At 37.2% G+C, this 57,671-nt stretch carries 50 protein-coding genes and 3 pseudogenes (1 of these 53 running past the window's edge); 19 read left to right on the top strand and 34 right to left on the bottom strand.

Annotated features, from left to right (window positions below; translation table 11 throughout):
- The 5 genes from BUB45_RS16435 to BUB45_RS16415 form a co-directional block, all read left to right on the top strand.
- Nucleotides 1–1,076: the 3' portion of a choline dehydrogenase gene (locus BUB45_RS16435; RefSeq protein ID WP_073012243.1), read on the top strand. 133 nt of this gene lie to the left of the window's left edge; 1,076 of the gene's 1,209 nt are visible here — the last part of the coding sequence; its start codon lies off the left edge, out of view; the stop codon is at nt 1,074–1,076.
- 475 nt (nt 1,077–1,551) lie between these two features.
- Nucleotides 1,552–2,223, top strand: a complete 672-nt coding sequence (locus tag BUB45_RS16430; protein ID WP_073012239.1) for a LuxR C-terminal-related transcriptional regulator — start codon at nt 1,552–1,554, stop codon at nt 2,221–2,223.
- Nucleotides 2,224–2,433: 210 nt separating this feature from the next.
- Nucleotides 2,434–2,901, top strand: a complete 468-nt coding sequence (locus BUB45_RS16425; RefSeq protein WP_073012236.1) for an Hsp20/alpha crystallin family protein — start codon at nt 2,434–2,436, stop codon at nt 2,899–2,901.
- Nucleotides 2,902–3,126: 225 nt separating this feature from the next.
- A complete protein-coding gene (locus BUB45_RS16420; RefSeq protein ID WP_073012233.1) occupies nt 3,127–3,951 on the top strand; it encodes a glycosyltransferase family 8 protein in 825 nt (274 codons plus the stop codon).
- A complete protein-coding gene (locus BUB45_RS16415) occupies nt 3,944–4,429 on the top strand; it encodes an HAD family hydrolase (protein WP_073012230.1) in 486 nt (161 codons plus the stop codon). Before BUB45_RS16420 ends, BUB45_RS16415 begins: the two co-directional genes overlap by 8 nt.
- Before the next feature lie 93 nt (nt 4,430–4,522).
- On the opposite strand, the gene argH is transcribed toward BUB45_RS16415, so the two are convergent.
- From argH to BUB45_RS16385, 6 genes are all read right to left on the bottom strand, one after another.
- A complete protein-coding gene (argH, locus tag BUB45_RS16410) occupies nt 4,523–5,845 on the bottom strand; it encodes an argininosuccinate lyase (RefSeq protein ID WP_073012227.1) in 1,323 nt (440 codons plus the stop codon).
- Nucleotides 5,842–7,365, bottom strand: a complete 1,524-nt coding sequence (locus tag BUB45_RS16405) for a Na+/H+ antiporter NhaC family protein (RefSeq protein WP_073012224.1) — start codon at nt 7,363–7,365, stop codon at nt 5,842–5,844. Before BUB45_RS16405 ends, argH begins: the two co-directional genes overlap by 4 nt.
- A gap of 270 nt (nt 7,366–7,635) precedes the next feature.
- Complete coding sequence (locus tag BUB45_RS16400) at nt 7,636–8,310, bottom strand: uracil-DNA glycosylase (RefSeq protein ID WP_073012221.1); 675 nt, start codon at nt 8,308–8,310, stop codon at nt 7,636–7,638.
- 67 nt (nt 8,311–8,377) lie between these two features.
- Nucleotides 8,378–9,691 (bottom strand): amidohydrolase, encoded by a 1,314-nt coding sequence (locus BUB45_RS16395; protein ID WP_244527756.1) that lies wholly within the window; start codon nt 9,689–9,691, stop codon nt 8,378–8,380.
- A 323-nt stretch (nt 9,692–10,014) separates the two neighbouring features.
- Nucleotides 10,015–11,532, bottom strand: coding sequence for an AbgT family transporter (locus BUB45_RS16390; RefSeq protein ID WP_073012215.1), 1,518 nt, complete (start codon nt 11,530–11,532; stop codon nt 10,015–10,017).
- Nucleotides 11,533–11,570: 38 nt separating this feature from the next.
- Entirely contained in the window at nt 11,571–12,998 is a 1,428-nt protein-coding gene (locus tag BUB45_RS16385) for a M20 family metallopeptidase (protein ID WP_073012213.1), read from the bottom strand.
- Between the two features lie 343 nt (nt 12,999–13,341).
- On the opposite strand from BUB45_RS16385, the gene BUB45_RS16380 reads away from it, so the two are divergent.
- The gene (locus BUB45_RS16380) at nt 13,342–13,653 is read left to right on the top strand and encodes a hypothetical protein (RefSeq protein ID WP_073012210.1); all 312 of its coding nucleotides are present in this window, start codon (nt 13,342–13,344) and stop codon (nt 13,651–13,653) included.
- Nucleotides 13,654–13,708: 55 nt separating this feature from the next.
- Here the strand turns inward: BUB45_RS16380 and rbsB are convergent, their stop codons facing one another.
- From rbsB to BUB45_RS16350, 6 genes and pseudogenes are all read right to left on the bottom strand, one after another.
- A complete protein-coding gene (gene rbsB / locus BUB45_RS16375) occupies nt 13,709–14,650 on the bottom strand; it encodes a ribose ABC transporter substrate-binding protein RbsB (protein ID WP_073012207.1) in 942 nt (313 codons plus the stop codon).
- 60 nt (nt 14,651–14,710) lie between these two features.
- Entirely contained in the window at nt 14,711–15,646 is a 936-nt protein-coding gene (rbsC, locus tag BUB45_RS16370; protein WP_073012205.1) for a ribose ABC transporter permease, read from the bottom strand.
- Nucleotides 15,647–15,648: 2 nt separating this feature from the next.
- Nucleotides 15,649–17,148, bottom strand: a complete 1,500-nt coding sequence (locus BUB45_RS16365) for a sugar ABC transporter ATP-binding protein (protein ID WP_073012203.1) — start codon at nt 17,146–17,148, stop codon at nt 15,649–15,651.
- 73 nt (nt 17,149–17,221) lie between these two features.
- Nucleotides 17,222–17,617, bottom strand: a pseudogene (gene rbsD / locus BUB45_RS16360) (D-ribose pyranase).
- 2 nt (nt 17,618–17,619) lie between these two features.
- Nucleotides 17,620–18,510, bottom strand: a complete 891-nt coding sequence (rbsK, locus tag BUB45_RS16355; RefSeq protein WP_073012200.1) for a ribokinase — start codon at nt 18,508–18,510, stop codon at nt 17,620–17,622.
- Nucleotides 18,510–19,502 carry a LacI family DNA-binding transcriptional regulator gene (locus BUB45_RS16350; protein ID WP_073012197.1) on the bottom strand — a complete coding sequence of 331 codons (993 nt, stop codon included), beginning with the start codon at nt 19,500–19,502 and terminating at the stop codon, nt 18,510–18,512. The genes rbsK and BUB45_RS16350 overlap by 1 nt, the downstream gene beginning before the upstream one ends.
- A gap of 562 nt (nt 19,503–20,064) precedes the next feature.
- Here BUB45_RS16350 and BUB45_RS16345 point away from each other — a divergent pair.
- The gene (locus tag BUB45_RS16345) at nt 20,065–20,286 is read left to right on the top strand and encodes a hypothetical protein (RefSeq protein WP_073012194.1); all 222 of its coding nucleotides are present in this window, start codon (nt 20,065–20,067) and stop codon (nt 20,284–20,286) included.
- Between the two features lie 97 nt (nt 20,287–20,383).
- On the opposite strand, the gene BUB45_RS16340 is transcribed toward BUB45_RS16345, so the two are convergent.
- Nucleotides 20,384–21,988 carry a glutathione ABC transporter substrate-binding protein gene (locus BUB45_RS16340; RefSeq protein WP_073012191.1) on the bottom strand — a complete coding sequence of 535 codons (1,605 nt, stop codon included), beginning with the start codon at nt 21,986–21,988 and terminating at the stop codon, nt 20,384–20,386.
- A 298-nt stretch (nt 21,989–22,286) separates the two neighbouring features.
- Here BUB45_RS16340 and BUB45_RS16335 point away from each other — a divergent pair, with 298 nt between their 5' ends.
- From BUB45_RS16335 to BUB45_RS16315, 5 genes are all read left to right on the top strand, one after another.
- Complete coding sequence (locus tag BUB45_RS16335; protein ID WP_073012188.1) at nt 22,287–23,180, top strand: ABC transporter permease; 894 nt, start codon at nt 22,287–22,289, stop codon at nt 23,178–23,180.
- A 15-nt stretch (nt 23,181–23,195) separates the two neighbouring features.
- Complete coding sequence (locus tag BUB45_RS16330) at nt 23,196–24,116, top strand: ABC transporter permease (protein ID WP_073012185.1); 921 nt, start codon at nt 23,196–23,198, stop codon at nt 24,114–24,116.
- Nucleotides 24,117–24,141: 25 nt separating this feature from the next.
- Nucleotides 24,142–25,173, top strand: coding sequence for an ABC transporter ATP-binding protein (locus tag BUB45_RS16325; protein WP_073012182.1), 1,032 nt, complete (start codon nt 24,142–24,144; stop codon nt 25,171–25,173).
- Nucleotides 25,142–26,152 (top strand): ABC transporter ATP-binding protein, encoded by a 1,011-nt coding sequence (locus tag BUB45_RS16320; RefSeq protein WP_073012179.1) that lies wholly within the window; start codon nt 25,142–25,144, stop codon nt 26,150–26,152. Before BUB45_RS16325 ends, BUB45_RS16320 begins: the two co-directional genes overlap by 32 nt.
- A 265-nt stretch (nt 26,153–26,417) precedes the next feature.
- Nucleotides 26,418–26,630, top strand: coding sequence for a hypothetical protein (locus tag BUB45_RS16315; protein WP_139300191.1), 213 nt, complete (start codon nt 26,418–26,420; stop codon nt 26,628–26,630).
- A gap of 91 nt (nt 26,631–26,721) precedes the next feature.
- On the opposite strand, the gene BUB45_RS16310 is transcribed toward BUB45_RS16315, so the two are convergent.
- The 4 genes from BUB45_RS16310 to BUB45_RS16295 all read right to left on the bottom strand — a co-directional run bounded on the left by BUB45_RS16310 (nt 26,722) and on the right by BUB45_RS16295 (nt 30,418).
- Nucleotides 26,722–27,828, bottom strand: coding sequence for an ABC transporter permease (locus BUB45_RS16310; protein ID WP_073012173.1), 1,107 nt, complete (start codon nt 27,826–27,828; stop codon nt 26,722–26,724).
- 2 nt (nt 27,829–27,830) lie between these two features.
- Nucleotides 27,831–28,709 (bottom strand): ABC transporter ATP-binding protein, encoded by an 879-nt coding sequence (locus BUB45_RS16305; RefSeq protein ID WP_073012170.1) that lies wholly within the window; start codon nt 28,707–28,709, stop codon nt 27,831–27,833.
- Between the two features lie 46 nt (nt 28,710–28,755).
- On the bottom strand, nt 28,756–29,985 hold the full coding sequence (locus BUB45_RS16300; RefSeq protein WP_212590786.1) for an ABC transporter permease: 1,230 nt from the start codon (nt 29,983–29,985) through the stop codon (nt 28,756–28,758).
- 133 nt (nt 29,986–30,118) lie between these two features.
- The gene (locus BUB45_RS16295) at nt 30,119–30,418 is read right to left on the bottom strand and encodes a hypothetical protein (protein ID WP_073012165.1); all 300 of its coding nucleotides are present in this window, start codon (nt 30,416–30,418) and stop codon (nt 30,119–30,121) included.
- Nucleotides 30,419–31,138: 720 nt separating this feature from the next.
- Between BUB45_RS16295 and BUB45_RS16290 the strand changes: the two genes are divergently transcribed.
- Entirely contained in the window at nt 31,139–31,687 is a 549-nt protein-coding gene (locus BUB45_RS16290; protein ID WP_073012162.1) for a hypothetical protein, read from the top strand.
- A gap of 313 nt (nt 31,688–32,000) precedes the next feature.
- On the opposite strand, the gene BUB45_RS16285 is transcribed toward BUB45_RS16290, so the two are convergent.
- Complete coding sequence (locus BUB45_RS16285; RefSeq protein ID WP_073012159.1) at nt 32,001–33,575, bottom strand: glutathione ABC transporter substrate-binding protein; 1,575 nt, start codon at nt 33,573–33,575, stop codon at nt 32,001–32,003.
- Nucleotides 33,576–34,000: 425 nt separating this feature from the next.
- Here BUB45_RS16285 and BUB45_RS16280 point away from each other — a divergent pair, with 425 nt between their 5' ends.
- Nucleotides 34,001–35,422, top strand: a complete 1,422-nt coding sequence (locus tag BUB45_RS16280) for a carbon starvation CstA family protein (protein ID WP_073012156.1) — start codon at nt 34,001–34,003, stop codon at nt 35,420–35,422.
- 100 nt (nt 35,423–35,522) lie between these two features.
- Here BUB45_RS16280 and BUB45_RS16275 read toward each other — a convergent pair whose 3' ends face one another.
- The 5 genes from BUB45_RS16275 to BUB45_RS16255 all read right to left on the bottom strand — a co-directional run bounded on the left by BUB45_RS16275 (nt 35,523) and on the right by BUB45_RS16255 (nt 38,340).
- Nucleotides 35,523–35,975, bottom strand: a complete 453-nt coding sequence (locus BUB45_RS16275; protein ID WP_073012153.1) for a DUF1801 domain-containing protein — start codon at nt 35,973–35,975, stop codon at nt 35,523–35,525.
- 158 nt (nt 35,976–36,133) lie between these two features.
- The gene (locus BUB45_RS16270; protein ID WP_073012149.1) at nt 36,134–36,484 is read right to left on the bottom strand and encodes a hypothetical protein; all 351 of its coding nucleotides are present in this window, start codon (nt 36,482–36,484) and stop codon (nt 36,134–36,136) included.
- Nucleotides 36,485–36,486: 2 nt separating this feature from the next.
- Complete coding sequence (locus BUB45_RS16265) at nt 36,487–37,104, bottom strand: ABC-2 transporter permease (protein WP_073012146.1); 618 nt, start codon at nt 37,102–37,104, stop codon at nt 36,487–36,489.
- Nucleotides 37,088–37,963 (bottom strand): ABC transporter ATP-binding protein, encoded by an 876-nt coding sequence (locus BUB45_RS16260; RefSeq protein WP_073012143.1) that lies wholly within the window; start codon nt 37,961–37,963, stop codon nt 37,088–37,090. The genes BUB45_RS16265 and BUB45_RS16260 overlap by 17 nt, the downstream gene beginning before the upstream one ends.
- 2 nt (nt 37,964–37,965) lie before the next feature.
- A complete protein-coding gene (locus BUB45_RS16255) occupies nt 37,966–38,340 on the bottom strand; it encodes a GntR family transcriptional regulator (protein ID WP_073012140.1) in 375 nt (124 codons plus the stop codon).
- Nucleotides 38,341–38,859: 519 nt separating this feature from the next.
- Between BUB45_RS16255 and BUB45_RS16250 the strand changes: the two genes are divergently transcribed.
- A complete protein-coding gene (locus BUB45_RS16250; protein WP_073012136.1) occupies nt 38,860–39,660 on the top strand; it encodes an ETX/MTX2 family pore-forming toxin in 801 nt (266 codons plus the stop codon).
- 615 nt (nt 39,661–40,275) lie between these two features.
- On the opposite strand, the gene BUB45_RS16245 is transcribed toward BUB45_RS16250, so the two are convergent.
- Nucleotides 40,276–40,851 (bottom strand): TetR/AcrR family transcriptional regulator, encoded by a 576-nt coding sequence (locus BUB45_RS16245; RefSeq protein ID WP_073012133.1) that lies wholly within the window; start codon nt 40,849–40,851, stop codon nt 40,276–40,278.
- 566 nt (nt 40,852–41,417) lie between these two features.
- On the opposite strand from BUB45_RS16245, the gene BUB45_RS16240 reads away from it, so the two are divergent.
- Nucleotides 41,418–43,403 carry an efflux RND transporter permease subunit gene (locus tag BUB45_RS16240; protein WP_084723760.1) on the top strand — a complete coding sequence of 662 codons (1,986 nt, stop codon included), beginning with the start codon at nt 41,418–41,420 and terminating at the stop codon, nt 43,401–43,403.
- 4 nt (nt 43,404–43,407) lie between these two features.
- Nucleotides 43,408–45,306 (top strand): YhgE/Pip domain-containing protein, encoded by a 1,899-nt coding sequence (locus BUB45_RS16235; protein ID WP_244527755.1) that lies wholly within the window; start codon nt 43,408–43,410, stop codon nt 45,304–45,306.
- A gap of 125 nt (nt 45,307–45,431) precedes the next feature.
- Here BUB45_RS16235 and BUB45_RS16230 read toward each other — a convergent pair whose 3' ends face one another.
- Nucleotides 45,432–46,913, bottom strand: coding sequence for a glycine betaine uptake BCCT transporter (locus tag BUB45_RS16230; protein WP_073012130.1), 1,482 nt, complete (start codon nt 46,911–46,913; stop codon nt 45,432–45,434).
- Nucleotides 46,914–47,292: 379 nt separating this feature from the next.
- Here BUB45_RS16230 and BUB45_RS16225 point away from each other — a divergent pair, with 379 nt between their 5' ends.
- Entirely contained in the window at nt 47,293–47,916 is a 624-nt protein-coding gene (locus tag BUB45_RS16225) for a hypothetical protein (RefSeq protein ID WP_073012127.1), read from the top strand.
- A gap of 85 nt (nt 47,917–48,001) precedes the next feature.
- Here the strand turns inward: BUB45_RS16225 and BUB45_RS16220 are convergent, their stop codons facing one another.
- The 7 genes and pseudogenes from BUB45_RS16220 to BUB45_RS16190 form a co-directional block, all read right to left on the bottom strand.
- Entirely contained in the window at nt 48,002–49,357 is a 1,356-nt protein-coding gene (locus tag BUB45_RS16220; RefSeq protein ID WP_073012124.1) for an alanine/glycine:cation symporter family protein, read from the bottom strand.
- Nucleotides 49,358–49,718: 361 nt separating this feature from the next.
- Nucleotides 49,719–50,309: a hypothetical protein gene (locus BUB45_RS16215; RefSeq protein ID WP_073012121.1), complete on the bottom strand. Its 591-nt coding sequence runs from the start codon at nt 50,307–50,309 to the stop codon at nt 49,719–49,721.
- A 12-nt stretch (nt 50,310–50,321) separates the two neighbouring features.
- Nucleotides 50,322–51,719 (bottom strand): annotated as a pseudogene (locus tag BUB45_RS16210) (sodium:solute symporter family protein).
- Between the two features lie 53 nt (nt 51,720–51,772).
- Entirely contained in the window at nt 51,773–52,009 is a 237-nt protein-coding gene (locus BUB45_RS16205; RefSeq protein ID WP_073012118.1) for a hypothetical protein, read from the bottom strand.
- A gap of 39 nt (nt 52,010–52,048) precedes the next feature.
- Nucleotides 52,049–53,014, bottom strand: a complete 966-nt coding sequence (locus BUB45_RS16200; RefSeq protein ID WP_073012115.1) for an ornithine cyclodeaminase family protein — start codon at nt 53,012–53,014, stop codon at nt 52,049–52,051.
- 623 nt (nt 53,015–53,637) lie between these two features.
- Nucleotides 53,638–54,804, bottom strand: a complete 1,167-nt coding sequence (locus BUB45_RS16195; RefSeq protein ID WP_073012112.1) for an NAD(P)/FAD-dependent oxidoreductase — start codon at nt 54,802–54,804, stop codon at nt 53,638–53,640.
- A 399-nt stretch (nt 54,805–55,203) separates the two neighbouring features.
- Nucleotides 55,204–55,284 (bottom strand): annotated as a pseudogene (locus tag BUB45_RS16190) (RNA-guided endonuclease InsQ/TnpB family protein); the annotation flags it as partial.
- A gap of 76 nt (nt 55,285–55,360) precedes the next feature.
- Between BUB45_RS16190 and BUB45_RS19410 the strand changes: the two are divergent.
- Nucleotides 55,361–56,931, top strand: a protein-coding gene (locus BUB45_RS19410) for an IS3 family transposase (RefSeq protein WP_139300190.1) whose coding sequence is annotated in 2 segments (ribosomal slippage) — nt 55,361–56,024 and nt 56,024–56,931 — 1,572 coding nt in all. Because the reading frame shifts where the segments join, the coding sequence is not laid out codon by codon here.
- A gap of 93 nt (nt 56,932–57,024) precedes the next feature.
- Here the strand turns inward: BUB45_RS19410 and BUB45_RS16175 are convergent.
- Nucleotides 57,025–57,318, bottom strand: coding sequence for a DUF6985 domain-containing protein (locus BUB45_RS16175; protein ID WP_139300189.1), 294 nt, complete (start codon nt 57,316–57,318; stop codon nt 57,025–57,027).
- 151 nt (nt 57,319–57,469) lie between these two features.
- Nucleotides 57,470–57,671, bottom strand: a 202-nt coding sequence (locus tag BUB45_RS20260) for a hypothetical protein (protein ID WP_212590785.1), incomplete at its 5' end; no start/stop codon positions are given.

Here is a 57,671-nt window from a genome sequence, read left to right as displayed (position 1 = left end):
TTTTAGTAACTGACCCAGGTATCTATGAAGCTGGTGTAACACAGCCTGTAGAAACACACTTACAAAAAGCGGGGATAGAAGTTGTTGTCTTTAATAAAGTTGAGCCAAACCCACCCGTTCGTTTGATTGCAGAAGGCTCTAAGTTATATAAAGAAAAAGGTTGTGATGGACTTGTTGCTGTTGGTGGAGGGAGTTCTATGGACACGGCAAAAGGCATTGGTGTGGAAGCAACACATCATGGCAGTGTCTTAGAATATGAAGCTGCGGAAGGAAAAAAGCCCTTAGAAAATCGCATTCCACCTTTAACAACCATTCCGACTACAGCAGGGACTGGTTCTGAAGTAACACAATGGGCCGTTATTACAGATGAAAAACGTGCATTTAAATTTAATACGGGTGGTCCATTAATTGCTGCTCATTTAACAATCATTGACCCAAAACTGCATGTATCCATGCCTCCACACGTTACGGCAATGACTGGTGTGGATGCTTTAGCCCATGCGATAGAATGCTTTACCATGCATTTTGCCCAGCCTATTACAGATGCGGTTGCATTATTGGCAATGGAATACGTTGGAAAATACATACGTCGCGCTTATGCTGACGGAGGTGATCTTGAGGCACGTTATGGTATGGCTCAAGCTGCTATGCTTGCTGGTTTATCTTACGGTAGTGAATCAGCTGGAGCCGCTCATGCCATGTCCCAGACATTAGGTGGTATCCTTCCAGTTGCCCATGGTCAATGTGTTGCCGCTATGCTCGGTCCAGTGATGGAATACAATTGGAAAGGTCATCCTCATAAATTTGCAAGAATAGCCCAAGCATTAGATATTGACACATTTCATATGACGACAGAGGAGGCTGCCAAAGCAGCTATAAACGAAATTTATCAGCTTGTAAAAGACTTGGATATCCCGTCATTGGAAGAACAGGGCGTTTCTTCCGATATGATTGAGCGGTTAGCAAAAGAAGCGATGAAAGATCCACAAACAATAGGTAACCCACGTGACCTAACAGAAAAAGACTACCAATGGATTTATAAACGTTGCTTCAATTTAGTAGCAAAAACAGTGTGATTTTCTTTCATTAACCCCCTTTGCATGATGCAAAGGGGTTTTTTGCTGTTTCTCATTTTTTAAGTGAAAATCATTTCCATGTTTACTTATAATTATAGTTTTTCTCACCAAGTCAACCATCTCTCCCCCTATTTTCGTCACTATCTAATCTATAAGTCCTCCCTACACGATAATTTGTTTAGAAATTGTCTAGACCCTTCCTTTATCTTAAAACATAAAAACCTATCTGCATCCTTATAACAAATAGCTACTTATATCTGTATAGGAAATTACAATTAATTAAGCACGTAAAGTGCTCACAGCTTAAAAACGTAAAGCTTAGACTTTATGTTGACTATGAATTGCATTCAGATTCTCCACTTCAATGTAAAAATGACTAGGGAAAATCAACGTGTCCCATATAACCATTTCATACAGCACGATAGAATAGCTTGCGCAAATAAGGAAAAGGTAATAAAAAACGGAGAGATAAGCGATGATAAAAGTATTACTCGTAGATCGAGAAGGAATATCTAGTGAAGGATTACGTTTAATTATTGAAAGAGAAAGGGAGATGAAGTGGGTAGGAACATATTTTCAAAAAGAAGAAGTTATTCATGCTGTCCAAGAAAAACAACCAAACATTGTTGTCTTTCATATCCATCAATCGCATCATACAGTGATAGAATTAACGAAAGAAATAAAAAGTATATCGAAGCAAATTAAAATTATTTACATTTTGTCATTTATTGAGCCCACCTTTATTACAAACAGTATAAAAGCCGGGGTAGAAGGCTATTTCTTAAGCCACTCTGATCATACCAACTTCGTATCTATGATAAAAAATATTTACCATAATCATTACGTTATTATGGAAGACGTTGCAGTAACCATTTTACAACAATTTCAAAAAGGAGATGAAAAACAACGTCTACACGCCAAGCTTTTAGAAAAAGAAATTGATTTAACATGGAGGGAACTCGACATCGCCTTCCTTATCTATCAACGTAAAAAAAATAAAGAAATTGCCCAATCACTGCATTTGAAAGAGAAAACAGTTCGCGATTACGTCAGCATCATTTATAAAAAATTAGGGGTAAATAAACGATTACTCGTCATTAACCTTTTAGAAAAATTAATAGCAGAAGAATCAGGGGACAATTTCTAATACATAAGAATTATATTAAATTTTCCGAATATAAAAGAACAGGTTTTATTTTTAAATGAACGGTTATATAAGTAGTGGAGGGGAGTTATAGGGCTAGCCTTTCCAATGCAAGTCTGCGCTATTTTATAACTTTAACTCGTTTTCTTTGGAAGCATTATTTATTTCCTTTCTAAAAAAATATTTTATAAAAGAGTAAAGGGAGGAATTGAAATGAAACCAATAAAGCGATGGAACAGAGATGACCAACCATTACGCAAATTCAAAAATGAACTTGATGGAATGTTTGAACGCTTCTTTGATGATCCATTTTTCTCCAACAACAGTTTATGGAATAGACAACAAGGTGGATCACTCGCTTGCAATATTCGTGAAAAGAAAGATAAATATATTGTAGAAGCTGAAATCCCTGGCATAGATCCATCCGAAATAGAGGTTGAGATTGAAGACAACATCGTTACGATTAAAGGGGAGAAAAAGCAACAAATAGAAACAGAAGACAATGATACAGAAATGCGAGTTGTGGAGCATAGTTATGGATCATTTCAACGTTCTTTCACACTTCCAGATAACGTGAATACGGATAAAATCAACGCCGATCATAAAAACGGCATGCTATACCTTCACATTCCAAAGACGAAAGAAAGCAAAAAACGTCGTATTAAAATTAATGGGCAATAAACGGTAGCAGCCTTTCACAATTTTGCGCAGACGACATTTAGAACCAAGCCACAAGATGAAAAGGTTAGCCCCTGCCATTTTCTTTTTACATATACGATTAGCTGCAATTCTAGATCATATCATTACGGAAACACAAAAAAACTGTATACCTTCCTATAATACAATTATAAAGACGTTAAAATTGCATATTTAACAGAGAAAGATAGGCTTAAGGGAGATCTGTTTATGAATATATTAGTTACCATTGACGCCAACTACATGCACCCATTAAAAGTAATGCTCCATTCCTTATTTTTACATCATCCTGAGGATTCCTTTTGCATTTATCTCATGCATTCTTCTTTAACAGATGACGAAACGAATACACTAACTGATTATATAGAAAGTCACGGGCATGAACTACAAGTTATCACCTTAGAGAACCATCACTTTGCTGACGCTCCTGTTATTAAACATTTTTCAAAAGAAATGTATTATCGTTTATTGGCGTATAAATTTCTACCAAATTCACTGGATAGAGTGCTTTATCTCGATCCAGATATTTTAATTATTAATTCCGTACATGATCTGTACCAGATGGACATGACTAATTATTTGTACGCTGCTGCATATCACGATCGCACCCCCATTACAAATATTAATAAACTTAGGTTACGACCATATGATGTAGAAGCTTACTATAACTCTGGCGTATTACTACTTAACTTAACAGAACAGCGAAAGCATATTTCTGAACAAGCTATTTATGAATTTGTAGAAGTAAACAAGAAAAAATTAATTCTCCCAGACCAAGACATTTTAAACGGCTTATATGCAAAGCAAATTAAAGATATCGATGAAGTTCGTTATAATTTTGATGCACGGTTTTATTATTACTATAAAATTACGAGCAAAAATAAAATAGATATGGATTTTGTTATCAACAATACATCGATTATTCATTTCTGTGGTAAAAAGAAACCATGGTACAAAACATATTATGGGAGCTTTCATTCGTTATATAAACATTATGAACGGTTTGCCATGCATGAGGATGGATTTATTGAGTAAAAAAATTGTTTTCATTGATATCGATGGAACATTAACTACACCTGATGGTAGAGTACCTTCGTCAGCTAAACAAGCTATTCGTACTGCCCGACAAAATGGGCATCTTATGTATTTGTGTACAGGACGATCAAAGCCTGAAATTATTTTCAGCATTTTAGAAATCGGTTTTGACGGAGAAGCATTTACGATGTATCGAACAACCGTTGCACAATTTGGTCCCGAAAGTGGTGAAATTGCTGTTAAAGGTGTTGATAAATACAAAGCAGTGAAATACGTTTTAAACGTTTTACAAATTCCGAGAGAACAAAGCATGGCCTATGGAGACGGCAATAATGATATCAAAATGTTTGAAGCTGTCCACTACGGTGTTGCTATGGAAAATGCTACCGATGACTTGAAGAAAGTTGCCCGAGAAATAACAACCAAAGCAGAAGATGATGGGATAATGCATAGCTTTAAGCGACATCATTTACTTTAGTCCTCTTGGTATAGATAAATTACTCGTTTTGTGCCGCACTTTTTTAGCAGCACAAAACGAGATAGCTAACCTTTTAGATTCCTTATCTTCTCTTTAGTCAAGCATTTCTTTTTTATTTCCTCTTTTTAATAGATTCGTATAATCTACATAAGCAAATATATCTTGTTCTATCGAATCACTAAATTGCTGTAGTTCTTCCAACGTTAATTGTTCAATACTCTTCCCTACTTTTTCTCCATATAAAACAATCGCACCTACTACACCATGCGCATCACGGAAAGGCACACCTTTTTGGACAAGATAATCCGCTACCTCTGTCGCGTTTAAAAAGCCCGCTTTAATTGCTTGCTTCATTTGCTCCCCATTCACTTGCACGGTGGCAACCATCTTATCCATCATTTTTATAGAAAGCAATACTTCATCTACCGCCTGAAACATGGGTGATTTTACTTCTTGCATATCTTTATTATAAGCAAGTGGTAAACCTTTCATCGTCGTTAATACACTAACTAATGCCCCATATACTTTTCCCGTTTTACCTCTAATTAATTCAGCTGCATCAGGATTCTTTTTCTGCGGCATAATGCTGCTTCCAGTTGCATAGGCATCATCGATTTTAATAAAAGAAAACTCTTGACTGCTCCATAAAATTAGCTCTTCACTTAATCGACTTACATGCATCATAATAATGGAAAGATCAGATAATAATTCAATAATAAAATCACGGTCACTAACACCATCCATAAAATTAGCTGTCGATTTAGAAAAGCCTAGTTTTTCCGCAGTAATTTCGCGATCAATGTCGTGTGTCGTTCCTGCTAATGCCCCAGATCCAAGCGGACTCTCATTTAAATTAGCGACAGTTTGCTCCAAACGCTTGGTATCTCTCCTAAACATTTCGATATAAGCCCGCAAATGATACCCAAAGGTAACGACTTGAGCGCGTTGTAAATGCGTATAGCCTGGCATAATAACATGTTGATTTGCTACTGCTGTTTTTTCCAAGCTATGAATTAATAACTGTAGTTTATTTATTGTTTCTTTCGCTCGTTTCTTCGTATATAATTTTAAATCCGTCGCCACTTGATCATTTCTGCTTCGTGATGTATGAAGCTTCTTTCCTGCTTCGCCAATCATTTCTGTCAATGTTGCTTCTACAAAGCTATGAATATCTTCATGGTTTCCTTCCACGACTAGATTACCAGTTGCTATATCTTGTTTTATCTTGTGAAGCCCTTGAACTATTTTCTCCCCTTCTTCCTGCGAAATAATATGACAATGCACGAGCATCTCTGCATGCGCAATGCTCCCATCTAGATCCTCTTCTACAAGAGCTAGGTCTTCCTCTAACGATGAATTGAACACTTTCATTAACGTATCTTCTTCTTTTGTGAACCGTCCGCCCCAAAGCTTCATGCTACATTTTCCACTCCTTGTGGTTTATTTTTTCGTTTCGATAAAACGATAAACAGTACAACCATGAATACAATACTTCCTACAATTGTCAAATTACTCCCCGTAAAACCAGCTATAATAAATGAGCCGAGTGCAATGAATCCATTGGTTAGCGCGTATGGCAATTGTGTTTTCACATGATCGATATGGTCACAACCTGCCCCCGTTGAAGCTAAAATGGTTGAATCTGATATTGGCGAACAATGATCACCAAATAATCCTCCTGATAATACCGCACCGATACTAACAAGCATCGGAGCTTCAAGACCAGCTGCCATTGGAATAGCTAACGGAAGCATAATAGCAAAAGTTCCCCATGAACTACCAGTTGCAAAAGACATACTTGCTGCAGCTAAGAAAATAATTGCCGGCACTATAAAGGCAGGTACATTCCCTTCTAATTGTTCAACAATATACGTTGCCGTTCCCATTTCACCTAACAAAGATCCTAATGCCCACGCTAAGACCAAAATCAGAATGACTTGCATCATTCGTTGCATTCCTTGTAGATATATACTAAATATCTCATTCATTTTCTTCACTTTATATAGTACCATTAATACCATTAATAGGATGGCGGCAAATAAGTAAGCTGTGCTTAATGCAACTCGAAAATCACTTCCCGGTACAGCTTTTGCTGGAAAACCGTACGACACCAATAAACTGAATAAAGTAATAAATAAAACAGCAAGTGGGAGCCAAATTAACATCGGATGACTTTCCTGGACTGTTTCAGCATCTACATCCGTTTTACGTAGCGGATTAGATTGTTGCCAGTAAATTTTCCCCGTCTGCTCCATACGTTTTTCCGCTTTAGCCATTGCTCCAAAATCCATTTTCGTTATAGCTACAATTGGCACGATAAACACGGATAGAATGGCATAAAACTGAAAGGGAATTGCTTCTACAAACGTTGTAAATTCAGACACGGTCATATTTAACCGCGCAAACTCTTCTTTCATAATCCCCATCACATAAATTCCCCAGCCAATAAAAGGGATGAGAATGGCAACAGGCGATGATGTTGAATCGAGAATCCAAGCTAATTTTTCTCTAGACACCTTCACTTTATCAAACAGTTTTTCAAATACGGGACCGACAATTAAAGGCGTGCCCATATCGGAAAAAAAGATAATAATCCCTCCAAGCCATGCGGATAACTGCGTCTTTGTGTTCGTATTAATCCATTTAGCTGTTCTTTTCGCTAAAGCAGCTCCTCCTCCTGAACGTTCAACTAAGGCAACAAAGCCTCCTATAAAACATAATAAGACGATGACGGCTGCATTATAGCTATCTGTTAATTGCGGAAACAAATACTCTCTTATTGTGCTCGTTGTTGCAGTAATTGGATTTCCGTTAGCAAGAATAACAATTCCTACAAATAACCCTATGAATAAAGATACAATAACATTACGAAAGATAATGGCTAATACAATTGCTATTATTGGTGGAATTAATGAAACAATCCCCATGTGTTCCATGCACTCGCCCCATTTCTAAGGTGTATAAATATACGTTTTATGTTATTAATATACTAATCTACCTATTAACTAATGTCAATGGTTATTTTTAGATGAATAATAGGAGAATGATGTTTATTAGAAGAGCCCCAAATGCATACAGCACTCAAGGCTCATCAGCCACACGTGGGAACCGTGTGCGTTATAATTTTATTAGTTAAGTGTTTATCGTATAAGTAAAACAATGGCATTTCATAGCCAGACTCAGTAGCTAAGTTGTTTCAAACCTTCTTATTCAATCTTCCAATCAATCGTTTGTTTACCTAGCTGCTCTAATCGTTGATTTGTTTGCGAAAAAGGTTTACTGCCAAAAAACCCTCGGTACGCAGACAAGGGACTTGGGTGCGGAGATTTTATAATATAATGTTTATCTGTATCAATGAGAGACTGTTTTTTTTGTGCGGCTCCCCCCCATAAAATATACACAACAGGGTCTTCCTTATGATTAAGCAACTGAATAACACGATCAGTGAATTGCTCCCATCCCTTTCCACGATGCGAATGTGCTTGACCTTTGCGGACAGTGAGCACATTATTTAATAATAATACGCCTTGCTTGGCCCATGATTCTAAACAGCCATGAGCAGGAATAGCATGCCCCAAATCGTGCTTCATTTCAGTGAAGATATTTTTTAATGAAGGGGGCAGGGCAACTCCCTTTTTCACTGAAAAGCTTAGCCCATGCGCTTGGTTTGGACCATGATAAGGGTCTTGACCTAAAATAACTACTTTTACGTCGGCAAATGGCGTATAGTGTAAAGCATTAAATATAGCATTCATATCTGGATAGATCGTGTATGAAGTATACTCTTGCTTTAAAAACTCTCTCAACTGCAAATAATACGCTTTCTGGAATTCTTCTTTTAGCAATCCTTCCCAATCATTAGATAGAATTTGTTTTGTCATAAGATCCTTCCTTACTTCATGTAATATCTATTATTCTATCATGATGGAAACAGCTTAGAAAAAGAGTTTACGCCCCGTGTTCTTTTTTTAAAATTTCATATACAGATTGGTATAAAATTTTAACAGCGGGAAGCAATGTTTCTTCATCAATATCAAACTTCTCGTTATGATGCCCTGCAGCTAATTCCGTTCCAAAAATACAATATGACGCTAATCCACCATTTTTCTGAACAGCCTCCATAAAGTACGTGGCATCCTCAGACCCTGCTCCAGCATCCTTTTGTAACTCTACATGCTCTATGTCCGATGATGCATTAGCACATCTATAAAGGATATGCGCTAATTCCTCAGAACACTTACAATGAATCGCCTCACCTACTGTTTCTATGTCATAATCGACTTGATACATCGTAGCAGCACCAGCTACAATCGATTCGACTTGCTCTTTGATATATTGATTTATTCCAGCATGCTCTCCCCTAGTTTCCACTTTCATTGTTGCGTGATGCGCAATAATATTCCTGCCACTTCCAGCATGGAGTTCCCCTACATTAATTCTTGAGGTTCCATCTGAATGACGAGAAATGGCGTGCATATTCAAGGTCGCAGCCGCTGCAGCTAACAAAGCATTTCTTCCTTGTTCAGGATTTCCGCCAGCATGTGCAGCAGTTCCTTTAAACGTTACATCCAATTTTGACGTAGCTAAAAAACCGTTATTAGCTGCTAGAAAATGCCCGTACGGCACTCCTGTTCCAATATGCGAAGCAATAAAATAGTCTACATCACGAACGACATTCGCTTCAACCATTGATTTTGCACCGCGCGTTCCTTCTTCTGCTGGCTGAAAAATAAGTTTAATCGTACCGGAGAGCTTTTCCTTTTCAGCAGCAAGATATGTTGCTAAGCCTAGACCAATTGCGGTATGCGCATCATGTCCACATGCATGCATTTTCCCATCAACTTGTGAGCGGAAATCAAGTTTAGTGGGAACGTGATCAAAAGCTTCCGACTCATGAATATCAAGCGCATCCATATCAAAACGGTAAGCAATTGTCGGCCCAGGTCGATTTGTTTTCAAGGTAGCAACAATCCCTGTGAACCCTTCTTTAAAAAATGCTACAAATGAGTCATTCGCTCCATGATCACAAGCCCAAGTATAGTGCAGAGCTGTCTCTTTTGCGTCAGGTTTTCCCATACAGTGTGCTTCTGACATTACTTCTTTTCCCATTTGTAAGGTAAATCCTAATTCCGATAAAACACCAGCAACGATGGACGCGGTTCTCATTTCTAAAAACCCTGTTTCAGGGTGTTGATGCAGGTCCCTTCGCCAGTTCATTAATTTATCCTTTAGCTCTATTGCCATATTTGTACCTTCTTTCATTTATATTATTATGCCTAGAAGATGCGCTTTTTTGCAGGAGCACAAGTAGAACCGCTTTTTCTTTCCAGCTCGTTAAGTAGACGTTGTATACGTCCTTACGTCATAAAATCTAACTCATTTATTCACGCTCTATGATTTATTCTAAATTAGATTAGAATATGTAGAAAATGCATGCGAAGCTTTTGTTGCCTGCACATGCACAGCTTTATTTACACACAATAGGAAGGAGAAGGACTACCTCCCCCTCTCATCATCTATAAGAAGAAGGAGAGAGCCTTACCATTCGAAAAACTTGCCTTATAACTATGGTGAATAAAGTTACTTTATAAAAACGGTGTTACACCTGGACCGAATGGAATACCTGCATAGAAGAATATTAAAATAAGAATAATCCATGTTAATAAGAATGCGGCTGAATAAGGAATCATCAATGAAATAAATGTACCGATACCAGCTTTTTTATCATATTTTTGCATAAATGCTAAGATAATAACCATGTAAGGCATTAATGGTGTAACAATATTTGTAGACGAGTCCGCAACACGGTAGGCAACCTGTGTAAATGCTGGACTGTAGCCTAGTTGCATAAACATTGGGATAAATACTGGCGCTTCTAGGGCCCATTTAGCCGACCCAGAAGTAATCAAAAAGTTTAAGGAAGCTGTGAACAAGATATATCCGATAATTAGCCAAATCCCAGTAAAGTTAATTTCTTTGAGTAAATCTGCCCCATTTACTGCCACCCAAGTGCCGATATTAGACCAGCTAAAATAGTTTATAAATTGAGCGATTGCGAATATCAAAACAATGTATCCAGCCATGTCTTTCATAGACTCAGCCATATAGCCACTAACATCTCTGCTAGATTTTATTTTTTCTACTGTTATACCGTAAGTGACTCCAATAATAACAAAGAAAATTAAAATAATTGGTACAATTCCATCTAAAAATGGCGAAGGAACAATGCTACCACCTTCTCCTCTTAGCGGACTGTTCGGCATAAAAATAGTAATGACAATTAAAATGATATAAGCTAAAGCAGCTATAATCGAATTACGAAATGCTTTTCCGGCTTTCGGATGATCTTCTTCCAATCCTGCATCAATGGCTCCTCCTTTGTACTTACCTAAACGCGGTTCAATAAATTTATCCGTAATAAGTCCGCCCACAATCGTAATAACAAACACAGATACAACATTAAAATACCAGTTATCTAAAGGAGTAACTACAATTGAGTCATCAATAATAGATGCTGCTTCAGTAGAAATTCCCGCCAATAATACATCTGTTCCAGCAATAAACAGATTAGCTGTAAAACCTGCACCTGTAGCCGCGTAACCTGCCACTAATCCAGCTAACGGGTGGCGTCCAATTTTATAAAATACCATTGCTGCTAGTGGTGGTATAAGTACCATTGCTGCATCAGAAGCCAAATTACCTAGAATACCTACAAATACAACCGTATACGTAATTAGTGCTGGAGGAGATTTTAAGATGGTTTTTCGAATGGCATAATCTAGTAAGCCTACTTTTTCTGCCAAGCCAATACCAAGCATCATTGCAAGCACTAATCCTAGAGGAGCAAATCCAGTAAAATTATCTAGCATGGAACTTAAAATAAATTGAATTCCTTCACCCGAGGCCAAGTTTTTAATTGGAAGCTCTTCTCCAGAACCAGGATGGGTTACTGAGGCATGAAACATACTAAAAATAGAAGAAGCAATAATGATGATAATAGCTAACGCTATAAATAAGATAAATGGGTCAGGAAGTTTATTACCAACCTTTTCAATACCATTTAAAAATTTCTGAAATAAACTTTTATTTGTTTTTTCTTTCATCGTATTCCCTCTTTCTAGTTGTTTTTTGTTAATTCTGACTACTTATTCAATACAGAAGGCTGTATTTCTTTAGGAATAGGACATGTATAAGGATTATTTTTTGTAAATTGTTGAAATTCTTCTTTCACTTCTTTTAAAGCAACAGAATCTGTCATTAATTGAATTCCTGTCATTGCCATTGCTTGGGCCGCTCGTAGCATTCCTTTATGAGCAAAGCTTGAAATTCCTTGTGCTGTCATTTGCCATGAATGTAGTGGCGTTCCTAGTGTAGAAGTTGCAGCAGTTAATTGAGCTGTCGGTACTACCCAGCTAACATCTGCGACATCTGTAGATCCGGATAATATCTTGTCAGATGCTTCATATGGAGATATCGTCTCTGCAAGATATTTATTAGCAAACTCCTCTCCATTACCTACATAGACAAACCCTTCAATAATTTCCAAGTACCCTTCTCGTTCCGAATCGGTAAGCGAATGCCAGATGTCTTTTGCGAATAATTTCTCTTCTTCTGTCGGCTTTTCTACATCTGATTTGGACAATTGGTCGTGCAGCATGTTCTCCATGCTTCTGTTCGGAATATAATTCGAACAAGCTTTATCGAATCTGATCGTAAGCTCTGTTTCTGTCATTAATGCAGCACCTTGTGCAATTTTGCAAACACGCTGATACATATCCTCTACTTGTTTTACTTTTGGAGCCCTGATTAAATATAATACCTCCGCGTTTGCCTGCACTACATTAGGAGAAATCCCACCTGTATTGGTTGTTGCATAATGCAACCTCGCTTCTGGTACAACATGCTCTCGTAAATAATTCACGCCTACATTCATCAGTTCAACAGCGTCCAATGCACTCCTTCCCAAATGAGGGGAATTGGCAGCATGGGAAGTTGTCCCTTTAAAAGCGAAAGATATCTGATAATTAGCCAGGCTCGAGGCACTCATAATTGCATTCACTGGAGATGGGTGCCAAGTTAGTGCAGCATCAACATCTGTAAATACACCTTCCCTTACCATAAACGTTTTTCCAGATCCTCCTTCTTCTCCAGGACACCCAAAAAATTTCACCGTTCCTGGAAGGCTATGCTTGTCAAGATATTCCTTTACAGCACAAGCTGCAGCAAATGCTCCTGTACCGAGCAGATTATGACCACATCCATGACCGATATCTGTTTCCAACGGCTGGTAAGTCGTTTGGTTTGGGGTTTGACTTAGGCCAGACAATGCATCATACTCTCCTAAAAAACCAATAATAGGGGCGCCTTTTCCATATGTTGCTACAAATGCAGTAGCAATATTTCCCACTCCTTTTTCAACCTCAAACCCTTGCTTCTCACATGCTTCTGCCAAAAAAGAAGCTGATTCATACTCCTCAAATCTTGTTTCTGGATGAGAAAAAATAAACTGGCTTATCTGTTCAAAAAAAGCCTTTTTTTCACGCAAATAATCTCTGATGAAATCTTCCATTCGTCTACCTCTCCCACTCTTACTAATTTTCTTTATATTACATAAAGAATAGTAATAGTGTCAATAATTTTTTTATTATGTAAATTAATGGAAGGTTATTGTTGTATCATTTTTTCTAATCATTTACATTTTTTTGGATGTGTCGTATAAGAAAAAATGCGGCTTTTACTATAAAGAATGCCCGTATTTCTATGCATTTAGTTCGCTATCATTGTCAGAAAACTGAAGTGTTGGTTCGACCATGGCATTTTCTAAATTTTTTATGAACATACCTAATACAGAATAGGTACAGACAGAAAGGGAATAATGGAGAATATCGTTTCTTATTGATGGAGGCATTAAAATGGAATTCCCAGTTATTCATACTAATTTTTGGGATGGTATTATTGCTGTTCCGTTAATTGTAATTATTACGCAAATATTTAAACTTTTTCCTATTCCTAGACAGTACTTTCCTAGTATCGCAAGTGTCATCGGGTTTATGATGTCTATTTTTATTAGCCATCGTGGTGATTTATGGGCAGGTATTTTTATGGGGGGTTTTTACAGTGCAGCCGCTGTCGGAACGTATGCATCTTTAAAAACATCGTGGATTGCATTTAAAGCACGCCAGAAAAGAAAGCGGCTGGATGAGGTTGCTAGTGAGGATATGTAAATAGGCAGGTGTGCAACATGTCACACCTGCCTACATTTCGTCTTACCCTCTTGCATTATTTTTGCTCTGTCACTAATTCAAGTTCTACAGGTATAAATTCCTCTAACGCTTCATCCTCAACTATCTTCCCCGCTGCATCAATGGCTTTCTCTCCAATCAACTTTGGTTGCTGAGCGACGGTTGCAAGCATTCTTCCCTCGTTGACAGCGGCTACGGCATCCTCCGTTGCATCAAAGCCAACGACAATGACATCTTCTAGCATATTTTGTGACTCTAATGCCTCAATAGCACCCAATGCCATCTCATCATTATGCGCAAATAATGCATCAATATCTTTTGTACCTTGGATAATATTTTCCATTACCGATAAGCCTTTTGTACGGTCAAAATCCGCGGTTTGCTTAGCCACAATTTCCATTCCGTCTAATTCATCCATTATATTGTGAAATCCTTCTCCTCTTTCCCTAGCTGCAGACGATCCAGAAATCCCTTCTAATTCAACAATTTTCCCCTCTTCCCCAAGTTGTTCAGCAATAAATTCACCTGCTATTTCTCCGCCAGCTACATTATCAGAAGCAATATGGGTGACTATTTCGCCACCTTCAGAACTTCGATCTACGGTAATAACTGGGATATCTGCTTGATTGGCAGATTCTACTGCAGTAACAACGGCCTCAGAATCAACTGGATTTACTAGTAAGACATCAATATCTTGCTGTATAAGATCTTCAATATCACTTAACTGTGTAGACGGGTCGTTTTGTGCATCAGATGTAACGATCTCAAAGCCTGCTTCTTCTGCAGCGCTTTCCGCCCCATCACGCAAGGTAACGAAAAAAGGATTGTTTAAAGTAGAAATAGATAAGCCGACCTTCACTTTATCATTGTTGGCTTCTTTGTCATTATCCTCTTCACTACCAGGAGCATTTGTAGAGCAAGCCCCTAAAATAAAAACTATAACTACTACAAACATAAGTACCTTTGACCATTTAGCCATACTATTCCTCCTAAAAAATTTTATTTGGAACGATGCATTGTAACATCGTAACTCCCTTCGTTATTTTGCTTTTCTATCTAAAAGCACTGCTAGTAAAATAACGAGACCTTTGACTATTTGCTGATAAAAAGAAGATACATTTAATAGGTTTAACCCGTTATCAATAACCCCAATGATTAAAGCTCCTATTAACGTGCCAACTATTCTTCCTTTTCCTCCAGAAAGACTTGTCCCCCCAATAACAACAGCGGCTATGGCATCAAGTTCATACATTGTTCCTGCTGTTGGCTGAGCAGAATCTAAACGACTTGTAATGATAATGCCTGCAAGTACAGATAGCATACCTGTCAGTGAATAAACACCAATTTTAACTCGATCTGCTTTGATCCCAGATAATTTAGAAGCTTCTTCATTCCCACCAATTGCATACACTTGGCGTCCGAATACCGTATTATGCAAAATAAAAACTAAAATAAGAAAGACAATGACCATAATAATTGCAGGAAATGGAATTCCAAATACATAGCCTTTTCCAATCATTTCAAAAGAAAAGGAATCGGATAGCCCAGTAATTGGTTTTCCATCTGTATAAACTAATGTTGCACCACGAAAAATTGTCATGGTTGCCAAAGTTGCTATAAATGGAGCAACTTTTCCTTTAGCGATAATCAAACCGTTGACTGCACCAAGTAGAAAACCGATTAATAAACCAATGCAAATAGCTAAAATTGGATCCATCCCACTAGCTAATAACCCCGCTGTTAACGCACTTCCTAAAGCCAGTATAGAACCGACTGAAAGATCAATTCCCGCCGTTAAAATAACAAATGTCATTCCAAAAGCGATGAGGGCATTAACGGATACTTGCCGCAATAAATTTAAGATATTATTTAAAGTGAAAAAGCTCTCACTCATTACCCCTAATACAATGGTTATCAGGAGTAAACCAAGCAGCGGTCCTAATTGAGCTATGCTTACCTTATTCCACTTCACCATCTTTAAGCACCTCCTGTGGCTGCAGTCATAATCGATTCTTGATCCGCTTCTTCACGGTCGATAAACGCCGTTATTTTTCCTTCATGCATGACCATCACCCGATCACTTATCCCAAGGACTTCAGGTAATTCCGAAGAAATCATTATAATGGCTACACCCTTTTTAGAAAGTTCATTCATTATTGTATATATTTCTTTTTTTGCCCCAATATCTACACCACGAGTTGGTTCATCTAAAATAAGTACTTGCGGCTGAATAGCCAACCACTTTGCTATAACTACTTTTTGCTGATTCCCACCACTTAAAGACTTCACTTCCTGCATTTCGTTTGTAGCTCTTACCTGTAATTTCTGCATCAACTCACTAATGAGCTGGCTTTCTTTCCTTTTATGGATGATCCCATATCGTGATAACGCTCTCAAATTAGGTAAGGCGATATTTTCTTTAATAGAAGCATGAATAATTAACCCTTTCGACTTACGGTCCTCTGTAATAAAGCCAATCCCTGCATTAACTGCATCACGCGGATGTTTAATAACAACTTGTCTTCCATTTAGTTCAATGGTTCCTCTATCTAATTTACGGTATCCAAATATAGCTTCCATCACCTCAGACCGACCTGCTCCCATCAAACCAGCCACACCGAGAATCTCTCCTTCTCTGACAGAAAAGCTGATATTACGAAAATAATTAGCCAATTGTAGGTTTTTAACTTGAAAGACGACTTCTCCGACATCATGATTTCTCGCAGGATATCGTTCGCCAAGCTCTCTACCTACCATCATTTTCACAATCTCTTCAAATGATGTATGAGGTGTAGCTTTGGTGCCAATATATTGACCATCACGTAGAACCGTGATCCGATCACAAATTTCAAATATTTCTTCCATGCGATGGGATATATAAACAATGCTTACCCCATCTGCTTGCAACTTTTTAATAACGTGAAAGAAGTTTTCAATTTCATGTTCTGTCAATGCCGCTGTAGGCTCGTCCATAATGATTAATTCTGCATTGGTTGTCAAAGCTTTTGCTATTTCAACCATTTGTTGCTTTCCAATCGATAGTTCACCAGCCAATTGTTCGGATTTTATATCATGTACACCTAAGTTAGTTAAGGCCTCAGCCGTTCTACGTCTTATTTCCCGCCTATTCAGAATACCCGTTTTTCCATATGTCAGCTCTTTCCCTAAAAACATATTCTCCGCTACTGTTAAATGTGGAATAATATTTAATTCTTGATGAATAACACTAATTCCATACGCTTCAGCATGTTTAGGACCCGAAAATGTCATCTGTTTACCTTGCACATATATATTACCTTGATCTTTTGTATAAATGCCTGTTAAAATCTTCACTAGAGTAGACTTTCCCGCTCCGTTTTCTCCCATTAATGCATGAATTTCCCCACGGTTTACAGTAAAATCAACCTGTTGTAATACTTTATTTCCGGAAAAAGCTTTACTGATGTTGTTCATCTGTACAAAAGGGTCACTCGTCATCACTTGCTCTCCTTTCGTCTAAAAATCCATAGAAATGCCAAGTTCTAATACGAAAACTTGTAGCTTTTCTATGCTAAAAGATAACTCCCGAACGTAACATGACATTAGCAAATGGCGTTGCTTCACCAGTTCGAATTACTGCCTTCGTATCGCTCATTGCTTTTTTAAAATCTTCATGGAAAACATAATCTAATGGAATGTTTCCATAAGTTGATGTGATTTCATGATGCAAACGCGTATTCTACAACTTGATTTCACTAGCCATCGTTATCTTTTCAACTTCCATATGCTTCATGATTAAACGGACAACATCTACTAATGAAGGCGTTCCAAGGTCAATAGAGAGGTCAATACATTTTATATGCTGGGGTATTGGTAAACCACAATCTCCTACAACAATTGTATCGGTATGCCCTAGTTGAGAAAGAACAGTGGCGATGTCGCGATTCAAAATGCCTGTCTTTTTCACTGTTAACCCTCCCTTTCTGTCATAAATTGATGAACCATTTCTACTGTTGGCATGCCTGCTTGTGCCCCCACTTTCGTGATTGATAATGCAGCTGCTGCATTGGCAAAATGTATAGCTCGCGACAGTGTTTCGCCTTGTGCTAATTGTGTAACAAAAGCGCCATTAAATGTATCACCTGCACCTGTTGTATCTTTTACAGGAACAGAGTAGCTGTGCACCTTTTTTTTCGTGTTGTTTTCATAAAAATGTACCCCCTCACTCCCTAGCGTTACTACCATTTTATCTTTTATAGAGCTAGAAGCAGCTTCTTTTTTCATTGCTTCTGCTTCCATTTCATTCGGAGTAAAATAAGTAGTATCTTGTATTATTTCTTTCGGTAAATGCTGATATGGAGCAGGGTTTACTACAACTGGAATATGATATTGCTTCGCTTTTTTCACCGTGTAGGCTACCGTAGTAAGTGGTATTTCTAGTTGCAATAAAATGATGTCGCTTTGTTGAATAATGTTTTCATGTCGATCAATCACTTCTTCGGTTATAGCTGCGTTAGCCCCTGGGGCAACAATAATTCGATTGTCACCTTCAGACAAAATAATGTTTGCTACGCCTGTAGACTGTTCGCTATTTTTGATAACGCCATCTGTGTGAATGCCTTCAACTTGCAAATGTTTTCGTAATGTTACGCCAAATTCATCCTCACCGACAGCGCCAATCATTGTAACTTTTGCTCCTAGTCTAGTCGCTGCAACTGCTTGGTTCGCACCTTTTCCTCCTGGATATAAGGCAAAGGACTGACCTAGTACCGTTTCTCCTTGACGTGGCATTTGTCTTGTTTGAATCGTCATGTCCATATTAATGCTTCCGACTACACAGATTTTCGGAGCATGTATCATCATGCTTCCTCCCTTCGTTTTGTCGAATCACGCTCTATTAATGTAACTTCTAATTCTTCATGAATGACTTGTTGCTCTGGATGATCAATCAACTCTAATAAAATTTGTGCTGCTCTACTTCCAATTTCGTATATAGGCTGCTGTATGGTGGTTAATGAAGGTGTTGTTGTTAGTCCGAGAGGGATGCCATCAAAACCGATTACAGATAGCTGTTCGGGAATGTTCATATTTAATGATTCGGCTGCTTTTAATACACCAACAGCCATCAAATCATTTGCTACAAAGAGACCGTCAATATCTTTATGCTTCGTTAACAGATCTTTGGTTACTTCATAGGAACTTTTAAATCGATAATCGCCTGCCACGATAAAATCAGAATGAAACCATGCTTCATACTTCACTACATCAAGATAGCCTTTTAAGCGATCTTTTGAATTGCTTGCTGTTTGTGGACCGCAAATATGGGCAATTTTTTTACAGCCAATGGATTGTAAATATGCTGTTGCTTCTCTCGCACCTTTTCGGTTATTTACTGTAACAGACGAGATGTTCGAACTAAATCTCCTGTCTAAAGAAATAATCGGGCTTGTCACATGTTCAAGATGTCTCTCACATATTGTACTTGACACCATAATAAAACCATCCACGGATTTTTGTGTTAACGCATTTAAGTACGTAATTTCTTTTTCATGATTATCATCGGTATTACATAATACAAAGGTATAACCGTACTGATTCGTTACATCTTCTACGGCACGGGCAAGCTCTGGAAAAAAAGGGTTTTTAATGTCTGGAACAAAAAGCGCAATCATCTTAGAGCTACCTTTAAATAAACTTCTAGCAACGTCATTCGGTCGGTAGCGTAGCTGTTCAATCGCTTCATTGACACGATTTTTCGTTTCACTATTAACATACCCATTGTCATTTAGCACCCTAGATACTGTTGCTGTTGATACGTTAGCAAGTTTCGCAACATCTCGAATGGTCGCCATAACAACCTCCACCCCTCATTACTAACTAATAAATCGTTAAGTGTAACCTGTTACATAAATTTGGAAAAAAGTATGTAACCCGTTACAAACAGGGTAATTTATACATATTACTTTGTCAATATAATTTACTAAGAAAATTTCGACATATTCCGCAACCTTGATTGCGCTAGTTGACATGGACATAGATGATGAATAAACCCCTGTGAATTAGTGCATCTTAAAATAAGCACTTCATAAAGTAAACCTTCCATTCGTGTGGGTATTCTTCCGACTGTCTAGTAGCCCAAGGGATGATCGAAAGCCGTCTTACGAAAAAGGGAATTTAGTTGCTGTTAGTCTCCCACTTAAACTTGTTCAACTTAATCTAATTCTTAAAGTGAGGCTCTTCCAGCACCTTATATCGGAAATAAACCTATTTTTTTAGAAAAACTTGGCTTGTCGTCAAGTTGCTGGGCGCCGGACCCGGACAGGGATCTGGTTACGCCCATAGCATCAACTTTTATGCTTTCTTATCTTTTTAAACTGTTCATCCAAAATTTATCAATGAAAGGAGTATTTATATATGTGGTACTTACTAGCTCTTGGAGGATTGTTCGTTGCAATCGCACTATTTTATACCATTAAGGTCGGTAAAGATGTAGAGACACAAAAGGACGAGTATGATACGGAATTTAAAGCAACAAAAAAACACCCTGCGTTATTTAATCCCGTTTTCTTAGCATATATTATTGGTTTTGGCGGGATTATTCTACTTATATTGTATTTTGCTTTAACCTGGAAATAACTCGCTATAAATAAAGCTTATATTCAGCTGTGAAACTACTGTCGTGTAGCACATACAACAAGAAACCAGATGCCAAAAGCATCTGGTTACAAATATATTACTCTTCAATATAGGCTTGCTTAATTTGGTAAATACCTTGAGTATTAACACCAAAGTCTTTTACCTTATCACTTACACCGAGTAAGTACTCTTGGTGATGTGTATAAATCATCGGCGCTAAATCAACAAGCATTTCTTGTGCTTCTGTATATAATTTTTGACGCTCTTCACGATCAGTAGAGCGACGAGCTTCGTCCAAAATCTTATCTAATTCTTCATTTTCTAAGAAAGAGCGATTACCAGTTTCGCCAACTGCAGATGAATGGAATAATGGATACATACCATAGTCTGCATCTCCGGTACTTGTTGACCAACCAAGAACAAACATATCATGTTCCCCGTTAGACGTTCTATCTAAAAATGCTCCCCACTCTAATTCTTCAATTTCAACCTCAACACCAATTTCTTTTAGTTGATTTTGAATCGTAACAGCTGTATCTACACGCTGTTCGTTATCATTCGTCCAAATCGTTGTTTTAAAACCATCGTTATAGCCGGCTTCCGCTAATAGCTCTTTTGCTTTTTCCACATCAAACTCTAAACCAGATACATTTTCATCATAGCCAAATACTGGTGGAGCTAATGGGCCTTTAGCTGGAATGCCTACATTGTTGTATACACCACTAACGATTTCTTCTTTATTAATTGCCATGGAAACAGCTTGACGAACTTTTTTATCATCAAACGGTTCTTTTTTCAAGTTAAAACCTACATAAGCTAACGATGTACTTGGCTCCTGAAGTGCGCTCATACCTTCAGCATTATCTACACGTGATATATTATTAGGCCCTATTTGATCAGCTACATGAGACACACCTGTTTCAAGTTCAGCTACTCGGGAACTCTGTTCTTTGACTACTTTAAATTTAGCAGTATCAAGTTTTGCCTTGTCACCCCAATAATCATCATTACGTGAGATAACAACCTCTTCTCCTGCTTTCCACTCATCTAATTTAAATGGACCAGTTCCGATAGGATTTTTGTTGATATATGCATCAACATCCCCCCCACCTTCCATCTGCGCATAATCTTCATCAATTATTTTCGGACTCATAATTGCTGTACCACTATGTGCTAAATTGGCTAACAGCGGCGCATATGGATATTTTAACTTAATCACTAATGTAAGATCATCTTTTGCTTCGACACTTTCCACAGCTTCAAGTAAAAAAGCTCTCGGTGAGGCAATCTTTTCATCAACAAGTCGATCAAAGTTCTTCTTTACAACCTCTGCCGTCAACGCTTCCCCATCATGGAATTTCACACCTTCTTGCAATTGAAATTCCCAAGTGGTCTCATCTACTTCTTTCCATTCTTTCGCTAAGCTTGGTTGCGGTTCCTGATTTTCATCTAGGACAGTTAATGTTTCATAAATATTATCTGCAACTTGGCCAGATGGAATATCAGTTGTACCATGTGGAGATAATGAAACAACATCAGATGGAAGAGCAATAACTAAATCGCCACCGCTACCTGAACCTTCTTCTCCTGACCCTTCGCCTTCTGATTTACTTTCAGCCTCCCCATCGCCAGCACATGCTGCTAGGACAAATGTAAGCATGGCTAACAAGGATACGAGCCATAATAATTTTTTGTTCTTCATAATTTTAAAGATACCCCCTGTCTCTAATTTAAAGGAAAAAGTTGTTAACATTTTTTAATATAAACGATTTTTTACAAAATAGCAAGAATATTTGAACGCAAAAATTATAATTTAATACTATGAATTAAAAATATTTTTCGATCTGTATTGAAAAATGCCTCGTTTGATTGTACTATAAATAGTATGACAAATTTCCCTATATTCCGCGTAAATGTCCAACATACTTTTGCGTCAATGTTCAACTAAATATCAGATTTTTATTAATAATGTTATATTTCGACGATAAGGGGGTAACTACATGCGTGCAGAACAAGTAAACAATGTAATGACACAAAAAACGGATCATCCTTTCACACGATCATTGAAGGACTTCTACAGTAAATTACGAAAAAATAAGAGTGCCTTAGTTGGAGGGTATTTAATTATTATTTTAGTCCTCATCGCTCTTATAGGACCGTATTTAACTTCCCAAACTCCAGAAGCAGTTGATTATGGTGTGAAGCTTCAAGGTCCTTCTGCTGAGCACTGGTTTGGAACCGATCATCATGGCAGAGATATTTTCACAAGAGTTATTCATGGATTAGGAATTACGATGGGTATAGGTATTTCAGCAACTATTTTGGGTGGAATTGTTGGTATTTTTCTTGGATTAATTTCAGGTTACTACGGCGGAAAATTAGATGCTATTATTATGCGAATGATGGACATTTTGCTAGCTTTCCCAGGAATTTTATTAGCTCTAGCGTTAATTAGTATTCTAGGAGCAAATCTGCGAAATGTGATTTTTGCTGTTGCCATTTTTGCAATTCCGACGTTTGCTCGAATTGTAAGAGGGTCAACATTGGCTACAAAAAAATTAGAATACATTGATGCCATGAAGGCACTAGGCGCATCTGATACGAGGATTATATTCAAACATATCTTACCAAATATTTTGTCGCCAATTATTGTACAAGCGAGTCTATTTATTGCTACAGCAGTACTATCTGCTAGTGGTCTATCATTTTTAGGGATGGGGGCTCAGCCACCGTCACCAGAATTAGGTGCACTTTTAAGTGACGGTCGTGACTTTATGTGGGATGCAGGACATATCGCATTGTTCCCAGGCTTAGTAATTATGTTAATCGTATTAGCCTTCAACATCTTTGGTGATGGCTTACGAGATGCGTTAGATCCAAAAATGAAAAAATAGGAAGTAGGTGCAACAATGTTTCAATTTATTGTACGGCGTTTATTACAGCTGATCCCTGTTTTAATAGGTGTAACTATTTTAGTATTTTCCCTTATGCACCTATCTCCAGGAAATCCAGCACATATTATTGCTGGGGAAAGCGCGCCTCCAGATACAGTTGAACAAATTGAAGAACGGTTAGGATTAAATGATCCGATACCTGTTCAATATTTTAATTTCGTCAAAGATGCTGCTATGTTAGATTTCGGAAATTCTTGGAGAACAAGCTTACCAGTTAGTGAGGAGCTATGGCCAAAATTTTGGGTTACTTTTGAATTAGCTGTTTACAGTACGCTGTTTAGTATCTTTTTAGGTTTAATTGCAGGTATTATTTCAGCGGTTAGAAAATATTCATTTGCTGATGTTTCTATTATGTTAATAGCATTATTCGGATTATCGATGCCTAACTTCTGGTTTGGCCTTATGTTAATGCAATGGTTCTCTATTAAACTCGGTTGGTTGCCGCCAACAGGGTGGGGGACGCCAGAGCAAATCGTGATGCCAGTCATTACACTAGGAACGATGGGAGCTGCCGTTATTGCTAGGATGACGCGTTCCAGCATGTTGGATGTAATTTCTCAAGATTATATTCGAACAGCGCGTGCCAAAGGCTTAGGTGAAAGAATCGTTATCTATCGCCACGCTTTAAAAAATGCATTAATACCAGTAGTAACCGTTGTAGGATTACAATTTGGTAGTTTACTAGCGGGAGCTGTTTTGACTGAATCTGTATTTGCTATTAATGGCATGGGGAAATTAATCATTGATCGTATATTGGCAAGGGATTTCCCTGTAGTACAAGCCGCCGTTTTAGTAATTGCTATCGTATTCGTATTTGTAAATTTAATTGTCGATATTTCTTACAAGTTCTTAAATAAACGGATTGACTTAGAATAGTAGATGTAGAAAAGAGGTGAACAGAATGAGTGAAGATATTATTTTAGATATAAAAGATTTACAGACATCTTTTTACCTAGATGATTTTGAAGTAAAAGCAGTGGATGGTGTTTCCTTTAAATTACCTAAAGGGAAAACAATAGGTATTGTTGGAGAATCAGGCTCTGGTAAAAGTATTACAGCACTATCAATATTAAGATTGCTTGATCATCCTGGTAAAGTAAAAGGTGGAGAGATTAACTTTAAAGGTAGAGATTTAACTACATTAACAGACAAGGAAATTCGTCAAATTCGGGGGAACGAAATTTCCATGATATTCCAAGAGCCGATGACTTCCTTAAATCCTGTTTATACCATTGGACAACAAATTCGTGAAACATTAAAGGTTCATCAAGGCTTAGACAAAGAAAATGGAACAAAGAAAGCGATTGAATTATTAAAACTAGTTGGTATTCCTTCCCCAGATAAACGAGTGAAACAATATCCACACGAACTATCTGGTGGGATGCGACAACGAGTTATGATCGCCATGGCGCTGGCTTGTAATCCAGATTTACTTATTGCAGATGAACCAACTACAGCATTAGATGTAACGATTCAAGCACAAATTTTGGATCTTATTAATGACTTACAGGATCGCCTTGGTATGTCTGTCATTATGATTACCCACGACTTAGGTGTAGTAGCAGAGACGTGTGATTATGTAGCCGTTATGTACGGTGGTAAAGTAGTCGAATACCAAGATGTGAAGTCTTTGTTTAGAAATCCTAAACACCCCTATACAGTAGGTTTATTGAAGTCCATCCCTCGTCATGATACAGATGTGGATGAATTGGAGCCGATTAGAGGTAGCGTGCCAAGTCCAAAGGATATGCCAAAAGGCTGCCGTTTTGCACCAAGATGTCCGTTTGCCACTGAACTTTGTATGGAAGAACTCCCTTCCCTTGATCATGTAGAAGGAGAAAGTGAAGTTCGTTGTTGGATATATACTGATCATTGGGATGGAGATGCGGAGGTGAAGGCACATGGCCCAAAAAGAGTTGCTCAAAGTAACTAATTTAAAACAATATTTCCCGATTAAAGGTGGTTTTCTAGGAAGAACCGTTAACCACGTTAAAGCAGTAGACGATGTTACATTTGAAATTTTCGAAGGGGAAACATTAAGTGTTGTCGGTGAATCAGGTTGTGGTAAATCTACAACTGGTCGTGCCATTCTACGCTTAGATGAACCTACAGCTGGAGAAATCGAATTTGATGGCGGAGACTTATTAGCGTTGAGCAAAAGCGACATGCGTAAAAAACGAAAAGACTTACAAGTAATTTTCCAGGATCCATACGCTTCATTAAACCCACGCCAAACCGTCGCGCAAATTTTAACAGAAGCAATGGCCATTCAAAATGTAATACCAAAAAAAGAGCGCAGAAAACGTGCGATTGAACTATTGGAAACAGTTGGGTTAAATGCGGGACAAATTGACCGATACCCACATGAGTTTTCTGGTGGACAGCGTCAAAGAGTCGGAATTGCCCGTGCTCTATCAGTTAATCCGAAATTAATTATTTGTGATGAAGCTGTTTCTGCTTTAGATGTTTCCGTACAAGCACAAGTATTGAATCTATTAAAGAATTTACAACGTGAATTTAAATTAACCTTTTTATTTATTGCCCACGATCTCGGTGTAGTTCGACATATTTCGGATCGAATTATTGTCATGTATTTAGGGAAAATTGTAGAGATTGCTGACAAAAAGTCGTTATTTGATAATCCACAACACCCTTATACGAAGTCATTATTATCAGCTATACCTACGCCTGATCCAGAAGCTAAAAAAGAACGCATCATTCTAAAAGGGGATGTTCCGTCTCCAATAGATCCGCCAACTGGATGTCGCTTCCATACAAGATGTCCATTTGCTACCGATTTATGTAAAACAGAAGTTCCTGATTTACGCAACTTGGATCATATGAAAGAAGGGCACCGAGCTGCATGTCATCACATTGAAAAAATTGTAACTGGTGACATGCAACCGACATAAAATGAGAATAGACGATCATGTTAACTAAAAAATCGATGAAAAGACCGTAAACCAAAATATCTAAGCTCCGTTTGAGCTTAGATATTTTTTTACATGTATACCTTCTTTTTTCTGCTCATCAGCATTTCTACCATCGCATTATTCTACGTCATACATATAATATATAGTCCACTTCCAATTTCGTCTCCGAAATTTAGTACGGTTATTTCTCACTTTTTATTTTCGCTGTATGGGTGAGTTTTGTAGGAAGCGTTTACGACATTTTATGATGAAAAACAGAAAAAGGGTGAGCAACTTGGAAAGTACATTCGATATTTTAAATGAAGAAATACCTATTTTGGATATTATTACTATCCTTTTCATTGAAGATGACCCAATCACAGGCATAGCACTTGTGTTACTTTTAAAAATGGTCACCGACGATAAAATGATTAAAATATCCCTCATCTTATTAATTATCGTTTTATCTCATGTGTAAATATCCTTAAAATAGTATTATCTAGTATTTATCGGAAAATCGATACTTTTTATTGTAAAAACAGCTATCACAAATATAATTATTTTTTTCCCTATTTTGAGCTAATTTTTCGCTTCGTTATCCAAAATAGAAGTGCTGTACTTAAAAATATGCTGAAAATACCTTGATACCAAACTGTGTCATTTTGATATACAATACGTTCATTCGCTAATACATATTGAAATGGATGAAACCAAAGAAGAAAATTTGATGAAACCCAAGTGAGTGAATAGCCTATAAACAAAATTATCGTTAATACAATAACAGTCTTCAAAGTATGTTTTAGGATTAGCCCAAGAAACATACTTAAAATTATTACCATGAATACTGTTGCACTTGTAACTATGATGCCTTGAAATAGATAATCAGCAATAGATATAAATTCAATGTCTCCATTATTCTCTATTAAAACTGGATATTGGAAAGTACCTTTTTTACCGAAAAGTACATTTACTAGAATGGCAGTTGCAAAAAATATGAAAAGCATAGCGATGTAAACGAACAAAGAAACAAGATATTTGCTCGTAATAATATTTTTTTTATTTATAGGTTGAGTAAATAATAATTGTATTGAGCGTTGCTCATATTCTGATGATAAAATATCACCTGTTATCACTATAACGAACAAAATAGCCCCAAATTGAAATAATAAACTAGTCAATAGCTTTAAAAAATTCGGCATCGCTACACTGAAGGTTGGATGTTGTGGCTTTATATCATCTGTGATGAGTTTTTCGTTGGTTGCAATTCGTTGCTCAATATCAATAAGAGAAAGCGGGAAGTCACCTTCTGCTTTTTTATAATCCTTTACTGCAAATAAAAATTCATTTTCAAGTGTTAATTTTGTTCTCCAATCCTTTGAGTTTTGTATATTTCTTAGCTCCGTTAACGTAATCAATAGTTGTTCACTAATGGAAAGTAGATGTTGCAGTTTTTCATTATTAGGTTCAGCATGCAATGTATTTTGAATACTTTCTTCATTGGATCGTACGGTTTCCGTATGTTTAGCAAGTATTTCTTGTTCTTCTTTTTCAATATAGGGCTGAAAAATGACATTTCGTATAAACATACCGATGACAAACAAGATGCATAACAACATAAACAGATGAAATTTTTTATCAAACATCATCTTTTTTAGCTCAAATGTTACATACGTCATGTTTATTCTACCCCTTCAAACAATTCCTGATACCTCTGTTCTGCTCCCGTTTTATAGCTATCTATATCTTCAATGCATACTTCATGTTCAGTCATCTTTTGAATAAAATGAGGTAATTTTAGATCCATTTCTACAAAGGATAGTTGATTTGTTTGAATGAATCTATATGGTATAGCATGTTCTTTTAATATTCTCATTGCCTTCTCCCCATCATTTACAGTTACTATATATTGTTTTTGGTGAAGTTCTGCAAGCGATTCTTCCATTATTAAACCCGATTTCATAAAATAAATGGTATTCGTCAATCTGTCTATTTCATCCAAGTTATGCGAGGAAAGCATAATAGTCGTACCTTGATGATGCAATTCTAGCAGAACATTTCTTATGGTTATCGCACTCGATGGGTCTAAACCTGTTAATGGTTCATCCATTAATAGTAGCTTTGGTTTATTTATAATAGACATTGCTAAAAGTAGATGTTGCTTCATTCCGAGAGAATAGTTCCTTACACGTTTTTTTAGATAAGAAGTCATCCCAATTTTCTCTGCCACCTGCTTTATTTGATTATGTGGAATATGTTGTACATCACAAATAAATTTCAAATGATCGTAGCCTGTTAAATTACCGTACAAAATTCGATTATCTTGTAAGTAAGAAACCTCTTTAAATATAGAGGGATTTGTATGTTTTTTCCCAAGTAAATAAATATCCCCTTCACTAAATCCCAATAAATTAGTCATACAATTTAGCAAAGTAGTTTTTCCTGACCCGTTTGGCCCTACTAGCGCAATGATGGTAGGTGTTTTCACTTCAATATGAATTCCTTTTAATACCCATTCTTTTTTATATTGCTTTTTTAAGTTTTGAATTGAAATAATCATGCATTCCCCCCTTTTTGAGGTTGGATGATGTCCTTTTTCAGTAGTATCATTTTTTAGCATTACTACGTTTTAATAAAATAAAGTAGCTTGCCAAAAAAAATATTATACTATAGGAACCTAATATTATCAGTCCCGTGGGATAAGTAAAATACTCGTTATTTAGTGTTACCGCTAATTCATTGGTAACAACTTTTGTTACAGAAAAGTAAGAAAACGGAGTAAAAGAAAAGATCAATGATTCTGCAAAACCTTCATTCCATTGATGGGTAATAAAAATGACGAGTATAGTTAACCCAACAGCAGATAACGTATGTCTCGTTATCACAGAAAAGAAAAAAAGTAAGGAGTAACAAAATAACAAAACCATCATGGAAATAATAAACACTTTTAGTAAAAATACCCCCATTGTTATAAAATGATAAGAACGTTCTGTTTCGTATATTAGAACTGGGTAATCCAAATTACCAAAACGATCAAAAATCGTACCCATTAGAACAGAAAATATACTTACACAAAGTAAAATGAGGATAGTTATTGTCATCGTAGCTGCCAACTTACTGATCAGCAGTTGATAAAGACGAATGGGTTGGGTTTGTAACAATTGAATGGGACCATTTTTCCCTATGCCTTCTTTTGTAAGCATATTACCAAATAATAAAACAAAAAATATTGGTGCAACATAATGGAATAACTGTTTAAACACGTGGGATAAGAAATTAATTCCTGTTGAGGAATACTTTGTGCTTTGATTTTTGACAAATGCTTCTGCCCGCTTATCTCCAAAATCAACATCATACATTGTTGTCCATGATGATGTACCAATTGGAAGCACTGGTGGGATTCCTCTATCTCGTAACCATTTATTTTTTTGGTAACGGGTTTCTGTTGTAAATGCTGTTGGAAATGTAGAATAGGATATTATTTTATTCGTAGAATGAATTCCTGCGTCCTCATCATCTTTTATTTCTTTAGCTAAAATGGTGGACCAGTCCTTTTGACGGTAAGCTTCTACCATATCTTTTTCTTTAGATAAATACTCTTTTTGAAAGTCTATTTCTTCTTTTAAGCCTGTATTATTTTGACCTTCTTCCTGATTATCTAATTGATTTAAATCTTCTAAATGCTGTTCTTGCAGGTACACCCTGTCTTTGATCTCCATGATGATATCATCGGTTCGTACCGTATTAACATATACAAAAACAAAGTATCCCAGTATGATGAAGATAAGTAACACCAGCATTATAAATATGAACAGAGATTTCGTTATTTTTTTCATTTCGAATAACCAGATTTTTAACATATTAACGTTTCCCCATACTCTATTTTTCTAGTTAATCTTATGTCTATGAAAAGAAAAAACGCTTCTTCATAGAACCTATGTCAAACCTATAACCATAGTTCAACCCTTTTTACATTGGACATGGCGCTGCACATCGTACCTTGCCAGAGTAATAAGCAATTACCCCTGATCCAGTTGATTGCCAATGTTCCAGTCGCAAGGTGCCTGACCATCCACCAACATTGTAATAATATGTACTTGGCGGAACTTCTCTATTTGCATAAACGACCATATAATCATTAATCTGCTTCGTATAGGATTGAAAAGTTCCTTCAGCGCCTTTATTACTTGCAGCTGAAGATTGAATAGGAAATGCCAAAAAGGCTACTATACACCCTACTACCAACAACATGTTAAGTACCTTTTTCATTAATAACCCTCCCCTTCTAATGTAATCACCCTTTTACATCATTTCAATTATTGGTATTTCTGAGTTGCCTCCTCCATCATTACATACCTAAGGTAGTCGCTTTTATGAGGTGACCACTTATAGGTAAAATCAATTACTGTATACAATCACCTTATAGAACGTACATAATATATGATATTCTTTGCTTTTTCTAAAATTCCTGCTTTTTTATTTTAATTATTTTTCTATTCTAATTATTTTAAAAATGATTTATAATTAGCAAAAAGGGTATTAAATTATTTTATAAATAGCATTTTATTACAAAACCACTATATACAGTGTTTTTATAAGTTTAATTTTTTTAAATCGACCTTTTTAGGAGTTAGCCGCAGAAAAATTTAAATTACATTTTTTTATGAAATGGAATTGTGATTACAATTGTAGACTATATTTTATTGTGTAAATGTAGCAATGTACATCTCTGTATCATGCTCATGCATAAGCTCATAAGACGTATTGGCTTATCGCAAAGTCATTTTGACGAAAGGCTATCGTTTATACAATAAAGTGAATCTTCATTTAGCAGGGTTATTTCACTCTCCACTGAATGTTAGTAACCGAACGAATTGGGGATTTAGCTGCTGTTATCTCCCACTCAGACTTGCTCAACGCACTTCTCCAATTCTTGAAGCAGGAGTCTTAAATCTTTCACTTTCCCATAATAAAACAAAGGAGGCTATTATGAAGAAAATTATTATTTTTATCTTAGCGGGCGTACTATTAATTGGGTGTACAGCAGAAGATGAGGAATCAACGGATAAGCAAACCACTACGACTAATAACTCAGAACAAGAAACGAATCGTATTCCATCTAAAAATAAGGAAGTGAAGGAAAAAACATCTACTAGACCACCTGATTTATCCCTGGATGCGGGAAATATTTTAATCCCATCTGAAAACTATTCTTATTGCTGGGACAAATCTGATTGCTCCATTAAACCTAAAGATCCGAAAGAAACAATATCCCTACAAAAAATATTCCCCGTACAATCTGGGCAGAGATTGCAATTTGTAACAAGTGCTACAGAGAATTATGTTGGTGCATTAGTCCCTCCAGATACCATTGAAGTAACCCAAATATCCAACAAAGATGAGAAAAAGGTATCTATTTCTAACAATGAGTATATCGCTCCAGAAGAAAAGGGGAGATATTATTTAAATGTCTATGCTAAATGGAATAAAGAGATTCAAGGCGAAGCATACTACGCCTTCAGCATCAGCGTCCGATAAAAAAATTCAATCCGTGGGGCTTTCACCCTCACGGATTGTTTATAGCCCAAGTTATGACTAAAGACCTCTTACGAAAAAGGGGCTCTGGTGCTATTACGTACGCGTAGACTTATTAAGATTACAAGTGGAAGCTTACAGCACCTTATATCCGGACAAAAAATAATTTAACAATCGGATAAGACTACCATATATACCTCTTTCGTTTATTATCATAAAGCTCAATTTCATTTAAAAGCATATTTTTATAGTGATTACTTCGTGTTTCACATTAGCATGATATGCGCCCTCATTGATAATCAATAATTCATTGCCACTACTCTTTTTCCACATCTCGTAAAAATGGGAAACTGCTTGGATATTGATAAAATCCCGCTACTTCTTCACGTAAACCAGCCAAGAGAACCGAATGGTATAAAGGAACAATTGTAGCTTCGTCCATGATTATTTGCTGCGCTTCTTTATAAAGTTGCAAGCGATCCTGTTCATTAGATGTTTGTCTTGCCTTTTCTAATAATTCATCTACTCGTTCGTTGTTAAAAAAAGACCTATTGCCAGCGGCACCTGCATTTTGAGAATGAAACATTGGATATAAACCATAATCTGCATCAAGAGTCACTGTACCCCAGCTGCCGATAAACATATCGAAGCTTCCATTTGCTGTTACTTCCAAATATGCTCCCACCTCAGCCATTTCAATATTCACATCAATACCTATTTTCTCTAGCTGCACTTGAATATATTCTGCTACATCAGAAGTCGTACGGTCATATGCTAAAATGGTTGCGCTAAACCCCTCTTCATAGCCGGCTTCCTTCAATAACTTTCTTGCCTTATCAAGATTATAATCGATTGCTTCCAAGCTATCACTATAGCCAACAACTGTTGGTGCCAAAGGGCCATTTGCCACTAATGGTACGCCTGAAAACACACCGTCTATCAGCTCTTGTTTATCAATTGCCATTGCTATCGCTTGTCTAACGTTACTATCTTGAAAAGGTTCTTTATTATTATTCATACCTAGATAAGACATACTTGCACTTTCTGTCTCATGAACAACTGTTTCTTCATTATTATTAATTTGTTCCACATCATTCGGATTAACAGGATAAATAATATCAGCTTCCCCAGTTCTTAGCTCAGCAATTCGTGCTGCATCTTCTGGAACTGTTTTAAAGGTCACTTGATCAACTTTTGCTCTTTTTCCCCAGTAAGCATCATTTTTCACAAGGGATACATACTCCCCATTCACTCGCTCATCATACTTAAAGTACCCTGTACCCACTGGATGCTCATTAATATACGTAAATGGATCTCCTCCATCTTCCATTTGTTGATAATCTTTTTTTATTGCTTCTAAACTGATAATATGTCCACCTGGATGAGCTAAGTGTGATGGTAACGCAGCAAAAGGGAATTTCGTTTTAATTTGCACGGTATAATCATCCACTACACTCACAGAATCAATCATATCAAATAAAAACGCTAATGGTGAACCTACATCTGGATCACGAACCCTATCCAAATTCGCCTTTACAACTTCTGCATTGAATTCACTACCATCATGAAATGTAACATCTTTTCTAAGCTTAGCTTCCCAAACTAGTTCATCTACCTGTTCCAAACTTTCAGCTAAGGCAGGTTCTATTTCCAACTCTTTATTCATAGCAACAAGTGTATCATACATAGCATTCATCACATATAGCGATGTACCATCATTAGCTGCATGCGGGTCAAGTGAAACAGGATCTGCGGACAGGTCGACGGTTAAACGCTTCTTGCTTTCATTTTGCTCGGATGTTCCTTCTTGTTCACCACTTTCTCCTCCTGCACATGCTACTAAAGAAAATAGAATAATTACAGCTAAAAAAGCAAATAATGTTCTTTTCATGATGTCTCCTCCTCAATCGTATTGTTATATTATTATCACAAAAAAATTAACATTTCAATAATTATGTTTGAAATCTCCTTTTGCATCATTCTGCTAGATAAAAAATACATTTACCTCCATAAACCCAGTTAATTACTAACGAACAACTGTATGATCGTTTTCGGATAGATTGTCCTTGCATTGTTACTTTTATTATTTTAGCTAGTTTATAAAGGTATGTCATAAAACGACAGCGTTTTCATCCATGGTGAATGGATGGTATGCCAGTTTTTCTAATGGCACTTACCATTCAGTTGGATAAAACCCTAAAAACACGTTATATTATAGTCGAATATTGTCTCAAAATGCTTTCATCTTTCCTTATAAATAGGTATACTAGTATTTGGTAAACGCTTTCAACAAGATGATATCAAAGGGGGATATACATGATTACATTTATTGTATCTATTATTTTACTAATTGTAGCTTATTTTACGTATGGCAAATTTATTGATAAGTTATTTGGGCCGAATAATGAAAAGAGTACACCTGCCTACGCTAAGCAAGATGGGGTAGACTACGTCCCAATGAATAAGCATAAAAATGCAATGATTCAATTGCTTAATATTGCTGGTACTGGGCCCATCTTCGGGCCTATTATGGGTGCTTTATTCGGACCGGTTGCTTTTCTCTGGATTGTACTTGGATCGATTTTTGCTGGAGCCGTTCATGATTATTTAACAGGGATGATTTCTATACGAAACAAAGGGGCACATATTCCTGAATTAGCGGGGAGATTTTTAGGCAAAGCGTCCAGACATATTGTAAACGCCTTCTCTCTATTATTGTTAATTTTAGTTGGAACTGTTTTCGTTACGACACCAGCGTCACTAATTGATATATTGTTAGATGAAAAGATTGCCTTTTCTATTATCTTAGGATCTATCTTCCTTTATTTCTTTCTATCAACGATATTACCAATTGATAAAATAATTGGTCGAATTTATCCTGTACTAGGCGCTATTCTCTTATTTGGAACAATAGCGATTGGTATTTCGTTATTATTCTCAGATTACAAGATACCAGAGTTACACCTTACCAATATGCATCCGGATAACTTACCGGTAATTCCATTGTTATTCTTTACGATTACTTGTGGTGCACTATCCGGATTTCACGCGACACAATCACCGATTATCTCAAGAACAACACAAAAGGAATCGCAAGGACGTTATATTTTTTATGGCATGATGATTGCTGAAGCTATCATTGCCATGATCTGGGCTGCTGCTGCTATGAGCCTTTTTGATGGACAAACCTTAAGCGGTATTATTGCAGAAGGTACTGCATCTGCTGCAGTAAATGAAATCGCGATCACATTGTTAGGTGCGGTTGCGGGAACAATTGCTGTACTTGGAGCAATTGTTTTACCAATCACCTCTGGAGACACTGCATTTCGTGCCGCACGTTCCATTATTGCAGATTATTTAAATATTGGGCAGAAAAAAGTGTTTAACCGGTTGTCCATCGCTATTCCTTTATTCGTTATTTCATATATTTTAACGAAAATCGATTTTAATATTTTATGGCGTTATTTTTCATGGGCTAACCAAGCAACAGCAGTTATTGCTTTATGGATAGCTACGATGTATTTATTTATGAAAGGAAAAAATTACTTCGTATCGATGGTGCCAGCTATTTTCATGAGTTATATGGTATTTGTGTATATTTTAAATGCGCAAATCGGTTTCCGACTTGATTTGAATGTTTCCTTTATTGTCGGTGCTGTGTTAACCGTTATGCTTACGTTCCTATTCTTTAAAAAAGCACAAACAAACAAAGCAAACCAATTAAAAGTAGATATGTAAATGATGAAGCGTGCTGATACAAATGCGTTTTCATATTGGCACGCTTCTGTTTTTCTCCTATTGGAAATAACTATCAGCCTTTCTCGTTTTATTGCCCACTTTACATCTGACTATTTCCTTCATACAAATGAATCCAATCCGCTACGGACATTTTCGAAACAAGCTCTCCAATTAACTGATAGGGAATTTTTTTAGGATTGATAAATCGAATACAGCTTTTACCCATATTTAATTTCGTATCCATATGATTTGGATACTCGCCTTTAAACCAGGCTAACCATTCTTGATCTGCATAAATCCCCATATGGTATACGGCCAAATGATTTTTTTGTGCTGCAATACTAATAAATGGTAGTGGTGTGTCTTTTTTGCAATGATAGCCGTCAGGGTAAATATATAGAGGTACTACATAGGATGGCATACCATACTGCATAACTAACTCAAATCCATCAGGGATCTTTTGGTCGATCGTTTTTTTCAATTCTACAAAGGCATCTTTCCATTTATCTTCTACATTATTTATATAATGGCTAACTTCATTTGTGTAATCCATTGATTTCCACCCTTCGTTATGACTATCCAATCCAGCGAACTAAAAAAGTACTTACTTCTTTGAAACATGAACTTAATACAGTATCAATAGATACGAAACCTGATATGCATGACAAACACGCTTCCTTACAATCCATTTAGCCGTTAAAAACAATACGCTCACCAATCGTCTTCAGCAGGAGGAGAATACGTTGCATGAATGGTATGGTTTTTGCGAACATACTTGTTCATAAGACATGTCCCACCATGCAAAATGAAAGCTATTCCCCATACAACTGTAACATAATTCAATTCCTCTCTTTGATGTATATGGAATGTTTCAACTAACCAATAAAATTCCGAAACAGCCCATTTTCCATAATCATTTAAATTGAAAATTACCCAAACGTTAGATTCAGCAAATAATTGGAATAATACTTGAAAAAGGAGAAAGATTAAAAAATGAATGTACCAACCGAATCGTTTAAGAAATTGGATTATTTTTTCTTTTCCCCACTTTCTTCCATCCATCTTTATATAATCTCCTTTTTCTTATAAATCATGAGCGATAGAAGCCATGATAGTAAATATAAACATATGGCGAATAAACTTAACCCAAACAGCATTCCATCACTCCATAAAGGCATTTTCGTTGTGGAATCCATCATTTTGCTAGCTATATCACTTAGCACATATATCCCTATTACTACAGAGCCAACATATAAAATAAACCAAAGTAAAATTCTATTACTCTGGGCAAACCCATATAAACATGGGAAAAATAAAGCACTGCAAATAATTACTAGAGCAAAGCCTCCAACGATGTGCTGCCAGGCAAGCTGCTCCCAACCTCCTTTTATAATCACACTTATCACTATAAATACACCACTCGTTATCATCGTATTGATAAGAAGAACGATATAGCGGGCACTGACCAATTCGTTACGCGTAAACGGCAAAGCGTTCCATAATTTATGTCCATTCGCATGTTCATCAAAATAAAAAACATATACCGTTACAATAGCACTTAATAATGCGATAATGAATTCTGAATCATGTTTACCTAATAAGACATAAAAAGCAAGCATTGCAAAATAGATGAACCAACCAAATTTATGGACGATAAGGTCTTTTTTAATGAGTTGAACCACTTGATTTCCCCCCTCGCGAATAATACATAATTTCTTCTAAATTTGCCTTTTCAATTACCGCTTCCCTACCAAATAACTTCACCACTGTTTCGTAATCTGAGGTTAAAGCTTCAAACCCACTATTCGATCGTTTGATAGATAGAAAATATTGTTCTGTATCACGGTCCAACAGTTCTAGCCCACCGCGCACAATAGCAAATTTTTCTTCCAATTGATGTACATCTTTAGAAAAGATGATCTCCCCTTTGTCGATAAATGTGATGTAGTCTGCAAGCGAAGATAAATCACTCATTATATGTGTAGCCATAAAGATCGTCTTGTTCTCATCCAACATGACGTCATGTAAGTGCTCAATCAATTCGCGACGAAAAACAGGATCCAAATTCGTTGTCGGTTCATCCATGATGATGAGTTCAGCATGATGCGACAACGCGATGGCAAGTGATGCTTTCATCTTCATCCCATCTGAAAACAACTTTATCGGTTGCTTAAGGGGGAGGGCAAAGCGATCGCAATATTGCTGAAATGAACTGTCATCCCAATTTTGATAAGAAGGCGCTATCAGATTTTTCATGTCCCGTAAAGTCAAATCTTCATAAAAGAGGCTATCATTAAACACAAAGCCAATTTTTTCTTTAATCGCTTTTTCGTTCTGTTGATGTTCCAATCCAAACACCCGAACCACTCCAGCATCTGGTTGGATTAAATTTAAAATCATCTTCATAATCGTCGATTTTCCAGCACCATTTCCACCGACAAATCCTGTAACAAAGCCTTTTTTCACCTGCATGGACAAATCTTTGAGTTGAAACGCACCTAAAGACTTATGTACATTTTGTAATTCAATTGCATGTTCCATGTTTATCTCTCCTCATATAAGATCGTCAACCACTCTTTAATATCTTGTAGCGACAAACCAAGCTCTTTACTATTGGCAATCACTTCTACTAATTTGTCTTCAATCGTTGCTAATTTCTTTTCTTTGATGATGTCTGGGTTTTGCTCCGCAATAAAGGAACCTTTGCCTGTAATTGAATAAATAAACCCTTCTTTTTCTAATTCTTCATAGGCTCGCTTTGTAGTAATAACACTAATATGCAAATCCTTCGCAAGCTGGCGCATTGATGGAAGAGCATCACCCTCCCTTAATTCGCTTGATAATATTTTTTCTTTCACTTGATGTTTAATCTGCTGGTAAATAGGTTCTTTTGAACTGTTTGAAATTAAAATTTGCATTATTTTTCACTCCTATGCCTTCTTCATCTTCCTACGAAGAACATATACACATTATATACAATATACACTTTATACACAACTAAATCTTAAAGCATGAAAGATAAAACTCCACTTGTGATTCTACTTTAGGAAAGTATATATGTTTAAAGGTTCATAATATAAGGAAATTTACAGGTTTATCCATATGGCTTGTCGACAAAACAAGTTTTTATAAAGAATAACAACGTGCATTCTCATAGTGCAAGCCATCGTTTGCTAAATGGGCTCTTAAACGCACCGCTCCAAGTTCATTTGAGTGTTTATGAGTGAAATATATCTAACTAGTTTTTTATGACTGAACCCTATTTCTAAAGATACCATTCATTCACACAATCTTTTTTGCAAAAAACACATATTTTAGATTAGAGAAACAAATAAATTCTAGTGTTACGTTAAGTAAATAACTGTAGCTATTCTATAGGGTACGTTTCTTTTTATTCTTTTATCTGCAGAATAGTTTGTAAAGAAAGGAGTTTTTTGGTGGCTATTTATAATTTAAATGATGCGATAATAGGAGCTGCGTCGGAGTGGGGATTGGTGGATCTGTATATCTTATTGGAGAACAATGTCATATTAACAGAGGCACAGCTTGATTTACCAGATAATCGAATTATTTCAACTAAACCAGGAAGAACTATCATTGCCAAGAAAGAAATAACCAATACAACGGATCGCCCTACACAGCAACAAATTGTTGTATTTGAAAGGAAAACAGAAAATACTTTTAGTACGAAGACAACGGAAGGATTTGAGTATGGTGTACAGATTGATGTCAAAGCAAATATAGACGTTGTATTTACGCAACTAGATACCACGATTTCTACAAGTTTTAAATATAATACTTCAACCGAAAAGACACAAGAAACGACAGAAACAATTACCTGGAGAGAGGAAATACCAGTAATTGTTCCACCACGAACAAGAACTATTATTGAATTTGATATCACTCTCGGCGATTTTGATCAAGTAGTTACTTTTGCACAATCTTTAGAAGGTACATTGAGATTTACCAAGCTGTTTTCAGGCCAGAGAATAACAGCAACGTTAACTCAACAGAATAGCAACGGAGATACCATTGCTAACATCATGAAGCAAAAATATGGTATACCGATTACAATCATAGATGATAAAGTATTGTTGGATGGGGATGTGCGGTTAAGTGGTTCACTCGGTATTTTATCCAATACCACGATTACCAACCAACCGTTACCTGGAAATCCATTACCAAAAACCGTTGAAACAATTCCTGGGCAGCAAGCATCACGAGCAGTGTTCTTTTAAACCTCCAAACCATAATTATCCATCAGAGTAATACATTCCTCTGATGGATAATATTGTACAGCATATGAGTTTTTTTAGCACACACTATCAATTTAACCAAAAATTAAAAGCAAGTAATCGTATTAGAATTCCAAACGACTAGAAAACTACAACAATCTACCTTCGTATAATAGTGACTTCTTCATTCAAGAACATTCACCGTCGGAATGGATATTGGTACTTAACTCGTCATCTTATCCTAGGACAAGGCGCAAGTATTCTTTTAGCAACGTAGAGAGTGAAACGAATCAACGAAAGTTTTAGGAATCACGCTCCTGCAACAGGAGTATGCCGGCGCCCTCCCGTAAGCCAGTCTTTAGGCGGCCTTCCTATTTAGAACGAACAGATGATGACTTAGCTTAAGGCAATGGAGTGAAGTCGCCTAGTTGCTGGGCGCTGGAGCCGGGCGTGGCTATATAATTAGTTAGTTTATCGACAGCTGCAAAATGTTATAATTTCCTAGACTATAAAAAAACCATCGCAATAGCTAGCCGAAAAATGCGATGGTTTGGTTGCTTTCAATCATTAAATTTTTCCAATACGTCATTTCGTTCATAATTATTTTTTCACTTCTGTTCATCCACTTCCTTCTATCCCTCTGGTTCCATTATTAGCAATGTTATTAATAATTTCAGCAATCTGCTGGGGCGGCTTATCCATGTTATTCACTAACCAATGTTTTATTACATGAATACTACCACTAACGATGAAGGTGCTAATATATTCTGATTTGGATTTCCCCATTTTATTTTCGGTCAACCAATTTTTTATTAGGAAGTTTCTTGCCACATTCATTAATTTGCTTTCAAACGATGTATTCTCACTTTCATTCAGAAGTGTATGACAAATCTTATAATTTGTCGCGACATACTCTAACAACTTCTCCGTTGTTTGTAAGGCCTTCTGTCTTTCAGCAAAATTTTGCTCGTTCAAATACGTATTCAAACCTTTTATAATTTCTTCTTCTATATTCATCAATAAATCATATGGATCTTTGTAATGCGCATAAAACGTAGAACGATTAACATCTGCATGCTTACAAAGTTCCTTTACTGTAATTGCTGAAAGATGCTTTGTTTTTAACAATGTAATTAAGCTATCCTTCAACACCATTCTTGTATACTTTATTCGACGGTCCACTTTTTCAATCATACAATGTCACACTTTCTTTTAGAATACTTGGCTTTTCGTTAAGTTTAATGCTGCAATTTTAATTATACTATAAACCGTAAAACCTTTTATATAGTACAAAAATTTACTGAGAACAAAGCACGGGCATCCGTTTATCAGTAGATAGTGGAACAAATTAACGGAGATACAGATGGCACGAACGATCATAGGACAATGAAATGACGTCGCCTCGTTGGTGAGTGATGGAGTCGGACTGGATGCCCAATTATTACTATGTATACCAAAAGACTTCATACTCACCTATACCATTAGACATACTTATCCTTTCGTCAATTTTGATTGGGATAAAACGACGTCGTTTTGCTTATACGCTAAAGCGTAAAAGTTTTCTGCTTTCCTATAGTGAAAAATGATGGATTTCCCGTACAAGTTAGTAAACTGTTTGTTGTTTAACCAACAGTGTGTATAATATAATAATAGAGGCTTTCAATTATATACGCAAGGGATGGTGAACACCGATTGATTGGATAACAAAAATTATCAGACATAAAAAAGCCGTCGTTATCACGTTTATTACACTAGCTATCATGAGTGCACTTGCACAATTTACAGTTTCCATAAATTATAGCATGGTTGATTATCTGCCAAAAGACTCCCCTTCAACCATTGCCATGGAAACAATGGAAGAAGAATTTGATGGTGCTGTAGCTAATACACGCGTCATGATGAAGGATATAGAAATTCAAGAAGCCTTCGAATTCAAGCAAGATTTAAAAGCAATAGATGGTGTTTCCGAAGTTACGTGGCTAGATGATGCAATTGATACGAAAACACCGATTGAAATGGCGGATAAAGATACGGTTGATTCCTATTATACAGATGGAAATGCGTTATTTTCTTTCCATATTGAAGAAGGAAAAGAAGTGGAAACGACCGATGAAATTTATGAATTAATTGGGAAAGAGAATGCTATGGCTGGAGAAGCCTTGGATACAGCAACCTCACAAAAAATGACGGGGAAAGAAACAATGTATGCGGCCGCATTACTCATACCAATTATTATCATTATTCTTATTCTATCGACAAGATCCTGGGCAGAACCCGTTTTTTTCCTAACCGCAATCGGCGTTTCTGTCATTATTAACTTAGGAACCAATATATTTATTGGGGAAATATCTTTTATCACCCAATCCGTTGCCCCTATATTGCAGTTAGCGGTTTCGCTTGATTATGCGATATTTTTACTGCATAGCTTTGGGGATTATCGTAAGCAAACAGACACACCGGCTCAAGCTATGAAACTGGCGATGAAACGCTCGTTCCCAGCAATTGCAGCGAGTGCTTCCACTACATTTTTTGGCTTTATCGCCTTAACCTTTATGGACTTCGAAATTGGAGCAGATCTAGGTCTTAATTTGGTGAAAGGAATTGCCCTTAGCTTTATTAGTGTTATGGTATTTCTCCCTGCTTTAACGTTGATGTTCTACCATTGGATTGATAAAACCGAGCACAAACAATTACTACCAAGTATACGAAATGTTGAAAAAACATTAATCAAATTTCGTGTACCAGCACTAATTGTTTTATTAATCTTCATTGTGCCAGCCTTCTTAGGTCAAAGCCAAACCAATTTTTTATATGGCATTGGCGAACAACCTGAAGCGTCAAGAGCATATAACGACGAAGCAGCTATTGAAGAAGTATTTGGAAAACATACACCGATGGTTTTACTACTTCCAAAAGGCGATATCGCAAAAGAAGAGCATTTTGTGCAAGAACTGAAAAATTTTCCAGAGGTAAAAAGCACTGTATCTTATGTGGATGCGATTGGCCCGGCAATACCCCCTGACTACTTAGGTGAATCCGTAACAGAACCATTCTTTTCTGAGAATTACAGTCGAATCATCGTTAATACGACCGTAGATACGGAAGGGGAGGCAACGTTTAGTTTTATTAATGAAATTCAATCACTTACCTCGGATTACTATGAAGACGATTACCACATATTAGGGGAAAGCGTCACCTTATATGATATGAAGCACGTAGTTAAAAAGGATAATACAGTGGTTAACCTGTTAACTGTAATAGCCATTGCTATTGTGCTACTCATTACTTTCCGGTCGCTCTCTTTTCCGGTTGTTTTATTAGTCACAATTCAATCAGCTGTCTGGATCAATTTATCAATTCCCTATTTCACAAATACGCCACTCGTTTATGTGGGATATTTGATTATCAGTACCGTACAACTCGCAGCGACAGTAGACTATGCTATTCTTTTAACAGAAGCGTATAAAGAAAATCGCAAAGAAATGCATACATTACCAGCCATGAAGAAAACAATAGATGAGAAAATATTTTCCATCGGTGTATCTGCTTCGATTTTATCTAGTGTAGGATTTATTCTATGGCTGACCTCGTCCAACCAAATTGTTGCTTCTATCGGACTTTTATTAGGAAGAGGTGCGTTGCTCGCATTCATCATGGTCGTGTTAGTATTACCTGCACTGCTAAGCCTACTAGACCGCGTTATTGAAAAAACAACATGGAAAGCAAACTTTTACAAAGGGGAGTGATACGATGCGCCTATTAAAAAAAGCTGGTTTATCGTCGAAGACTAATGGTAAAACCCATGGCTTGACTTCTACCTTTCCAATTGTGAAGAAAATAAGTCTACTGCTGTTCATTTTTATGCTTGTAGTGGCGTTTCTTCCTTCTGCCGTTTTAGCAAATGATGATCCAGCAGAAAAAGAATCAAAAAGTTCTACAGACAAAGGCGAATACGAGACAAAAGATGAAGTCATTTACGGTAATATGCGAGCCAATGGGCAACTGGAAGAAATGTATGTTGTCAATACATTTCAAGTAACGAAGCCCGGCAAAATAATTGATTATGGAGCGTACAGTTCTGTCCGTAACTTGACAAACTTACTAGATATAGATAAAAACGGCAACAAAATCCAATTTCAAGCCGAGGAAGAGAAGGAATTTTATTACCAAGGAAATATGCCAAACAAACCACTTCCTTGGGATATTTCGATCACCTATATCCTGGATGGTAAGGAAATACACGCCGAGGAATTAGCAGGTAAAAGTGGTGCGCTAGAAATACAAATTTCCACTTCCAGGAATGAGGACGTAGATCCAGAATTTTTTAACAATTATTTATTACAAATTGCCGTAACGCTAGATCCAACAAAGTTTGATAATATTCAAGCTCCAGAAGGAACAAAAGCAAATGCAGGTGAAAATAAACAAGTCAATTTTACCGTCATGCCAGAACAGGAAGAAGATTTTATTATTTCAACCGACGTGTCTGAGTTTGAAATGGATCCCATCGAAATAAATGCAGCACCCTATTCCATGTCCATCGAGAGCCCTGATACAAGTGGTGTCACTGGGGAAATGCAGGAACTAGCACATGCAATACGTGACATACATGCAGGTGTTGGTGATTTAAAAACAGGCGTTTCGGAGCTAAATAAAGGTGCACAAGGAATTCGTGATGGTTCCACAGATTACAAAAACGGCATAAATGAATTAAACCAGTCATCTGATGAATTAGTAAGCGGTTCTGCATCTATTAAAGAGGCATTACACACCATGAACCAAACGGTACAACAAAGTACGAGTAATATAGATCTCAGCGCTATTCAAGCGTTACCAGCCCATTTACGAGAAATTGCAAATGGATTGGAAGAATCGACAAAAGCTACGGATAATCTGAAACAGAATTATCATCAAGCAAAAGGTCAATTAGATAAAGCAATGCATGCCATTCCGTCCGATGGAATTACTGAAGCGCAAATAAACGAATTAAAAAATAGCAACGCCGACCAAGAGGTTATTGACCAATTAATAAATACGTATCGGGCAGCAAACGTCGCTAAAGAAACCTATAACCAAGTAACAAGTGCATTCGACGGCGTAACTGTAGCATTGGAACAATCCTCTAGCGCAACAACGGAGATGGCAAAAAACTTAAAGCAAATGGCTACGGAGATGGAGCAAACATTGAAGTCCATGAATCAACTGGACATGATGGAGCAAATTCAAGAAGGGGTTGCAACATTTAATGATGAATACGAAACATTTCATAATGGATTAGTGGACTACACAAATGGCGTAGAGGAATTAGCTACTTCCTATCAAGATTTGGATACCGGTATACAAGAGTTAGCAAAAGGAACGAGAAGCACAAGTAATGGCATCGGTGATTTATATGCCGGTACAAAAGAGCTACGAGAAGCTACGAGTAATTTACCAGGTCAAATCGAACAAGAAACCGAGGAAATGATGGAAGAATATGATAACTCCGACTACAAACCAAGCTCTTTCATTTCCGACAAAAATGAACAGGTAGAAGTCGTACAGTTTGTCCTGCAAACAGAAAGCATTGAAATCCCAGAGCAAGAAGCACCTGAACAAACAGAAGAAGAAAAAGGCATCTGGGAACGCTTTTTAGATTTGTTTCGATAAAGGGAGGAATAGCCTGCTTGTTTTATGACTACAAGCAGGCTTATTCTACTATAGGAAAATATTTTATAAATGAAACGTTGGTCATCATCATGGTGATAGCGAAGTTTTTTAGAATAAAATTTTTTCTACTGATTTCTTCCTTTGTCTTTCCTTAGTGCTTTATAAAAAGAAACAATCATCAATAGCATAATAAACGAAAATGGCAAGGCGGCGGAAATAAGTGCATTCTGCAATGCTTGTAAACCACCCGTATATAACAATACAGCAGCTATAGAAGATTGTGCAATTCCCCAAGCAAACTTTACTGCTGTCGGTGGTGTCATCGATCCATTCGTTGTCTGCATCGCTAAAACAAAGGTTGCGGAATCAGCAGACGTAATAAAAAAGGTGCTAATAAGCAAAATGCCGAGTAATGACAAAATCATACTTAAAGGCATTTGGTCAAACAACCCAAATAAAGCTTGTTCATCCGGAAGTGCTGCTATATTAGCACCCTTATTCTGTGCATCCATCCCTGAGACACCGAATGCTGAAAACCAAAGAAAGCCGACTACTGAAGGTACAATTAACACACCTGACACAAACTCTCTAATGGTTCGCCCTCTAGATACTCTAGCAATAAAGATTCCAACAAATGGCGCCCAAGCAATCCACCATGCCCAAAAAAATACCGTCCAGTTCATAACCCATGCTCGCTCTTCTTCATTATGCGGAGATAGACGAAAACTTTCAGAAGGCAATTGCTGTATATATAAGCCAATCGTGTCTGTAAACGAATTAAAAATATATAATGTCGGTCCAAGAATTAAAGTTGCCAAAAACAGTACTGCTCCCAATCCCATATTCGCATTACTTAAGTAACGTATCCCTTTACTTAAGCCAGTATACGTGGATATCATAAATAAAACAGTCACAATCAAAATAATTATAAATTGCACCGAAAATGAAATTGGGATATCGAATAAATAAGCAATACCACCATTGATTTGCGTAGCACCAAACCCAAGTGTCGTAGCTACTCCCACAACCGTAGCAAAAACAGCAATTATATCCACCGTTTTTCCTAAAGGCCCTGTCATTTTATCACCAAACAACGATTCCAGCGACGAACTTATTAACCCTGGCTTTTCATGACGAAACATAAAGTAAGCGAGCACTAAACCAATTAATGCATAAATTGCCCATGCATGAATACCATAGTGAAAAAAAGTAACACGAAGCGCATCTTCAAAAGCCTCTCTAGTACCAGGCTCTGCCATCGGGGGAGTTTTCATATAATGAGAAACAGGTGAGGCAACACCATAAAACACAAGCCCAATCCCCATTCCCGCACTAAAAAGCATGGCGAACCAAGACAGATAACTGAATTCCGGTTTTTCACCAACTTTACCAAGCGTTATTTTTCCATATTTACTAAACACAAGGTAAACGCAAAACACCACAAACAGTGTTACAATTAATAAATAGTACCACCCAAAATGATTCGATATAAAGCGCATAACCATGCTTGAAATTTGTTCAAACTTATCTGGCAGGACTGCTCCCAATACAGACAACGCAGCAGTAATCGCTAACGTAACCCAAAAAACAAGCGTTACTTTTTTCATAAGCTAAGACCTCCTAAGGAAAATCATGCATGCAACTAGATGTTAGTTTTTCTTATCCCACGCTATTCTATACTTGGAGATCCTGTTCTTCACCTTCTATTTATAAAATCTTCCTTTTTAGCTACTTTCATCTAATCTCCTCTCAAATTTCAAGCCAAACTCATAAATAGTAGAATTATAATACACTACTGCTTTATTATTGATATAAGGTGTAGCCAGCCACTCGTGGATAATTGTGAACTTCAGCGACTTCATTGTGAACTTCGAATAACTATCTTGTAAACTTCAGCGAATTCCCATAAAACTCAAGCGAATTTATGCTGAACTTCAGCGATTTAACAAAATTATACATTCCTATATTGGAATAAAAGTGGCCGGAGTGGAGGGTGAGCGCATTTTTGACGAACATGAGCGATTTCCGCGCAAGGACGAGCGAGTTACTGATGAACATGAGCGAATTTCTCACGAGGGCGAGCGAGTTTTTGATGAACATGAGCGATTTCCGCGCAAGGACGAGCGAGTTACTGATGAACATGAGCGAATTTTGCGCGAGGGCGAGCGCATTTTTGACGAACATGAGCGATTTTTGCGCGAGGGCGAGCGAGTTTCCGATGAACATGAGCGATTTCCGGCAAGGGCGAGCGAGTTACTGATGAACATGAGCGATTTCCGCGCGAGGGCGAGCGAGTTACTGACGAGCATGAGCGGATTTCGCACGAGGGAGAGCGAGTTACTGACGAGCATGAGCGGATTTCGCACGAGGGCGAGCGAGTTTTTGATGAACATGAGCGATTTCCGCGCAAGGGCGAGCGCATTTTTGACGAGCATGAGCGATTTCCGCGCGAGGACGAGCGAATTTCCGATGAACATGAGCGATTTTTGCACGAGGGCGAGCGAGTTACTGATGAGCATGAGCGAATTTCGCACGAGGGCGAGCGAGTTACTGATGAACATGAGCGGATTTCCGCGCAAGGGCGAGCGAGTTTCCGATGAACTAGTGTAAAAAAATTGCATTTTGTTGTTAGACCTCTATCTAACAACAAAATGCAATGTAACTTGTATGCAATAATTTTTTGGTAGATAAGCAACTACGAAGCTACTTTCTGCTTTTCTTCTTTGGCCTTTTTCTGGAAACGTTTGGTTTCGTAAATAATTACCCCTGATAAACCGAGTAAACCAATTAAGTTCGGTGCAGCCATTAAGCCATTCAACACATCGGCGAGCATCCAGACTACATCAAGGGTAGCGGTGGCACCAACAAAAATGAAAAGAACGAAAACTGTACGATAGGCTCTTACTGCCATAGGATTTTTGAATAAGTATTGGAAGCATTTTTCTCCATAATATCCCCATCCCAAAATTGTCGAGGTAGCAAAAAACAATAATCCAATTGTAATAATATACGGGCCTGCTCCGCCAAGTAAAGTCTCAAAAGCTGTAGACGTCAACACACCTGCTTCAATGGAACCATTTCGCCAATCACCAGACATGACAATAGTGATTCCCGTAATGGAACAAACGATAAATGTATCAATCAGAACTTGCGTCATGGAAACGAGCGCTTGTCTGCCAGGTAAGTCCGTTTTAGCTGCTGCAGCAGCTATAGGAGCAGATCCTAAACCTGCTTCATTGGAAAATAAACCGCGGGCAATTCCAAATCGTATCGCTGCACCAATAGCTCCACCCGTTGCAGCCTCCCCTGTAAACGCAAATGTAAAAATCGTTCCAAGTGCTTCTGGTACAAGATTAATATTCATTATCATAACTATAATTCCAGCCAGAATATAAAATAATGCCATAATTGGCACAAAAAATGCAGTTACCCGTCCAATCCATTTAATACCACCTAAAATAACCATACCAGCAAAGATAACTAGCACAATACCAGTGACCCAAAACGGAACAGAAAATGTATCATGCATTAAATCTGCAATAGCTTTAGACTGTGTTCCATTACCAATCCCAAAAGCTGCAAGAGAACCAAATACTGCAAACAGAACACCGAGCCATTTCTGTTTTAATCCGTGTTCCAAATAATACATTGGACCACCAGCCATATTTCCATTCGCATCTTTCACACGATACTTTACAGCTAAAATTGCCTCACCATACTTCGTCGCCATGCCAAAAAATCCAGCTAACCACATCCAAAAGATAGCACCAGGTCCACCCATCACAACCGCCGTGGCTACCCCAACAATATTTCCTGTACCAACCGTTGCAGCCGAAGCAGTCATTAATGCCTGAAAGTGGGAAATATCTCCCTCTGAATCTTTATCCTGACTTCTGGAAAATGCAAGCTTTAGCGCATAAGGTAACGAACGCACTTGCAAAGCACCAAGTCTAATTGTTAAATAAATTCCAGTACCTACTAGCAGTACAAGTAATGGTATTCCCCATATAATACTGCTCATTTGACTTAAAAATTCTTCAATTTGCGCCATAAGCATCCCCTTCTTTTTATTTGTACTACAACAAGTAAACGCATCTCTTCCTTATACCTTTTCAAAGAGTTGTACTTTTTACCTATTATTCTAAGTAAACCGAAAATTCAGCATGATGTCAAGATTGACTTTTTGTGAAATGTGATTATTTTAGACAAGCATCTACTATAAACTACAAAATTCCACACGTACTACAGTGGAAAAAATGGTCTCCCTTTTTCTTAGAAAGACACAATTATTACCATACATTTCTACACTCGTTGTAGTTGATCGTAATTATTTTGGCAAACGAGAGTAGCAAGTTAATTAAAATCTAGTAAAAAAATGCCCCCCTTATAGAAAAGCTCCACTTATTTTTAATCTATTTTACTTTTAACCACCTATTTGTTTCCCATTGACTGCTTAAATACTTTTCAGATTCTCCAGTATTTGCATTTAAAAACAAGGGATTAGAGACACAGTCGCTATCTATATCAATTTTCCATAAAGGTAAATACACCAATGAATAATGAATAATTTTATGTTTAGGTTTTTTCAAAATATAAGAACGGTTAATTTGCGTCCTTTGTACATCCTTTATATATTTTTCCACTTCATATGCTGCTTTAATTTTTGGGCTTATTACTTTACTTTCATCTACAAAACGTCTCGATATGCGCATATCGCTAGTTAATAACCCTCTATAGCCTGATACAGCATCAATAAAGCAGTTTACGGAAGATTGTTTAGGGGGAAACGGCTTTCTATCTGCAATGACTAACATTTTCGCTAACCACATAGGGTGGAAAATTAACCCTTTATTATTTGTATTCGCTTGCAAAAATGCGATGGTGACATCCTTCTTTAACTTAGTAGCTACATGGATTGATTTATAAATATAGGAATACAGCTGCTTATTATCAATGAATTCGTTATCACCAATAATATGTATTTCTTTTTTACTCAGATTCATAAAAACACCTCATCAAACAGTCTTTTTACTTTCATTTTCTGTATGGTATTGATTCACTTGGTTTTGAATTTCGGCGGATGGTGGTTGAGTAACATAACTAACCACGATTAAAAGAATGAGTGATACAGGGGCTGCAATGATTGGTTCTGATACCAATGCGAAAGGTTTTGTTAGGACAAGTATAAGAAATGTGACTGCACCACCAAGCATACCAGCCAGTGCACCTGCTTTGTTTGCTCTGTTCCACCAAATACCTAAAACGAGTGGGAAACCAAATGCTGATAACAAGAAACCGCCAACCCAGCCCACCATGATCGCAATTAATTGGGGTGGATTTATCGCTATGACAATACCGATAATACTCGCAACAATCATAACGACGAACCCGATTTTAGTGACCGTTTTTTCAGACGCTTCTTTATTGATATACTCCTTATAAATATCGTGCGCAACACCAGCTGAAATGGCTAAAAGCATTGCATCCGCTGAAGACATAATAGCAGCAAGCAAACCTGCAAGCATCATACCAGCTAAAATAGGGGACATATAATTCTCAATGACAGAGACAAAGATCATATCCTGATTGTCCAGAGAATCCGCTATACCAAGACTAGCACCACCTGCAGCAACTATAAATCCAAATATAAAAATGAATAGATATAAAAGACAAGCCCACATAGCCGATCTTCGTGCTGTTTTTGCATCACGTGAAGAAAAATTGCGCATTACCGCTGATGGTGAAACAATGCCAAACCATAGGAAGGCTAAAAATAAACCAAAATAGGACATCCATGGTTGTGTAATATCCCCAAAATTTGGTGTAACGGCTAAGGCATCTTGTATTAACGTTGAAAAGCCATTATGTTGGAAAAGAATAATGCATGACAGTACAAGCATTCCGATCAGCATCACAGAACCTTGGATAAGATCGGTATACGTTATTGCCTACATGCCTCCTAATGCGGCATAAATGGTAAAGCCAATTCCTAGAAGAATTACAGCTGTTTTATAATCCACTCCTAATACGTAAGATCCAATGAAGCCTGATGCTGTAAGCTGTGGAACCATGTAAAACGTCATCCCAATGACAACGATAAACACTGCTACAATCTGCACTGCTCTTCCGTACCGTTGTTTAAAAAATTCCGGTAATGTATTCACTCCTGAACGTCTAATTTGTCCAGACACTAAAAAGAGCGTAAATGGTAAAATAGCGACTGCTCCAAATCCGTAGGCAAACAGAAATGGAACACCGAGAGCAACACCTGAACCAACAGCGCCCATTAATGAACTGGAGCTAGCTAATGCTGCAAACAAGGCAAAAGCACCAACAAAAGTATTAATACTTTTGCCTGCTGTCCAGTAATCATTTTCGGACGAGTGAGCACGTTTAGCAAAATAGATGCCCATGAACGTCATTAAAATGAGATATACAGCCAATATAACAGCTTCAAGAATTTGCATTACTTCTTCCTCCTTTCATCGTCATTTTCCTTACGTTCTTTTTTCTCTATCCAGACCACATAAATGACCGCTAATATAAACCACATGATATAGCTTAAAAACATGAGCCAACCCGCTAAGGAAATTCCCATAAAGTACGTATCTGTCGGCCACCATATTAAAACGACCGCTACACAGCAAAGTAATATTGCTACTAAAATAATTCCTGGATCTAACCATCGCGATTTAGCCTGCATTCGCTCTCCCCCCTTTCAACCAAAGTTGAATTTTTTCCTTTACATATCCAGTTTTATACCAATATTGTTTTCTATTGACTTTTGATACATGAAATGAGCAACAACTACATCAAACAAAGCCATTCCGGTTGATTTAAATAAGACTGTTTTCGCTTTTTCTCGATTTAGCTGAACTCCGCTTGTAGTATGCTGCGACATGAAAGTAATGGACTCGTGTTTTATCAACCCCTGATCAATTGGCATAGCTAAATCACCAGATTCCGTTATGGCATGCTCTGTATCAACAAATACTTTATCCGCTAAACGATACAATGATGTGGGGAACTCTCTCATGGTTGGTTGGAACGAGCCAATACCAATAAATAATTTATTTTTCAACAAGTGTGGATCGTCTGGGAGAACTGGTTCTTTAGATGTCGTTGCCGTTATAACAATATCCGCTTTAGCAATAGCTTCCTCTGCTGAAGACACCGGGTGAATTTGCACTTCTTGTCCAATCCACTCTATGAGAGAATGGCGAAATGACGCTATTTTTTTGTGGGATCGATTATAGAGATATATGTGCTTTATCTCCCGTTCTGTACATGCAGCAACGGCTTGATAGAAAGCTTGTGTTCCAGTACCGATAATTGCCAACGATGTGTCTCCTTTACGCGCAAGATGTCTAACCGCAGAACCTCCTATGGCGCCGGTACGCATGCCCGTTAGATAAGAACCATTTAAAACTGCTTTTATTTCTCCTGTCTCCTTACAATGCAGCACAACCAACCCGTGAATGGTTGGACATGTTTGGTTATTTGGGAATACCGTAACAAGTTTGGTAGCGATTACATTACTTGTGAAACATGGCATGAACAAAAGTGTATTAGCATTGTCTTCTATATGCATACGTTCTGGAGCTAAAAACTCACCAGATTCATAGATATGATACGCATGATCAATAGCATCTATTACCTCTTTCATCGACACAGACTGTTTTATATCCTTTTCACTTAGAAACAACATGTTTTCTTCCTCCTTTAAAGTACAGATTTAGAAAAACTTGGCTTGTCACCAAGTCCTTATGGCGAAAGGCGTAGTTTTTCTTATACTATAAACCTTTAAACTTTTATACTTTCCTATAGTGGAACAAATATTTGGTGCTCCCGTTTAGCAACGTAGCGAGTGGAAAGCATCAACTAGAGATAAAGAAATTTATGCCGCTAAAACAGGGGAAGACTGGCGGCAAGCCCGTTTTTAGTCGGGCTTTCTCTTGGCAATGAACCGTCTTATCCTAGAGTGATTTCGTAAAGTAGCTTAGTTGCTGGGTGTTGGAGCCGGTCGTAGCTCATTCGGTTAGGTTATTATACACAAGCCCCTAATTATACGCTTGCTTGCCTTCTAAAAAATTCGACTTAAAACAGTGCGTTGTGGAAAAAACCGTAAATTGTAGCGTTCTTTCTTATCGTGCAGAAAGACTTCACTTTGTATTTGCTTTAACGTACTTTCGAAAGAAGTCTCGATCATCACATATAAACGAGCTCCGAGCGTTAGACATTTACCCAAAGTAACGCTCAGGGAGAAAAAAGATTACTTTCATCGTACAAATGAGAAGCTCCCACTTCAAGCTATGCTAAGTGGCGAATAATTCACACTATCCCCCCTTCCACAATGAGTTCATTGCTAGCAAATCGTTCAAATCGTAGCGGACTTAAATCTAACGTTTCATATTTTCCAGTGCGGATTAACTCTGATAAACCTTTTCCGACTCCTGGAGCTTGCTGCATGCCGTGACCACTAAATCCACATGCCATGTAATAACCATTGAGTTGTGGATGTTCACCAATGATAGCGTTCTGATCTTTTATATTATGGCTATATAACCCAGCCCATCCACGTTTGATTTTAGCGCGTTCAAAGTTGGCTATTCTTTTCGCTAACACTGGCCATAGCTGTTCTTCAAAAAATGACCGCTGCCAACTAAATTCAATGCCAGGCCTTACTTTTTCGGAATAACCTGTAATTAAAGAACTACCTTCATGGCGAAAATAGACACCACTTGGATCAATGGTGAGCGGCAACTCTTTTTTAAGCGGATCGGCGATGTTGAATTGAATAATTTGCCGTTTCAAAGGGACAATTGGTAAGGGCATACCAGCTTTTTCACTTAATTCTGCCGCCCAGGGACCGGCGCAATTAATTACGACTGGCGCTTTATAACTATCACCGTTTTTTAATATGACTCCCCGCACCCTACCCCTTTCTTTGATAATCGTATCAACTTCCTCATATACATACCTTCCTCCCAGTTGCTTTGCTTTTCGTACGTATCCTTGCATTACAGAATACGGGTCCAAATAACCGTCCTCACTACAATAAAGTCCGCCTCGCAAATCATCCGTATGTAACTCAGGGATAATGGAGCACAATTCTTCCTTCATAAGTAACTCAGCAGGGACGCCATGTTTCCGTTGTAATTGGTGCTGCTTCCTAAATGATTCTATGTTTTCCTTGTTAGCCAAAAATAAATACCCTCGCTGCTTAAAGTCTATATTAGCTAACCCCCCATCCACAGCCATATCTTCCGGAAAGGTTTTGTATTTTTGCAGTCCGTATCGGCTCAGCTGAATATTGACACTTGTAGTAAACAGTTGCCTAAAGCCGCCTGCACTTCTAGGTGTGGAAGCAAATGCATACGTGTTGTCTTTTTCAAAAATAGTAACCTCACCTTCAAATCCATCCTGTAAGAGATGATAGGCAATGCTTGAACCAATTACTCCACCACCGACAATAATCATATCCACTTGTTTTTTCAATAAATCACCTCAATTAGATATTAGTATCATCAATACAATTATTGCGCTACATAATGCTAATAGAATTACCTTTCATCCCAAAAAAGTTAAAGCATTAGGTAACGGTACCTATAAATTTTTCCTTTTAACTATAGCCTATTTTTCAATTTTCAGTCTATGTATAAAGTGAACAAAAAATGTTTTATTGTTTGAACACCTGAATTACTTTATAAATAAAGTGGATTTTTAATTAGATAAAGATTCTCTCAACCTCGGACGGTTAAATAGACAAAGGGATTTAGGTCTGTAATCTCTCATTTAGACTGTCCCAAATCGTGGGGGCTTCTTGGGTAATCGCCACTTTTGGTAGCTGACGAAATTGACCAAGCTAACCCTCTTGTTCCAAGAGTTTATATTTTATTAGGCGCTTGCCAATAAGCGAATACCTTCTTTCTTGATATTGAGTGCTGAATTGTAATCTCTATCAAGGTTTAGTCCGCAATCCATTGATATGCTCCCAATATGGTAGACAGAGAAATAATAAAAACTCTTTACTACGATATTGGGGGCATTTTCTATGTCTAAAAGAAGAAGTAAACATACGTTAGATGAAAGAATCGAGGCGGTATTACGTGTGATTGAGGGGATAGCGTCTGTCAGTACGATTGCTAAAGAATACGCTGTTGACCGTACTACGATTAACTCATGGGTGCGTAAATACGAAGCAGATGGGGTGGATGGTTTAAAGGAAGCGAGGACATGGAAGAAGTATTCCGGCGAACTGAAAAGGGAAGCTGTTGAATTTTATCTAAATGGAGAAGGCAGTCTGAGAATGACTTGTGAGAAGTTTAATATTTCATCTAATTCGGTTTTACGTCAATGGATAAACCAGTATACTAGTGGGAAAGAGATAAAATCTACTAGTAAAGGAAGAGAAACCATGACAAAAGGGCGTAAAACCACACTTCAAGAACGCATTGAAATTGTGCAATATACGATTGCGAACGAGCGCAATTATCATGAGGCGGCTAAAAAGTATAACGCTTCTTATCAACAAGTATATAGCTGGCTGCGTAAATATGAAAAAGATGGGAAACAGGGTCTTCAGGATCGTCGTGGAAAAACACTAGAAACAAAGGCTAGCTTTACCGAAGAGGAGAAATTACAACTTCGTATTAAAGAATTGGAACACCGTAATCAGTATTTAGAGGCGGAGAATGGCTTATTAAAAAAGTTGAAGGAAATCGAAAGGGGGATGGGACAGCGCGACTAGGTAAACATCTAGCTAAATTTCAAGCGATTCATGACTATCACAAGGAGACAACAATACCCATTCTATTACTCTGTGAAATTTTAGATGTATCCCGATCTGGATACTATAAATGGTTGAAACATGAACCTACAGAAGGACAAAGGGAAAATGAGTGGCTCATGAAAAAAGTGAAAGAGGAATTCAGAAAGTATAACGGTAACTTCGGCTATCGTCGAATAACCATGGTGATCAATCGCAAATATAAGAAACAATATGACGAGAAAAGAATTAGACGCTTAATGATTCAAATGGGCTTAAAATCGCATATTCGTCGCTCGAATGGCTATTCCACAAAGACAAGCTATATCAATATTGAAGAAAACATTTTGAATCGTGAATTTACTGGGGAGAATGCGAATGAGAAGTGGGTAACGGATATTACGCATATGACGTATGGCTTTGGTAACAAGGCTTATTTAAGTGCTATTAAAGATCTTTATGACGGTTCGATTGTCGCCTATCAGGTTGGGCGCTATAATGACAATCCTTTGGTTATGAACACGCTAAAAGAAGCTATAAAGGCAAATCCCGATGCAGCCCCTTTAATTCACAGCGATCGTGGTTCACAATACACATCAAAGGAATATCGTTATCTTACGGCAGAAGCTGGGATGAAACGCAGTATGTCACGTGTAGGTAATTGTATTGATAACGCACCAATTGAAAGCTTCTTTGGTCATTTTAAATGTGAAAGCTATGACTTAAAGAATTACAAGAACTTTGAGGAGCTAGAAAAAGATATTGATAAGTATATTACATTTTATAATGAGGAACGATACCAAAAGAGATTAAACAGCCTAGCACCATTAGAATACCGGCGCCAGACTGTGGCATAATTTTTTATTTTTTCACTGTCTACTTGACAGGGCGCAGATCAAATAATCCAGAAGTGCTATCTTTTATTTTTTGCCACTTATTTTTCTGTAAGTTTATAGAACTATATCTTGATATCCTACTTCTTCTACAACTTCATCTTCAATTTTTATACCCAATCCATCCTCAATATCCCAAGACACATCGCACAATAACCCCAATCTTCTCTTTCCATTCTTCCTTACTCTTCTTACAATTAATTCAGTAGGTTTCACTAATTCTGTTAAGCCAGTTAAAGAATCTATTTTAGGAGCAACTTTATTTGCTTGTGATTCATCTTCTAACATTTCTCTATATTCATCGACATTCTCACTATAGTACTCAAAGACTTCCTTTTCCGCCTCGCTCATCAACTAAGAACGTTTGTTCTTATCGTATCACAAAATAGAACTAATGTACGTGTTATTTTATGGAAAACAAAAAATACCACCTCCCCGTAACTTATTTCGATAATAGTTACTGGAGGTGGTTTAAAACATAACATTAATATATTGTTTTCAACTAATGCTTCCTAGATTTATTTTTATCAAATAAGTGCACAATGAATAATACGCCAAAAACTACAATAGGCCCCACAGTTAATAAATAAAGCCAATCTTTTTCAATTTCAAATATATTAACTAAGTATAATACCAAAAACACATATATAATTGTAGTCAATAATTTCATGATAGCAACTCCTAAAACGCAATATCTATCCATC

The organism is Virgibacillus chiguensis (assembly GCF_900129865.1).
GTDB classification, from domain to species: domain Bacteria; phylum Bacillota; class Bacilli; order Bacillales; family Amphibacillaceae; genus Virgibacillus; species Virgibacillus chiguensis.
The sequence above is the reverse complement of the archived record's forward strand: the minus strand, read 5'-3'. Positions and strand labels throughout refer to the sequence as shown.

What these genes read in the sequence shown, in the direction of transcription:
- BUB45_RS16430 (WP_073012239.1), top strand. Translation starts at nt 1,552, where the DNA reads ATGATAAAAGTATTACTCGTAGATCGAGAAGGAATATCTAGTGAAGGA.
- BUB45_RS16425 (WP_073012236.1), top strand. Translation starts at nt 2,434, where the DNA reads ATGAAACCAATAAAGCGATGGAACAGAGATGACCAACCATTACGCAAA.
- BUB45_RS16420 (WP_073012233.1), top strand. Translation starts at nt 3,127, where the DNA reads ATGAATATATTAGTTACCATTGACGCCAACTACATGCACCCATTAAAA.
- argH (WP_073012227.1), bottom strand. Translation starts at nt 5,845, where the DNA reads ATGAAGCTTTGGGGCGGACGGTTCACAAAAGAAGAAGATACGTTAATG.
- BUB45_RS16405 (WP_073012224.1), bottom strand. Translation starts at nt 7,365, where the DNA reads ATGGAACACATGGGGATTGTTTCATTAATTCCACCAATAATAGCAATT.
- BUB45_RS16400 (WP_073012221.1), bottom strand. Translation starts at nt 8,310, where the DNA reads ATGACAAAACAAATTCTATCTAATGATTGGGAAGGATTGCTAAAAGAA.
- BUB45_RS16395 (WP_244527756.1), bottom strand. Translation starts at nt 9,691, where the DNA reads ATGAAAGAAGGTACAAATATGGCAATAGAGCTAAAGGATAAATTAATG.
- BUB45_RS16390 (WP_073012215.1), bottom strand. Translation starts at nt 11,532, where the DNA reads ATGAAAGAAAAAACAAATAAAAGTTTATTTCAGAAATTTTTAAATGGT.
- BUB45_RS16385 (WP_073012213.1), bottom strand. Translation starts at nt 12,998, where the DNA reads ATGGAAGATTTCATCAGAGATTATTTGCGTGAAAAAAAGGCTTTTTTT.
- BUB45_RS16380 (WP_073012210.1), top strand. Translation starts at nt 13,342, where the DNA reads ATGGAATTCCCAGTTATTCATACTAATTTTTGGGATGGTATTATTGCT.
- rbsB (WP_073012207.1), bottom strand. Translation starts at nt 14,650, where the DNA reads ATGGCTAAATGGTCAAAGGTACTTATGTTTGTAGTAGTTATAGTTTTT.
- rbsC (WP_073012205.1), bottom strand. Translation starts at nt 15,646, where the DNA reads ATGGTGAAGTGGAATAAGGTAAGCATAGCTCAATTAGGACCGCTGCTT.
- BUB45_RS16365 (WP_073012203.1), bottom strand. Translation starts at nt 17,148, where the DNA reads ATGACGAGTGACCCTTTTGTACAGATGAACAACATCAGTAAAGCTTTT.
- rbsK (WP_073012200.1), bottom strand. Translation starts at nt 18,510, where the DNA reads ATGATACATGCTCCGAAAATCTGTGTAGTCGGAAGCATTAATATGGAC.
- BUB45_RS16350 (WP_073012197.1), bottom strand. Translation starts at nt 19,502, where the DNA reads ATGGCGACCATTCGAGATGTTGCGAAACTTGCTAACGTATCAACAGCA.
- BUB45_RS16345 (WP_073012194.1), top strand. Translation starts at nt 20,065, where the DNA reads ATGTGGTACTTACTAGCTCTTGGAGGATTGTTCGTTGCAATCGCACTA.
- BUB45_RS16340 (WP_073012191.1), bottom strand. Translation starts at nt 21,988, where the DNA reads ATGAAGAACAAAAAATTATTATGGCTCGTATCCTTGTTAGCCATGCTT.
- BUB45_RS16335 (WP_073012188.1), top strand. Translation starts at nt 22,287, where the DNA reads ATGCGTGCAGAACAAGTAAACAATGTAATGACACAAAAAACGGATCAT.
- BUB45_RS16330 (WP_073012185.1), top strand. Translation starts at nt 23,196, where the DNA reads ATGTTTCAATTTATTGTACGGCGTTTATTACAGCTGATCCCTGTTTTA.
- BUB45_RS16325 (WP_073012182.1), top strand. Translation starts at nt 24,142, where the DNA reads ATGAGTGAAGATATTATTTTAGATATAAAAGATTTACAGACATCTTTT.
- BUB45_RS16320 (WP_073012179.1), top strand. Translation starts at nt 25,142, where the DNA reads ATGGCCCAAAAAGAGTTGCTCAAAGTAACTAATTTAAAACAATATTTC.
- BUB45_RS16315 (WP_139300191.1), top strand. Translation starts at nt 26,418, where the DNA reads ATGATGAAAAACAGAAAAAGGGTGAGCAACTTGGAAAGTACATTCGAT.
- BUB45_RS16310 (WP_073012173.1), bottom strand. Translation starts at nt 27,828, where the DNA reads ATGACGTATGTAACATTTGAGCTAAAAAAGATGATGTTTGATAAAAAA.
- BUB45_RS16305 (WP_073012170.1), bottom strand. Translation starts at nt 28,709, where the DNA reads ATGATTATTTCAATTCAAAACTTAAAAAAGCAATATAAAAAAGAATGG.
- BUB45_RS16300 (WP_212590786.1), bottom strand. Translation starts at nt 29,985, where the DNA reads ATGAAAAAAATAACGAAATCTCTGTTCATATTTATAATGCTGGTGTTA.
- BUB45_RS16295 (WP_073012165.1), bottom strand. Translation starts at nt 30,418, where the DNA reads ATGAAAAAGGTACTTAACATGTTGTTGGTAGTAGGGTGTATAGTAGCC.
- BUB45_RS16290 (WP_073012162.1), top strand. Translation starts at nt 31,139, where the DNA reads ATGAAGAAAATTATTATTTTTATCTTAGCGGGCGTACTATTAATTGGG.
- BUB45_RS16285 (WP_073012159.1), bottom strand. Translation starts at nt 33,575, where the DNA reads ATGAAAAGAACATTATTTGCTTTTTTAGCTGTAATTATTCTATTTTCT.
- BUB45_RS16280 (WP_073012156.1), top strand. Translation starts at nt 34,001, where the DNA reads ATGATTACATTTATTGTATCTATTATTTTACTAATTGTAGCTTATTTT.
- BUB45_RS16275 (WP_073012153.1), bottom strand. Translation starts at nt 35,975, where the DNA reads ATGGATTACACAAATGAAGTTAGCCATTATATAAATAATGTAGAAGAT.
- BUB45_RS16270 (WP_073012149.1), bottom strand. Translation starts at nt 36,484, where the DNA reads ATGGATGGAAGAAAGTGGGGAAAAGAAAAAATAATCCAATTTCTTAAA.
- BUB45_RS16260 (WP_073012143.1), bottom strand. Translation starts at nt 37,963, where the DNA reads ATGGAACATGCAATTGAATTACAAAATGTACATAAGTCTTTAGGTGCG.
- BUB45_RS16255 (WP_073012140.1), bottom strand. Translation starts at nt 38,340, where the DNA reads ATGCAAATTTTAATTTCAAACAGTTCAAAAGAACCTATTTACCAGCAG.
- BUB45_RS16245 (WP_073012133.1), bottom strand. Translation starts at nt 40,851, where the DNA reads ATGATTGAAAAAGTGGACCGTCGAATAAAGTATACAAGAATGGTGTTG.
- BUB45_RS16240 (WP_084723760.1), top strand. Translation starts at nt 41,418, where the DNA reads ATGAGTGCACTTGCACAATTTACAGTTTCCATAAATTATAGCATGGTT.
- BUB45_RS16235 (WP_244527755.1), top strand. Translation starts at nt 43,408, where the DNA reads ATGCGCCTATTAAAAAAAGCTGGTTTATCGTCGAAGACTAATGGTAAA.
- BUB45_RS16230 (WP_073012130.1), bottom strand. Translation starts at nt 46,913, where the DNA reads ATGAAAAAAGTAACGCTTGTTTTTTGGGTTACGTTAGCGATTACTGCT.
- BUB45_RS16220 (WP_073012124.1), bottom strand. Translation starts at nt 49,357, where the DNA reads ATGGCGCAAATTGAAGAATTTTTAAGTCAAATGAGCAGTATTATATGG.
- BUB45_RS16215 (WP_073012121.1), bottom strand. Translation starts at nt 50,309, where the DNA reads ATGAATCTGAGTAAAAAAGAAATACATATTATTGGTGATAACGAATTC.
- BUB45_RS16205 (WP_073012118.1), bottom strand. Translation starts at nt 52,009, where the DNA reads ATGCAGGCTAAATCGCGATGGTTAGATCCAGGAATTATTTTAGTAGCA.
- BUB45_RS16200 (WP_073012115.1), bottom strand. Translation starts at nt 53,014, where the DNA reads ATGTTGTTTCTAAGTGAAAAGGATATAAAACAGTCTGTGTCGATGAAA.
- BUB45_RS16175 (WP_139300189.1), bottom strand. Translation starts at nt 57,318, where the DNA reads ATGAGCGAGGCGGAAAAGGAAGTCTTTGAGTACTATAGTGAGAATGTC.